This is a genomic window from Acinetobacter chengduensis (assembly GCF_003664645.1).
GTDB lineage: Bacteria > Pseudomonadota > Gammaproteobacteria > Pseudomonadales > Moraxellaceae > Acinetobacter > Acinetobacter chengduensis.
In genome coordinates this window covers 1-57,671 of the sequence record NZ_RCHC01000019.1, presented here as the reverse complement: position 1 = coordinate 57,671, position 57,671 = coordinate 1, and the positions used below count along the sequence as shown (strand labels likewise).

Here is a 57,671-nt window from a genome sequence, read left to right as displayed (position 1 = left end):
TAGCAATTACTTGGGTTTAAGATTAAATGAGTAAATACACATTTGCTCAAATGTATAATTTAACAAATGTGTAAAGTTTTAAGATATTGTATTTAAAGGTGTTGTGTGGCTCAAAACAGACAAAAGCGTGATGAGGAACTTCAGATAACTATTGGCAGAAATCTGAAGATAGCCCGGCAAATGGTGGCACGTCTGTCACTTAAGCAGGTAATGCTGAAGGTTTGGGGTGTTCAAGACAGAAAAAACAGAATTAGCGAAATTGAAGGCGGTATGCGTATGCCATCGCCGTATATCTTGGTTCGTTTAGCCATTTTGTATGGTGTAAGTCTCGATTTTATTTTTGGCCTATCAAGTGATATTGAGCGTGATATAGAAAGCTCCAGAGCGGGGCAGATTACCCAAGGCCTGCGGGAAATTGCTATCGATACAGTTGATCGAATCGGCTTGTTGATGGCCAAGCAAGTTTCTGTCATGCCACGCATGGAAGCAGTAACACTAAAAGATCAATCGCTTGAACTGATCTATTTTTTACGAAAAAACCTGCCGGCCGAAGTTTTTAATGAGCTGGAAGTGCGAAATCAATATATCGATTTGTGTAATCAGGTTGAGAACTCATGCAGAACAATTGAAAGCATGATTGCTCGTCATAGTCGAATCTTAGAGCTATCTATTCTGGATCACATTAACAAAACGGATAGTTTGATCGTCAGCGAGTTTATGACTGACCACGCTTTAAAAATGGATCATCCACCAGAGGTCAAAGAGTACCGACCAATAGGCACCGATATCAATGTTGAGGACGGCGAATGGAATGATCAGCCGTTGGGCCTTGACACCGACCTAGAGACTGGTCGAGGGGATAATGTCTAAGCTAAAGTTTGACCCTAAAATTTGGTTTTTTCTTAAAGCGATCTGGTGCGCCGTACCTGAAATAACATTCAAAGAGCTATGCGCCGCCGTATCTGAACTAACCAAAAAAAAGACACCCTCCCCCGATTCTGTACGGAAAAAGTGTAAATCGGAAAACTGGACTAAGAACGTGCGGGATTACTGCCGCTTGGCGGACGGTTCACTTGATGCCGTTAAGTGCCGGTTGTTTGATGAACTAACAAAAGAATTTGAGCAATTACAATCAGATATATCTGATACACATACCGGCACTAATAGTAAGTTTCTACCGGCAACCGGCATACACGGCTTTGAATTTGAGGCCCTAAATAATATAGCCTATAGAAATAGAAAAACTATAGACGTGTTAAAGGAGCATCGACAGCGTACGGGTAAAATAGGACAGCTACTTGATGGCAGTATGGATTGGATGTATGAGGCCAAAGAGGCTGTACTAGCAGACAACCAAACAGAAGAACAAATGGACGCCGCACGGCGCAAATTTGGCTTGCTTGAAACAGTAGTTGATAAGATAGAAGTGTTTAGTAGAACTGCAAAAAATCTGATGCAGATGGATTTTGCTTTATTTGGGATCAACATTGACGATACGCGTGATAGTGATACGGCGGATCGTGTAAGTGCTATTCAAGATGACACAATCTTTGATAATGCGCGTAGTGCGTTAGACAAGCAGTATGCAGACATTGAGAAGCGTATCGGCTGGATTGAGGCGGGTGAATTTGAACAGCAAGTGCTAAACGAAATGGCTGAGCAGGCCAGAAAAGAAGAACTTGAAAGTGAGCAGTTTGACGATGATGAAGACGGGGATCAGGACGTGGAAGACGGGTGAAATATACAGCGTTAAATGTCGTTAACAAAAAAATGTTAAGTAAATTTAACATGATATTTGTACTTAATTGATTGTATGGGTAATTCTGTACAGTAATGCAACGTGTAACATATTTAAACTAATTTTGGTGATTGTTAACTCATAAAACTAAGTAAAATCATGTAAAATTTTGCTAATTTGTGTGTACTGCAAATCTAAGAAAACTTTCTAATTAAGTGATGAATCACAAGATCACAAGATAGAAGCAATCCAAGGAATAAGCACTTTATGTTTGATATCTACAGCCAGCGCGGCGATGTTAAGGGCGAGCTGGTTTTGCGTGAGGGCGATTCGTTTGTATATAAGAATACGCAAATTGTTACTGAAAACGGAGTTGAGAAAATTCCTTCAGGACAATCTTACATGGTAGTAATTGGCGACAGAGAGCCCGTAGACGTGGAATTTGAGGGTGAACATGGCGCAGGTGATGGCATTACAGACGCAATACTTATTGAAATGTTGATACACAGAAATAAGATGCTTTTAGATGCTGAATATACAGAGCAACGAGCGTTAGCGATTCGCTCATTGCAGTTAGCACTGGACTCCTTGCAACATAACGAAGTAGCATAAGAGTTCACTTAAAAAAGCCGGGATCATAGCCCGGCTTTTTATGCGCCGTATCTGTATTGTGCAAAACATATTTAATATAAGTTGAGGTTTGGATTGTGGGTTATTTAAAAGAAAATGAAGCATTACAAGATAAAGTGGATGCACTGGACTTGTCTGGGGTAGCTATCGGTAGCATTTCTTATCTGCCGGCTTTGGATAGTAGTCATGTGCCGGAGTGGATCGGTGAATTTTTGAGATATGCACATAGTAGTGATATTTCCCGCTTAAGTGAAAGCTGGCCTGCAATGGAAGCTGTATATAAAAGTTTTCAAGAGTGTAGCTCACGCGATGAGGCTGGATTTTTACAGGAATTGGCAATCGATTTAAAACATGATTGCGACTACCCTTTTTTTGTAGGGCTAAAAGTATGCAAAAGCATTTATTCAGTTAATCTGGATGAAGATGGCAACGTGGCTGGGTGTGGGTCTAGCTGGTCTTCATATAGTGAAACTGCAATATTGGCCATGAGTATGGAAGATGCTATCGAGCAGGCAACAGCACTGGGTATGGCTAACTTAAAAGATTGGCACTTTAAAAATGCAATTGATTGAGTAAATGCGCATTTACACATTTAAGTGTATGGGATATATTGTGCTCACTAGGAACCGGTGGCGCTCAAAACGTCTTCGGTGAGAGACTTGAATCATATACACAGGGTTGTCTCTGGTGTTTAACGGATCACCGATAACAGAGAGTCTGTTACTTAGCCCAACTAAACCGGAGAGCTCCAAAGGCCTTCGGTTTTTTTATTGCTTAATTGTTAAATTGCGCATTTACACATTAATAAGATTATTATATAGTTCGCTCACAGCACAGGCGTTCACAGCGCATCTGGCTGTTATGCAAAGTACATTCGATGCGAGTAGGTCAACCTAACAAGTTTAATAGAAATTAATCATGAGTTTGTGCTGTTGTGGACAGTGGCATTAACTTCTTTGCGAGAGAATCCGGGTAGAGCAAACACTGCCCGGATTTTTTTATTTGCGCATTTACACATTTAACGGATTGTTGTATATTGCTTCGCGTAGTACAGGCATTCACAGTGCAATTGGCTATAAATAATTTAAATACCGCGTTTTTGTAGTACATAAATAAATGATTGAGAGAATTAATGTTTTTTTGATCGAAGCCTTAAAAAGTTTTTTGAAATTTTGAAAATGTTGATAATAAACGCGAAAACCGGAGAGCTCCAAAGGCCTCCGGTTTTTTAATGCTTAATTTTTCATTTGCTCAATTGCGCATTTACACAATTACTCATTTATATTATATTCACGCCGTCAGCAGGTAGGAGCACAGTCAATTGCCTATCTGTTGTCGGCATTAAGATAGGCAGTAAGTAATACATCACTTACTGCTTTTTTTTGGCTGGAACAAATATAAAAACGCATACGGCGCCTGCTTAAACTGCTTGCATACATATTAACAAGGGTGCCGATATGGCAATTCAAACAGATGCACAGGGGTTTTTAGTCGGTGAACGCCGATTAGTCGAACTGCGTAAAGGGCTGGATAATGTTCATTCTGATACAGCGGAAATATTAGCGCTTCTTAAGTCACAGCTAATTGAGCTGTCTAATCAAAATGCACGGCAGAGGTTCCAGACCAACAAGTTAAGCGATGCTATTACTTCAGCAATCAAAACCAAGCCGACTGTTAACGTTACTGTAAATTTATCAGACAAAATTAAACCGACCCGGCAAACAGGGGCGGGTTCACCCCCGGCGACTGGGCAGGGCAGTGCGGTGGCCACTGGTGTGCCAAACAGAGCAACCAAAGCCACCACAAAAACTACAGTCATACAAGAGGCAGACAAGGCAGGGGCGGGCGGTAATGCTAATCGTGGTGCTATCCCGAAGACAAAGCAAACTGACAGTAGTACGGCGTCCAGTGAACGCGATGCACGCGGGCGATTTGTTAGCTCAGCCAGCACGGCCAATGAAAAAGCTATTGCTTCAGCGTTTAAGAATCTCAGTGCAGGCGTTGGGGGTGTGGATGCATCAAGCATTGACCCTACAATTGATGCCGTTCGCGAACTAGGCTCATTATTAAGTCCGGCCAAGGGTGCATTCAAGCTCATGGGCCGTGGTGCAATGTGGCTGTATAAAAAAGGCAAGCCCAAACGAAATGAGGAACTACCCAGCGAACAACGTAACCACAATACAGAGGTTGAGCGGAATAACTCAGAAACACGCAAGCTATTTAGAAAGTTAATTGACGCCGTAAACCGTCAGCGTTCACGTGCTGGTGGCCTTTTTGATGGTTCCCGCATTTCAGTACCCGGGCGTAATGGTAAAAACGGGCGTAATGGTCCAGGTAATACCCCTACCCCGGTACCCGGTCGTGATGGCAAAAAAGGCGGACGCCGTACTGGTGGGGCTGAAAAGATCCTTAAGGCTGGGCGAAAACTTCCTCTAATTGGGGCCTTGGTGGGTGGCGGGTTACTCGCATCGAAATGGGCTGATATGGATGCCAAGGAGAAAGGGGGAGGGCTTGGCTCAATGGCCGGTATGGGCTTGGGCGGTTTAGTTGGTTCAGCACTTGGGCCAGTGGGCGCCGTAGCCGGTGCGACTATTGGTTCGGCTGTAGGCGATATTGTCGGCCAAAAAATTGGAGGCTGGACGGAACGGCTCCAAGGTCAGGACATTGGAGGCACAATTGTTAAGAGCTGGAATACTACGCTTGATGGCATTAACAAGATGGTTAAGGATGGCTGGAATAGTGCAACCAAGATCGGCTCTAATATTGCGTCAGTGGGCGGTTTTGGTTTTGGCGGTATGATGCTGGCCAGATACTCCCGAAATGGCAGTGCTGGCAATTCTGGTGGCACTGGTGGCGGATACGGCGAGGGCTTAAGCAATACTAGCGGTGGCACATCCAAAGAAAGATTAAGCAAAGAGGCGGATTACAATCAATCGGCTGTCTACAACTCGCTTATTAAAGCTAAATTTAGTAAGTCTCAAGCTCAAGCATTGACTGCGGAAATTGGGCGTGAAGGTGGGTACTCAAGCGACCACTTGTATGGCACACATACAGACAGAGCGAATAACTTAACAAACATAGGAATGATTAGTTGGCAAGGTGAACGCGGAAAGGGCTTGCGAGATCATTTAACCAAAAGAGGCGTATTTAAGGATGGTCGAATCATCCCCGGGCAGGCCGCTTTAGACGCTCAAGCCGAATATATGAAGATGGAAATTGATAACAATCCTCTTTATGCACCAACCAAGGCTATGTTTGAGAAAAACCCAGATGCAGATCCAGAGCAATACTCTAAGACGATTGGCAAAAACTACATTGGGTGGGCTTATGGCCAGAAACGGTTAAAAAGCGGTTTGGCTTTTCCATGGGAAGCACACGATGCACGGCGCCGTGGTCATTTAAAAAGTATTCAGAAGAAAACTGAAGGTGTTGGCCAACAGGCATCCAAAACACCAAAAGGCAAAATAGTATCGGTAAATGCGGTATCCACGCGTACAGCCAGTAAGCCCTTATATGTATCTAACTATCCAAAAGCCACAAAAGTTGAGGCAGTTGAAAAGCCAGACTTAACGCGCCGTACTGATACCAAGTCAGAACAATCGGGAATGATGGCCAGTGCTGGAAACGGCAGTATTTCGCAGGTACCAGCCGACCGGGATATAGCACATGCGATTACAGGAGGACTGGGCATGAGAGCACAAATCGTATAACCAATAGATAAACCGATAGAAAACCCCATTAAAACGGGGTTTTTTATTAAGTATAGATTAATAAATGAACGTTTAATCGTAAAACTATAGGTTTTTCTAAGAAAAAGCTATAATTCTATAGGTTTTTATTTATAATGCGCCCTATAAGATTACAGCTAAATGGGGGCGATTATGTCAAGACAAACAAATAACGGGTTTTACGTGCATAACGATTTATGCTTGCCGGAGTTATCTAACTTTGAAAGAAACGTTTTGCGCGTTGAGATCCTTCTGCTTAACAATAGCAACGGCTTTTTTAAGAGCCACATTGAAAAGTATTTAAGCAGTGCCAGCACATCGGTTGATGAGGTTTTAACGGCATTGGGTGCCAAAGAATTAAATGGCTTTTGGGTACATCCGCACTTTTACCACAATGTCCGTGATGGCTTTATGTCATATAGAAACAATTCGTTTGGTAACTCTTATGAGGAAGCTAAAATCATTGTTAGCCAAGCTATTGAAGAAAATAGCGCCGTACCATTGCACCGTCTTATGCGTGCTTTAAGGCTTCACCATCCACAAGACTTGTTGCAAGTAATGCGCATGATCTTGCGCGATAATTATGACCGCTTCACATGCCACGCCGTAAGTTGTTATATGTTTCGCCACTTTGGCCACATTCATCAAGTAATTTAAATTGAGTAAATGCGCAAATGCGCAAATGAGTAATTGCACATGAAAATGGATCTAAAACAGCCCTGCAAAGACTGCCCATTTAAAAACGATCTGAGTTACCAGCGTGGCTGGCTTGGCAAAGAGCGTGCGGAAGGGATCATTAATGATCTTTATGAACTCGACCTAAGCTTTCCGTGTCACAAGACAACAGACGGCGATATGGATGAACAGCATTGTGCTGGTGCAATGATCTTGATGGAACGTACAGAGCGTGCAAATCAGCGCATGCGCATAGCGGAGCGTTTAAACGTGTATGACAGAAACAAATTAAAAATGGATGGCCCAGTGTTTGACACACCAGAGCAGTTTATTAGCTGGCATGCAGGTAGCGAAGTAGTGACGGAATATCAATTGCGTAAAGCCCGTGCAGAGGCCAAGGAAATTGAAAAGCCTGCTGAAGATATTCCCACGGAGCTTGATGCTAAAAAGCAGGCTTGGCGGGAGCGTAAAAACGAACAGCTTAAGGGCTTCATTAATGATCTAAAAGCAAAGGGCCTGCCAGATGAATGAGCATATACAGCATTTTCTGTTTGCTATCAGCATAGAGCGGGGCAATGCCCGGTATAGCGTAATGGCGACCAGTCAAGCCAAAGCGCAAGAGGAAGTTAGTCGCTTCTTTGCATTCGATCCAAGTTTCAAAATCAACAAAGTTAAAGCGTTTAAAACGTACATGGGGAAGTAGGATGAGTTCAGGATTTTTAAGACGTCAAAATAATCGCAGTCAAAAAGATACGGCGTCTTTTGGTGCACCTATCGTACGTTTATCTGAAAAGGAAGCAAGCTGGGAAGTCGAAGCTGTAGTGGCCAAAATTACTGCTGGCCATTTCACCCACTATGCAAAGGGTGGCTTTTCTCGAAAGGATCAATCAATGGTGAGTGCAATGCAGGTTGCACACCGTTGTGGCGTACCAATGAATACGTGCTTGCTTCAAATTAAAGATCCACGCATTGAACAAGCTGTCGTGGATGCGGGGCTAATTGTGATTAGCCCTAGCACGCATCGAATCAAGCAAAAAAGCCAAGGCATAAGCGTTTGGAGAGCTGGGAATGCTCATTAATTTAACTGGAATGTTGAATGACGGCGCGAATCAGCGCCGTATTAACCCGGCTTTAGTCATTGGTGCCAAAGTCCACTGCATACCAAGTGACATTGATTTAATTATCTCTGATTTCAATACGGCGCAAAACGGCACTATTTGCGCGTATAAGCTCGGTTGTTATGTTGACGTAGCAATGGAAAGCGGGAAGTCGTACACCCTAAATATAGATCTAGTAAGCGCGTGTGAGGCGCATTAAAAATGGCTGTAGCTAAAAAGCGAAATAAAAAACGTGATCCACATGCAATGCGCAAAATGTATCAAGCCAAGTCAGAGCAGGTACAGACACTAGACATGACGTTTTGTGTAGATGCTGTCGATGAAAACTTTGCGAAATGGCACGCGGAAAATAAAGAGCTAGACCTTGACTATGCACCTAAGTCTATTGCGTACGATAACTATGAAGGCGATTTAATTATTTGCCTGAAAAACTTGCTGATACCGCTTGTACAAGATTGGCATATAAGCACCGTGTCTTATTACTTTTGTGAAGGTACCGGCAGTATTCTGGAAATACCTGCCGAAATTAAAGTCACTCAAATGGAGTTTGAGGAATTTCGTTTTGGTGCTGGCCAAACAAAAATTGATCGTGGCCACGGCATTAAAACCCGTTGGAAGGGCGTGCTGGCTGAGATTAATGCAATTGTTGATCCCAAGGTGCCAGAGGGTTATCTGTATGCGCAGACGCAGGCGCATTTAACTGTAGATACGGCGTTTAAAAATGCAGAGAGCTTTTTATATTTTCGCAAAGCCAAAAACTTGCGTGCACTGGGGCAAGCGATATGAGGGACCGCTTTTATTTAGCTTCAGCACATGGCAATACCGGGTCAAATATGGTGTGGCATTGTCATAATAAGCGTGGCTATCACACTAATCTGGTACTAGCACACACGTTTACGCGTAAAGAAGCGCAAGAGGAATTTAACCAAGGGATCTGCCAGCCTGTATCTGCTGATCACGTAGACGCCTTATCTATCTGGAAGGTAGACCATCAATACATCCCGTTTGAAACAATTCTGTCTGATGATGTGGATGCCTATGTGCTGTTTCAGGCAAAAAGGCATGATGGTAACGATGTGTATTGGATGGATGATGAGCTTTTTAATTCATCTACTGATTTTAGTAAGGCATCTGTATATACAAGGGATCAAGCAGAACGCTGTACAAGAAAGAATAAATCGCTTGTTGCTATTCCGTATAGCGATGCAGACCAAGCTAAGCGCCGTGTATTTGAGGCCAGATTATTTAATCCGCGAATCATGGTGCAGGGTGCTGGCCTGCGGATACCTAAAGCCGTAAAGCTTTTACGGCGCCGTGTCAGATCCCCAAAGGTACGCTTTAATTGCCCAAAATGCGGAAAGTTAAATTGGCAACATAACCCTTATGATTTTGAAGTGTGCAAGCACTGTGACCACATTGGAGACTAACCGTGCTATCACGGCATGGATAAAATATTTATGAATAACGAATTATTTGAGATTGAATATACAATGCTGGCAAGTGGTATATACGCGACCTGCGGGATAAAGCGACCGGGGATTTTGCAAAGTTTTGGTATCAATCTGGCTATGGTTGCAATGCTGGCCAGTTTTTTAGCTTTGAAAGCAAAGAGGCTGTATTAAAGCGTATAGGTGGTTGTGTGTGGTATGAGCCATGGTATGCGCCGTATGTTGATTCGCTGGGAGTTAAGGCAGTGCCTAAAGAAAGTTTTAGCCGTGATGATGAAGCACGAATGATTGAAGCGGATGGGGTGAGTAAATAATGAGTTTAAGTCAGTTTGAAGAAGTATTTAAAAGCTCGCAGGCGTACACACATTTATGGATGGGTAAAGCCTTAAGCCATGATGATATTTTTGAACGCCTTGATGGTAGTCAATATGTCATTGATGAGGTTGAATCCGCTCATATTATGTGGGTGTTATGTACAAGCAAATTGCAAGACAGTAATACTGAAGTTGCGCAATTGAATGAACGCTATCTAGGGAAGATGCAAGAGCAACAAAATCAAATAGCCGAACTTCAAGATACGGCGGAAAAGCTCAAAGATAAGTTGCAGGCATTATATGGCGCAGAGCCTCAAACCCTTAAAAATGACTGCATGATTGATCAAACTTGGTTTTTAAAGGGCTCACCAGTAGAGGCGCTAATTAAATATGCAGAAGACACATATAAAGCAATGACAGTGGCACAAAACTCTGCGATTACGTTTGGTACAGACGACAACGTAATATGGTGGGCGCATGACGTTCCCTTTTATGGTCGCGTGCAATTGGAAAAATTTGTAGAGGGTGGCTTGGTTGAATGGGATATTTTCTTTAATGAATGCTGGCAAGGCCCATTTAACACAAAAGAGCGGGCAATCCAGCACTTAGAGGAATGTATCGCAGAACAACGCAGTGAAATGAGTAATTGTGCAAATGAGTAATTGCTCAATTGAGTGATTACTAACCAGCAGGTAGCAACCAACCAATACACAATAAACGCCGTGCAATGTTGTACGGCGTTTTTATAGGTGATCCAATGAAAAATACACAAAAAGATTTAAAGCGTTATGAAATTTGTTTACAGCGCCCACACAGACCAACGCCTGAAATGGCGGAGTCAATGCGTGCACTGGGCGTAGGGAGCGCGACAGAGAAAACAACCCTACAATCTATACCCATGGCACTAAATGAGCTTTTACCGTACTTGGAAAAGCAACTTAAAAACCCAGAAAATGCAGGCTATGAAGTTCTTTCTATCGTTCAAATTACAGAAGAAAACCGTTACAAGCTAAGCGAAGACTCTGCGGATTCTATTAACGGCGTGATAGAGGAACTTCGATAATGCATGTATTTATTACTGTCTGGGTGCTCACTGTTAGCTATATCAATCCCAATTCTAAAGTGGGCTTTTCTTATCAGTTGCAGTACAAAGATAAAAAAACCTGTATGGCCAATATTCGGGCGCATTCAGCTCACTACACCAACCCAGACAATTATTTTAAGGGTGAAATAGTGAATGAAGGTAAACGTGTACGTTGTGATGCTTCACAAGTAGTAGTGGGTGTTAAGTAATGACTGCAGCTCAATTGATTTTGAAGAAATACGGCGCCGTACGTGGGCGGTATTTTTTGGACAATTTACCTGAAAATTTCGAGTATTGGAGCCCTGAAAAGAAAGTTGTAATGAATCTAACGGATTTAACTAAAGGGCTTGAAGACAGTGACGTTATAAAGTTATGGGTACATATCCCAGAGCTTAAAAAGCTGGTCGAAGCACATGAACGGGTGCTTGTCTGGCGTATGCCTGCCTGCTGGCTCGAATCTTGCGATGGTGATGAATTTGGAATAGTTGGTGCTGGAATGCTCCTAAATACATTTCCTGAAGGCATGAGCGAACTTGACCGAAATCAATTAATACAAGATATAAACGATGTAAAGGCATGCCAAGAAATTGGTGAAAATGAGCCCTCAAAGAAGGATATTTAATTATGATCGCCCGTAAATTAGTCGATATTCTTGATATGAGCGACAAGGCTATTTGTGATCAACATAGTGATGAAAAAAAGTTTGAAATTAATAAGTCTGCTAAACCCAGTCATAATTTTGTAGTTGGTGAGCAGGTTCTTATAAGTACGAGTTATTTACACAATGATGCGTACATAATCTTACGGCTATTTGATTTAGATGGTTGTGAGTACGCAGAAGTACGCCCTATTGGTGGCAAGAAAGCAAAAGCTGTAAAAAAGGCTGATTTAAAGGTCATTGGTGCGGAAATGGCGCTACGGCTCAAAAAAAAGGCTGAGCATGAAGCACGGGCGCGTCAATATCGCCAGCGTTTAGCCGCTAATAAATGAGTAAATGAGTAAATGAGTAATTGCGTAAAAAATAAATTGCCTCGCACTTGGAAATTACCTACTGAAGCAGGTGGGCCATTAACAGATGAGCAAATCGCTTTAATTTTAAGCCCGGACAGAAACTTTTCACATGAAGAATTTAAACGCCTTTATTCCTGTAGCTGGGATGTGGCCAAGCCGGATAAAGATGCAAGCGTTATTCCAGACGGCGCACTTGTTACTCTGAAATCGGGCAATACAACCCCGTTTAGGGTCGTGAAACGCTATGAGCATAAAGGTCGCACTAGATACCGCGTAGTGAACATAAAAACCGGGAGTGAGCGAGGCGTAAATCAGAGAGAAATCTGCGCCGTATTGAGCAAAAAAGAGGCTCAAGAGCTAAGCGATAAAGCTAAGAAAACAATAAATATTCAACAGTTTATTTAAAGGGAAAATACACGTGAAAAAATTTAAGTTAACTTGGAATGAGCGTGTAGTTGATAGTGGTGGCGGTATGTTGCACATGGAAGTAAATTACCAGATCATTGAGGCCGATACAGAGGATAAAGCCTGCGATATCTGGGACGAAGAAAATGAATTTAATGAATATCAAAATGGCTTAAGTGATTGTGTCGAAGTTGTGGAGCACCCGCTATTCAGCAAGCATTTAAAAATTGAAATGCCAGACGGCCATACATACGGCGTTCCAGTAGAGTTTATTGCCCGCCATCACGCTGAATATTATTGCCAGAAAGACTATAACGGCGATATTACAAAGAGCTTAATTGAAGGCACTTTGCCATTATTTGAGTCGTACGCTGACGAAATCACGGATTGGGCGCAAAACAATTTAAACTGGTCAGACGTTAAAGGTTGTGCGCTAGTTCTGGGTAAAAAATCCATGGACAGTGAAATGGAGGAAGCTTGGGCAAATGGGGAGCATTCCATTGTCTAATGATCTAAAAGCAGAGCATTCGCATTACTGGAATGCTCCAAAGGGATATTGGGCAAGCCATTATTCCGAAATCTCTTAATATTATGTATTGCACAATACAGAAAGCCGGGATATTTCCCCGGCTTTTTTTGCGCCGTAAATTTTGGGAACAATAATTTTTAGCCAGATCACTGGGAAGCACAATAAGTCTATTAATGTGTAGAAAGGGTGGCACAGATGGCCAAACATGAATCACGCGTTACAAGCGTAATAAAATTTAATCTTTATGACCGTGGCTGGCAACATAACGGCAAAGACCGTTCAAATTATGACGTGCAGGGCATGATTGATAAGTTCAATTCACCAGCAATTCAAGAGCAGGTCGAAAAAGGGAAATTAAACGGCTTTTGTGGCCATCAGATCCGCCAGCGTTACGGCATGATCCCGCCAGAAACGGGAGGCCTGAAGGATGGCAAGATCATATTGCTTGAGCCGGGTATTCGCACTATTTACTTAAAAGCACATAGCAATGGTGACGTTGAACACCGCCAAGAGTTTTATAACAACCCAACAGGCGACCATATTTTGCGACAGTACAAAGCTAAGCAAGGTGGCTTTAGTACGGCGATGAATTTCTTTGTGGATGGCGATACTTTACGCCCGAATGTTTTTGGTGGCTTTGACTATGTATTTTCACAAAACTTCTTAGACAACGCTTGCACCAATGAATTTGACTCTATGGAAGGTGCAGACAATTTAGAGCTTATTCACCAGTTGCTTGAGGGGCAAATTGTGGCTATGTATGACAGCATTGCCGAAACAAGCCAAGTTTATGACTATTTGCAGGCCCAGTCGGATAAAAACCGCAAATTAGAGGCTGATTTGCGCCGTATGCGTGGTCGCGATGAACGGCGCCGTATACGCCAAAAACAGCTAGAAGAAAATCATTTTGATAGCATGATTGCATCCGATACCACGGATTTTGATCAAGTATGCATGGATGCAAATAAGTTCCTTGGTTTTCGCCCAGAGGTATTAGAAGACAGTAAGCAGAGCAAGGTAGAGCGTAAAGCTGAAAAATATGTAAGTGCTATCGGTAAAATTGGGGGCTTCGGCGCATGATGGAATGGCGAGAAAGCCGGAAGTCTTCACTTGAATCAGTCAAAGGTGCTATTGGGCGCCTATTGATTGATTTTAAGCTATGGACAATGCCGGATACCAAGGCGTTTAAACATTGGAAAGATTTGCCGATTCGGGACGCCATAAAAGTGGCACCATCGCGAATGATTGATGATGTGGATGGGATGCTGGCTAAATACAGACAGCAAGAAACAACGAAGGGCTATGTTGCTCCATTGCCGGTGCTGTTTGTGGCCATTGCACAAATGGTAAGCCCGCCTGAAGTATCCGCCATACGCGGGACGCCTTACTGGGTGAATACGACAGTGCCAACAGATCCTCAAAACCGAAAAGTTAAACTGCGAACAATCCCACACCAGTTTCGCATTCAGCTGGCTTTTGTGTGTGCAGAGGGTGATACCTGCCAAAGCGTCATTAATCAATTCTGTGCGTATATGACGGATGATTTTAAGCGCCGTATTAAAGCCGTCTGTGAATTGGGGGACGGCGTGAAAGATGAATGGGATTTAACTATTTTAGAAAATAGCTTGTATCCAGACAGCATCCCAACGGGACAAAATAATATGTCCGTAAATACCGTTGATTTTCAAGTGGCCGGGCTAATCCCTCAAGTCGTTGGTTTATATGATGAGGATGGGAAGGACGAGTACGGCGAAGGCGTAGACATGGGCGGGCGAGATCCGTTTGAGTTTGAACCGGGCAAGCCACAAGAATGGGGCGTCATTGTTGAAGCTGATTTGAAGGATGAAACGTTAGAACCATCTGTGCTACGTGCGAGTGTAGATAGTGTCTCTGGTGAGCGTAAAGTGGAGCGTGTGAAGATATGAGCAATACAATGATTTTGGACACCCGGGTGAACAGTTACCAAGGGCCACCGACTCGACTTGTAGCAACCTTAAATGCTGAAACAGGCTTGCTTTATATCAGTGATGAAAAGCCATTTCATCCGCCAAAAAAAGATTACAGCTTATTGGAGCTACTGAAGCAGAAAAAGCGTGCTGGCCACACTGTAATTATTACAGATTCGCCAGACGTTTTTGAAAAGTGGGATTTGCTTTTTAAGGAAAGTGAACACATGGCGGAAATTGTCCGGGCTTATCAAATGCGTGATGCAAATAAGCTATTAAAGATTGACCCGGCGGTGATGGGTAAATTCAACCCAGAGAACGTATTACAGCAACGCCGACTAGACGTTAAGAATGGCGCCGTATGGGATATTTCAACAGAAGCACAAAACGGCCATATCTGCATCTTGTTGGCCTGCTGGGGTGCCATGCGTGCTTTGGCCAACTTCTCTTTTGCTAATCAGATTGAACAGAGCCTAGAACCCCAAGAATACGGCGCGGATAGCATGGATTTAGACGAACCTTTCACCATTTAATACCTTGTTTCAAACAGTGGAACAAAAATAAAAGGCCTATCAGGCTGTTCATAGACTTATAAGCTGGTGCTTATAGGTCTTTTTTTTGTGCTGAAGGATTTAAAGAGCCTCCCAGAATGGCGGGAGGCGTGCTTGCGGTATCGGTACGATATTTTCCGCTTTGCCGTTGAAGGTCTAAACATGACCAAAGAAGCGGGGCAAGAAGTGACATGGCAACAGCAATTGCTGTTTTTATCCGTGGCACGTGATGGCTCACGTACTTCTGTTGCGTCTGGACATGGTACGGGTAAAACCCGTTCTGCTGGGATTATTGCGCTCTGGCACCTGCTGTTTTTTGAAGACTCTGTAATGATGTTTACGGCGCCACAAATTGATCAGCTAAGGAAATTAGTCTGGAAAGAAATTTCAATCTGTCTTTCGCGCTTAAAGACTACGCATCTGTCGTGGTTAGCGGATTATGTAACCGTATTGGCCGAAACGGTTTATATAAAAGGGCATGATAAGACTTGGCATGTTATCGCTAAAACAGCACCAAAAAACCAGCCAACAAACTTAGCCGGCCAGCACGGTGATAACTACTTCTTATGGGGTGATGAGGCCTGCGGTATTGATAACGCCGTAATGGATGTGGCAATGGGTGCCTTGACGCATAAAAATAACCGTGCGTGTTTGACTTCCCAGCCAGCAAAATCAAGCGGTTTTTTCTTTGATACCCATCACAAACTATCTATGCGTTCTGGCGGTGTTTGGAATGCACTTACATTCAATGGTGAGCGTTCACCGATTGTTTCGATTGAAAAGCTTAAGGAGTCGCTAAAGCAATACGGCACGCGTGATGATCCACAATATATGATTCGTATCCGGGGTATTTTTCCGGATCGTGCGAACGAGTATTTGGTAACTCAATCGCAAGCTGAAGGGATGTATAACCGCAAACGGGCAGTAATGAAAAAGCATACCGGCTTTGGCTATGTATGCTCTGTCGATGTGGGTGGCGGTGTGGGCCGTGACGATAGCGTGATCGTAATCGCTAAGGTGTGGGGTAATGCGCATTATGGTGATTTAGCACGGCGAGTCGATGTAATCGATATACCAATGTGTAATAACCGCGCTGACCTGCATGCAATGACGGCTTGCATTGAAGAAAGCTTAATCCGTTATCCAAACTTAACGATTTTGCTTGATGCAAACGGCGCAGGTATTGGCTTAGCGCAAAATTTACGGTCACGTAATATCTTTTTTAGGGAAATTCACTGGGGCGGTGAGTGTTTTGAAAACGCCAATAAAAAGCTGTATGTGAACCGCCGTGCACAGGCTAACGTATGTCTGGGCCGTGCAATTGCTCAAAACCGCTTAAAAATCCAAACGATTCGCCATAGAGCCAAGTTTGAAGAACAAGTAACGCGTATCCCTTACACGTTTGATGATCGAAGTCGCTATAAAGTTCTATCAAAAGAAGAAATGCGCTCTAAGGGCTTAAAGTCTCCCGATATGGTCGATACATTGGCCTTTATGTTCATGGAGAGTATTAACTTTACCCCGGCTTATGATGATTATGATCACTACGAAGTGGAAGACGAAGGGCGTGGTGCCAATCCGGCCGTGTCCGCCGCTGAAGTGGCGCGTCTTGAATTGGAGGAACTTAAGCGCTTAGCTGAAGATATTGATTGATGCCATTAGAAGTGGAACAAAAATAAAAGGCCAATCATGGCGCCGTGACAATAACAGCATTATTTTAAAGGTTATTGAAATGGCAAATCCCATTGAATTTATTGTAACGAATGCGGGGCGCGATGCATTTTTTGATGCTAAAGCCAAAGGAATTAAGCTTTTAATATCAAAAATCGGGCTTGGATCAGGGCAATATCAGCCCGCCGTAACCCGTACGGCGTTATCTGCGGAATTTACTCAAAAAACGATATCAGCAGGCGGTATAGAGCTGGAAAGCTTTGCTTTACGCTTCACTGTGATCATGAGTTATAGCGCTGAAAAAAATGTAAGTGAAGTGGGCCTATATACGGATAAAGGCGTTTTATTTGCTGTAGCCTCCCAGCCTACTGGCTCTTATTTCCGCTTATACCCGGGCATTGATTTTGTGGCCAGCATGGGCTTACTGCTCAAATCTGAAGATCTGGCCAAGAATATTACTGTTGTGTCAGATGGTACCGCAGGCCAAGCTCTGCAAGTGATGAATGCCCATTTGGCTGAGACAGATCCCCATCCGCAATACAAAGAATTTTCGCGCCAGCTTATGCGTGAACATTTGGCCGATGAAGATCCGCATCCGCAATATGCTAAAAAATCATATCTAGCCGAAAAAATGGCTGAGCTTGATGAAAAAGTTGGTGTATTGCTGGATGTGACAGCATTCATTTTCCCGCCTGCATTGGCGTGCGGTTACGATACGGCGAGTAAGGCGGTAGCGGAACGTAAAAAGGGCGCTATTTTCTCTTATGCAGACACGTCCATGGTTTATTTGTTTACACCAGAGTCACAGCATGAGGGATGGAGCTCTATACGCGAAGCGGAGCGAATCACAACGAGCATTTACGACCGTTCAGGGACGAATCGCGTTGATTATTTGGGGCGCAGTAACTACGCCGTAATCGATACGGCGAAACTTTTAAATAAAAATGGCTTGGCTGGCCAAACAGATCAGCTGGCCAACATGATTAAAGCAGGGACGATTGAAGCCGGGCAAAATCCTACGATCCAGCGTATTGCTTCAGATGACTTGAAATATACAAGTGATCAATTGGCCGTACTTGTCTGTCCAGAAGGTGAGCACGAGGGATGGTCTATCACGCGTAAAGACGACAGCATAACAATTGATGTGTTTAACCGATCTGGCGTTAGCCGTGCGACTTATGCAGGCCGTATTAATTGGGCTTTATTTAAAGTAAATGCTGTGCCAAGCGCTACTCGGTCAAACTACCCATTAAACCTAACAACAGGTGTTGCAAGTAGTGGAGATTTTGTGATCCCGGCACCTGCTGGCCATGATTTTACCAATCCAACATATTTCCCAGTGATCACGCCTGAAAGTAGTCATGAAGGATGGACAATAAAGCGTACAAGTGCTGGTTTTGAGGTGAGTGTGTTTAGTCGATCTGGATCTAATCGTACGACTTATACCGGGAAAGTGAGCTGGGCCGTATTTGCTATTGAGCGACCGATGAAACGCACGGTTTATTATGAAGGTAGCCATAAGATTGTGGTACCCGTGGGCCGTGTGGTCAGATTTGCTTTATATGGTCCAGGCGGTGGCGGTGGCGCATCGCGGCGGTCTACGCAAACGGGGCCGGTTGACGGTGGTAATGCTGGATCAACCAAAATAACTAAATCATCCCTTGTGCTTGAAGCTGGTGGCGGATTTGGGGGGACTGGCGGTATTTGGGGCAATGGATCTTCATTTATTAATGGTGAAGGGGGTAAAGGTGGCGAAAATATTGTTAGCAACCTACTCGCTGGAATGAAGATCTTAAGAAATGTGGCAGGTAATGCCGCGATTATTGGAAACCGATCTATAACCCAACCGGGTGGCGTGGCCACTTCTTTGGATTCTGGATTAAGCGAAAGTAATGCCGGCGGTACTGGTGGCCGTGGTGTTGGTGATGAGGATTGGTCATACGGTGGCGGTGGCGGATCGGGTGGCTATTTGCTTATCGAATTTGAAAATACAAGTGATCAAAGTATCGAATTTGATTTGTCTGTAGGTAAGCCGGGTGCACGCGGTATTACTCAAAACTTAGGTAATGATGGCGGTATCGGCTTTGCGATTGTTTTAGAGGAAGTCTAATTTTAATCGCTGGAACAAAAATAAATTTGGTTTTGTGGGTGGCAAATACTTATGTCATCTATCAAAACCAGTTTTATTCCTATGTCTGACGTAATTGTTTTATCAATTCAAGATACGGCGCTTCGTAAAATGCTCAAGTATCAGAGCAGTGGGCTAGAAGCGTTTTTATCACATGTAAGCCTTGGCTCTGGCAATTATGAGCAATCTGCTCATACTGGCTCAATGGCAATGCCATGGGGCGATTTTCCAATTTTAAATAGCTATGTTGATACTGACCATCATCGCTTAGTGCTTACAGTCTTAGGGCGTGTTGAGCAAGAGAAAGCCGTCACTGAATTGGGTTTGTACGATCTGGATGGGGAGCTATTTGCAATCGCCTCCCAACCAGCTGGCCATTTTTTCAAAACGCAAGTAGGCGTTTATTTTACGTTCGCCGTATCCTTAGCAATGGATCAAATCCCATTTGGCCAAAAAATAAAATTAGCCTTTTCTCATCAACAGCAACTACTGCAAGCTTTAATTGCATTGCATACACAACATAAAAACCCGCATCCGCAATATATTAAATTTATGGCCAGCGTTATCACTGATCACTTGGCCGTGGAAAATCCTCACCCGCAATATGCAATGAGAACTGAAGCGGATAGTGCAATAAAAGAATATCTGGACATGATTTCGCGCTTAATGGGGCTATATGTTGGCCTATTGAGCTTTGAATGCTTTGCTGGCTTGATGGTTGCGGGTAGCAATAACACCATAACACTAGATAATTTTAACGGCAGTTTACTCAATAAATACCCGGTGTTAATCAATCCGGAAAGTGCACATGAGGCGTGGAATATTTCACGTGAGGCAAAGAAATTCACATTTTCAGTCTTTAATCGCTCACTCATCAATCGCGTGGGATATTCAGGCGCCTTGAATTGGCTTGTATTGCCGTTAGCCGATGATTTGGAACTGGCGGGCCTACTTATGCCGGAATTACTTGCAAGTGGCGTACAAAGCAGTTCTGGTAGCCTTGAGGTAAAGCGCCCAAACAATACGGACGTGGACTATTCGCAGTGCGTTTTCTTGATGTGTCCAGCTGGGGTACATGAGGCTTGGTCTATTACTCGCGAATCAAGCAAATTTAAAGCGGCAATTTTCAATCGTACGGGCCGTGATCGTACTAGCTACAGCGGGGATGTAAGTTTTGCCATTTTAGAGAAGAAAGCGGGCGCCGTACCTGCAATGTTTCCGGGTGTTCTTATGTCTGGTGTATCAGAAAATGGAGACTTCCAGATTAATCGACCGGATGGCGTGAAATGGGATTTTAACAATCCAAGCTATGTACTGATGGTTACACCAGAGGGCATGCACGAAGCATGGAAGATCACACGCGAAACAGACAAGTTTAAAGTTTCAGTGTTTAACCGTGCTGATACAAGCCAAGTGGCCTATACAGGCAAGGTTAACTGGGCGGTATTTATGAAAGAGCCAGAACAGCAGAAGAAAATTTACCGTGTTGGCCAACATAAAATCACGATTGAGCCAGAACAAACAATTATTGTTGAATTATTCGGTGCTGGTGGCGGTGGCGGTGGCTCACGCTATACGGGTGTTAGTTTTCTTTGCCCGGGTGAAAATGGTGGCGACACACAGCTGAAGACAGCATTAAAAACGCTATTGGCTGGCGGTGGCATCGGCGGTATTGGTGGCTGGTGGGGTAATGGCTCACACATGAGTGAGGGCGAAGGTGGTCCAGGAGGGACAAACAAAATTAATGTTTCAAAACAGGACGATCTGCTGATCACTATTGAAGAAAATAAGGACGGTATACACGGCATCGTAAACAGATGGTCGCCACAAACCCGAACAATAGGATACTCATCTTTGGGTTATAGCGACTCAAATGATGGCGGTACGGGTGCATGGGGTATTGGTGATGAGAGTCGATCCGGTGGAGGATCTGGCGGTACAGGTGGCTATATTCGGGCCAAGGTACAAAACACGGCAAAATCTCAAGTCACAATTGATCTGGACGTTGGCAAGGCTGGCGCCGGGTGGACAGAAACACTTAACCACGGTGAAAATGGTGCTGACGGTTTTGCAGTTATCACTTTTTTATAAGCGGGAACGAAAAAAATAGCTGTTTAACGTACACGTGAAAATAACACTATCTTTTAAATTGGATAGTGTTATGGACGCTGGACAAGAGTTAACCCACACAGTAACAACAGTTGTAAATAGTGAAAGCCAGCAGATTACCAATGAAATTAAATTAACGGATGGTGACACCGTTGTTTTAGAAACTAAAAACTTGGTTAATCTGCAAAATGGCAAAACTTATGTTTTGGATGCAAAAGGTGAAATAGACGGCCGATTGATACGCCGTATTTTGAATGTGGCCAATAACTTAATCGGCACAAATGCTTTTGATTTTAAAAATATTGATGGTACGGCGACAGATGGTAGCTTAATTAAATTTACGGCGAATTATGACGCCGTTTTAATGAAGTTTAGCGGAACGGCACCCGTTGGCACTACAGTTCAAATCCTACTAGAAGACGGCACCAGCATCGCCGTAACCCCTAAAACAGAAGGCACTTGGGAGCAAGAGCTCACAGCTGAGCACTTACAGTTGGGTGAAAACAATATTTTTGTGATCAATGGATCTGAATTAAGCCAAGTCATTGAATTTAATATTCAGCACAAAGACGAATCGCCTTTTAATCCCTCATTTACCTTCGACATTAGCAAAGACGGGAAAACAGTTACAGGCACAGCTGTAGATAAGCGTGCAGTCGTACATGTAAGTTCTGAAGGCTGGACGCATAGCGGTAAAGTGAATGCTGAAGGTGAATTTTCGATTGTATTGCCAGAAATGGGGCTTTTGCATGGCTCTACGCTTGATATTTGGTTGCAATATGACGGTGTGGCCAGCGAGTACCAAAGCAAAACTTTCTATCTTGGCTCTGTCGAAATAGACCAAGTGTATGGCCAATATGTCAAAGGTACCGCAGAGCCACGTGAAGCTGTTTTTGTGTCAACAGGGCGCAACGATAACACCACGATTTATGCAGATGCATCCGGGGCATGGCGCCTAGACTTCCCTAACGGCCTAGAACAAGAGCAACTTGTTGTTGTGATTTTAGGCGGTATTGGTGGCCATACACCGGGAGCACTTATTTACAAAGGTGAAAGCAATGTAACTTTTGCGCTTACTGCTCAAGTGATAACGCCTTTTCATATCAAGGGCAAGGCCAAGCCAGCGGAAACAGTATCTATTACGTCATTACTCAATTCTGCATATACGGCGATTGCAGACAGTAAAGGCGATTGGGAAATACATGTAACTAATAGCTTTATGCAAAATGAAGAAATTAGCGTATCAGGTCAATCTGCTGAGATTAAAGTGCAATATGTGAAAATTGGCTTAAGTGTTTTAGCCGTGTCTAGCACGTTAATCACTGGTAAAGGCCAGCCGGGTGAGAAGATCCGCGTTGATGTAGTGGACAGAGCAACGGTTGAAGCCTCTATTTCTGATGATGGTGAATGGAGTGCATTATTTAATCCAGCCCTAAGCAATCCTACTGCTATTCAAATTTCAGACTCTAATGAATCCCTGCAAACAGCCTACGCTAAGTTTACGGCGCATGCGGTAAACAGCGTTCAGCTAGAAGGTATTTCACAGTCTGGTAGCAAAGTGTTTGCAAACAATGTTGAAACAGTGACCGATGATCAAAACCGCTGGAAGTTAATCCTTCCTGAAGCGTTACAAGTGGGCGAGTCTATCCAAGTTACATGTAACGGCATTATGAAAAACGTTACTTTCATGCCTGAATTTACGGCGTATATCAATAATGATGGCTTAAGCGTATTGGGTACTTCTGCGCAGGCTCAAGTGACTATTACTGCCGGCGGTGTGGACACTGTTGTAACTGTACTAAACGGTGAATATAACCACGTTTTAGCCGTGGCTTTGGTTGCTGGTGATCAGGTAACTGTTAAATCTGGTGATGAGGTAAAAACTTTGACTTATACGGGCATTACAACCTTTACGGCGGCACTTAATTCAAGCCTAAGCTCCGTATCTGGCAACGTGGATGCACCTGCAAAAATTCGCGCCGTATTTACAGATAACAGCATGGTTGAAGCGACTGTGCTTGCTGGATCTTATGTGCTTGATTTAGAGCGTACGCTTTTGTCTGGAATTGATGTGATTGTGGTCGCATGTATTGCCAATGATGCGTTATATCAAGCCATCACGATTGAAGCGTAAGCGGGGTGCTTATGCTAAATGAATATCAAATTGCACTGCGCCAGCTCATTGAGCGGGCGCAGCGCCGTGGTAAAGCGCATGATTTGCGCTTTTACCAAGTTCAAGATGATGAAGTTCACGACCCTTCACTGATTAGCTACCGTCTGTATAAGTCGCGTATGTATGTAACTGAGGTCAAAGTGGCTTGTGGCATTTCTTATGCGCATGAGTTGATCCCAGTCCGGGCATATTATTTCCCTACATTGCGCGATATTTTGGCTTTGCGACAAAAGCATGGAGTAGATTCATGACATTTAGTCCAGACGATTGGCGCAGAAAGGTAATGGAGGCCAATGTAGCGAAACAAGCGCGACAGGCCCTTAAAGATGATAGTACGGGCCGTAAAGCCGCCGAACATAACGATAAGTTCAAGCCCGTATTTTTGCGTCCAAATGATATCGATGGGGAATATGATTTTAAGCGGATGCTGAAGACAACCCTTGGCGGGTTAGAGCTACGCAATATCACATTACAGGATTTAGAGGCCTTCGGTAGCAACATTGAAACAATAGGCACGCTATACAAGGGCGGTATCACAATTCCGCAAGTGATTAGTCTGTCGCGTCAAGATGATATTGACCGGGCTAACCGGGAGATTTTAAGCGTAGCACCGAAATTTCGCCGTGCTGGTACCGTGACGTTTTTAACTAATTCTGGCCCGCGTTCAAAAGATCCATTTCACGTGGTTAATATTGAATTTATGGCCTATGACAGCGTGGTATTACAGCCAGTCAAAGAGCGGGCTAGTACGATTAAAAATCGCTTGTCAAACGGTAAAGTGCGTATCGAGTGCGATTGTGGACGTTTTCGCTATTGGTATCGTTATATTGCAACGCTAGGAAACTATGTGCATGGGCGCCGTGAGACAGGATTTCCGAAAGAAAAAAACCCCGATTTAACTGGCATCGCATGCAAGCATATTTTGCGTGTAGCCCAGTATTGCCGTTCGGCACTTGGCCAACAGTATTTAAAGATGGCCATAGATAAAGATCGGGCTAAAACATACGGCCGTATGTATTCATCCAGCCCGAAACAGCTGGCAAAAATGATTGATGATCAGGCGGCATTGCAAGGCAAGGCAAGCCATAAGATCACACCGCGTTTAAACACTGAAGCGAAGAAAATTGCCACCAGAGTTGAAAAGCAAACAAAGCAGGTTATGGCCAAACAAGCCAAGCTAGACAATAAAGAGCGCCGTATAGCACGTCTAACCGCTAACTTTAATTCAGGGCTAATTGATAAAGCAGATTATGATTTTTATATGAGGGTAGAGCGTGAAAGAAAGTATTAATCCAATTGCCAATAGTGTGCTCAATGGTCGGCGCCGTATGGCTCGACAGATGGTTTTAACGTCTACGGCGTCAATCCCTGCAATCGTATTTTCTAAAGTGCTAATAGATACAGATAAGGGTAATCGACAGGATGACGTTTGGAGCGGGCTGGGGGTGATGACCGAAGAAGATGAGCACGCTTTTGATTATGAGCAAAAGGGCCTAGCCATGGTTTTGCTGGATCAGTTCACGGGCGCGGCGATTAATAAGGGGCTTATTTCTGTAGATGGGGCAGACGCCTCATTTATGGCTCAAATTGAACCCTTTGTCGAGGATGTGGAGCTTTTTAAGCAATATGAAAATACGGCGAACTGGACGCCGGAAAGTGGCGATATATTTTGCTTGATGCTAAGTAGCGATTTTGCCGTCTGGGTGGAGAATGTAGGCTCACAAGGCCAAACAATCGTAGGGGATTTTGGGGTTAAATATCTTCTTAATAAACGTGATGATCTGTCTTATTTAGCAACATTCGAGCAACGTCCAGTAAATTAATTTTGTATTTCCAAAACTGGGAACAAAAAAATTTAGCACTTTACAGCCATTTCAAAATAACCGCATTTCCAACGCCCTAAAGGCAAATGAGGTTATTTAAATGGCTTTAACACAAGAGCAACAAACATACCATGAAACAGCGCAGCGTGAAATTAACGCAACTGTCAATTGGATGCGCAATTATGCCAAAAAGCGTGAAGGTAGTAATGGTGCTAGTGTTGTTGCTGCTTATGACAGCTGTGTGGCTGATGCAGAAGCAGACAACAACCTTGATGAAGCAATTCCAAAAGTGTTACGTGACATTTTTGACAGTGCTGGCCCAGAAAATAAAGCTTACATTCTAGGTGCTATCGATAGCGGTATTCGTAGCTATCAAGCAGTGCATGGCGGTGAAATGCCACGTGCAGACATGGTAGCAACAGCATTGGCTGATGGCCTTATCGCGCTGAAGTCTGTTGATGGCTATGACAGCACTGTAAATGGTACCCAGCTTAATTCCAGTGGTATGGAATCTCACTCTGTTATTCCTGCAGCTGCAATCGTTGCTATCTCTAGCCGTATTGCTACGTCAATTCCAATCATTGCTTATTTACCAAACGCAAACGGCTCTAACCAAGTGCCGGTTGTTTATGGCCGTAACATTGCTAAAAACTCGTTTGGTGCAGTGAAAGCTGGTGAATACATTGACGGTAAAGGTGCTTCACTTCAGTATTTCGACCCTATTTTTGAGTTTGTAATGACTCAAGATACGGCGGATGCTAAGAGCTACACGCTGTCTCCTACTGTCACTTATGCAAATGGCACGCTTGATCAACCAGATCCAAATGCACCAGCACTTCCGTTTATGGGTGGCCGTGTGCGCATCCTTGTGAACGGCGTAACTGTTGGTGATGACGCTACACGTGATCATGCTAAGTTCACTGGCCCTTCTGCAATTATTCCAAAGCGTAATCATCATTTAGTTGTTGCAGGCGTGGAAGTTGCTGTTGTTTCTGGTATTGCAGACTTAAGCGCTAACACTGTGCAGGTAAGCTTTAAAGAAGAATTGCCAGCGGGTGCAGTGGTAACTGCGGAACTTATTGCAGATTTTGAACGTACTGAAGCAAATGGCGAAAAACAGATCCTACTTGCGCCTTCGGTCGATGTAGATCTTGTTGCGCGTGATGTGTATGCATATCCAATGCGCGGTCGTTACCGTGCGACTACAAGCTCAATTTACCAAGTACAACGCGAACTTGGTCTTGATATTCGTGGCGCCGTAACCGCAGTTATTTCGTCAAAATTCCTTCTTGAACAAAACGTTCGCTTATTGCGCCGTCTTAAAAAGCGTGCCATTGGTTTTGGTCGCGTATTTACGGCGGACTTGCATCGCGGTGCTACAGAAACCCCAGCGTTTAATAACACGTCAGAACAAGCGCGTGAATTACTTGTGTCTATCAGCATGGGCAAAGTAAACATTAATAAACTGCTTGATATCGTACCGTCTGGCCACGATTTGTATGTGACAGATAAAATGTCTGTGTTGTTTGACAACCTTGCAGACGATACACATTATAAAAAATTATCAAGCGCAGTTGGTTCTCCTAACCAAATCACGCGTATTGGCCAAATCGGCAACAACATTAACGTTTACCACGTTCCTGAAGATGCGCAATTGCTTACTGAAAGCAACAGCGGTGCTGAAATCATGCTTGTTGGCCGTTCTGGTGATCCTGTACGAAATCCTTTCGTTGGCTTCCCAACAGTTCCGTTCACCGTTCGCGAATCTAACACTCAAGACTTTGTTCAAGGTGTAACGATTGAAGCGACTGGCGCGGCTGATTTAAACCCGCTTGATCGTTTCTGTGATCAGTGTGTGGTTATTCAAGTAGTTAACTTGCCTGTTTCTATTACTGGCGCGTAATTAAATGCGCGTCTTTCGGGACGCGCTTTTTTCTTTTACCTGGACCAATTAAGGGAAATTAGCAAAATGACTACTACAACCAAAGCAACCAAAACCACTAAAGCAACTAAAGCACCTGCTGAAGCACCTGCTACTGAAACAGCACCTGCTGAAGTGCCTGCTACTGAAACAGCACCTGCTGAAGCACCTGCTACTGAAACAGCACCTGCTGAAGCACCTGCTACTGAAACAGCACCTGCTGAAGTGCCTGCTACTGAAACAGCACCTGCTGAAGCACCTGCTGAAGCACCTGCTACTGAAACAGCACCTGCTGAAGCACCTGCTGAAGTGCCTGCTACTGAAACAGCACCTGCTGAAGCACCTGCTGAAGTGCCTGCTACTGAAACAGCACCTGCTGAAGCGCCTATTGCTCCGGTTGATCCGTTAAGCGTATCAATCAAAAACAATGGGCCACGCACTTATGAAACTTATACAAAAACTGATTTGCCAGCGGGTGAGACAGTGATTGTTAAGTGTAAAAATCCGCGCCAGCGTTTAGCTGTTATCAATAAGCTTCAGCAATTAAATGAGCTAAACAAAAATAGCCGTTACGAATTTGAAGGGGTGTAACAATGCCTTATATCGCAGGTTTAGTTGACGGCTATGACATGGTTAACTTTGTACCGTCAGATCATATTGAAGCTGCTGTATCAAGCTTAAAAAGCATGCCTTATGTCTGGTTTGTTGTTTTTTCTCTCCATTCAAAAATGGACGAAAACGTAAGTCTTGAATACAAGATTCAACAAAAAGATGCTGATTTATATCAAGAAAACACCTCATTGACTTTGCGCTTTGTTGATACGTATCACGGCGATGAAGTGTTAAAAATTCAAGGCTCAATGAGCGAAAATCTTGAAGATTTTGCAAGCATTGTGAGTGTTGCACATGCGACAGAGCAATTTGAATCGTTTGAATTGTTCGGAAATGACAATTTTTCAGACTACGTTTCAGACTCTGAAGCATTTAACGCCCGCAATACCCTTGGCCGTAATGTCTATATGGATTCAATGGCCGAAGATACGGACAAAGTAGCGCTATCAGATGATGATTTATTTGATGCGCTTGTGGAGGCGGAGGAACGCCCGAACTACTTAGCCATGTTCTTTAGTGACAACTTGCCGTTGTTCTTAGTCATGCTACGCGCCAGCGAAAAGCTGAATATTCCGCTGAAAGTTGAACTAGATCCAACATTAACCCCGGATCAAATGGTACTTATTGCTGAAGAATTGAGTGCTTATAGCCACCGTGTAGAAATTATCGTGTGCGCCGTATTGGCACGCCCTAACAACAGCACATCAATTTACGGCAAAAAAGTACCGCGTTATGCACTGGGTACGATCATGGGCTATACGTTGCTACGCAATGCAAAAACCAATGCACAAGGCATTCCGCCACTGAAGACACCAGTTGCCGGCTATGACTTTCCAATGCGCTGGGCAGGTATGCAGATGCGTAATGACGTTAAGTTCAATGAAGACGTGATTGCCAAGTTGGCCGAAGCAAAAATTAACGTGGTGCGTAAAGAAGTTTATGACACTGGAACTCGCTATGTTCTTTCGGATTGTTTAACCCAATACGACAGTAAAACAAGCGTTTTAAGCCTAACCAGTTCTGCTGAAATCTCCATGTTTATTGATAATCGTCTTATCAATATCTGTAAACGCCATTTACTCAAAGGTAAATCTGATTTTATTAGCGATGCTTTGCGCGAATGCCAATCGTTTTTAGAACAGTGTGCAAGTGAAACAGCAGGCCTGCTTGTGGACTCAAGCGAACTGGGCGGTAAATACGTTATTTCGATTACCTCACGCCAAGATCGACCACACGATGCGGTTGATTTGAAGTGCGGTTATCGACCTGAAGGCGCCGTTCGTGCTGCCTATTTAGATACCAGCGTACACAAATAATTGAAGGAATTGGGAAATGAACCAAGCACTAGACTTTAGCTTTATTACACAAATGCGCCGTGAAAAGGCCAAAAACCAAGCGGCCGCTCAAGCTGCTAAACAAACTGTAAATCATTTTGACAGTGCTGCAGGCGATATGGCTGAAGACATTATGCAGTTAGACGACAAAGCTTTGGAAAGCGAAATTTTAGCCTTGCGCCGTAGTGCGTTATACGGCGTTTTGCAACTTGCTGATGACGTTTTGACAGATGATTTAGATGATTCTGAACTTCCATCTGACCGTCTGGACGCTTACCTTTTAGGCGGTGCTGGTGAAGGCGGTGAAGAACATGATCAATTGACTGAGCAAGTGCTTCAAATCAAAGCGGCGAACATGGCGGATGCTATGTCTTCTTTAGGTGTTGACGATGACACTATCGAAAAAGCTTTTGGCGAAAATGTAGATGAAGCAGACGAAGCAATCGAAAAAATTGCTGAAATCATTAGCACAAATCTGCCAGCAGAAGATGAGCGCGGCGAATTTATCACTGCCTTTATCTTTGGTGATGATGGCTTGGATATGGAAGCTGGCCAAGTAGCCGAATATGACAGCGCACAAGTGGGTAAAACCAAAGTGCGTAAAACCAAGAGTGGCCAAACACTTGTATATCGCGGCGTGAAAGCTGTGCGTGCTGGTAAAGTTACTGTTGTGAATAAGCGTATTGGTAATACATCTATGAAAGTTAAGCTATCAGCTAAACAGAAAAATGCATTGCGTAAAGCAAGTGCTAAAGCTGTTTCACCAAACGCCATTAAGCGCCGTTTGAAATCATTGCAGATTGGTAAACGCCAAGGCATTTACAAGAAAAATAACGGCCTATAAAACAGCCTAGAAAAAGCCCGGATTAATCCGGGCTTTTTTTTATGGGAACAATAATTAATTGTAAAAATTGGTAATAGCAAAATATGCCTATAGTTAATATACAGAGCTCTAAAATGGCTAGTTTTGATTTAGTAAATATCAATGATGCCTCACCACTGGTGAAGCAATTTAATCAGCGCATGACCAAGGCAACCGGCCAGATGGTTGTTGCATTTATTCCGCGGAAGATGAAAAAAGTTGCGGATGAAACAACAAAGGATCTGGATTTTGTTTTAGAGAATGGCCAGACCATTACGCTTGTGGCACGTACCGATGGCGATATTGTGCGTGTGAAGCTGAATAATCGCGATATCCCGCTCAAAAATGAGTTATTCCACTTTTCAGCAGATGCATTTCAGGTGATGGCACCTACAGCTGGCTCTAAATACAGTCTGGCAAGCAATGCGTCAGATCGAAACTCTCCGGCGGCGGTATTTGCAAAAGCAATTGAAGAAATCGCTTCACGTGTACGTGCCAATCAAGCTGCGTTTGATAAACGCCGTACCCAAGAAAAAGTTGTTATTCCACGCAAAGACGGTGCAACAGCTCCCACGACAGTGCCTGCTAAAACGCGCCAGTTGCGCGAGTCACTTGAACAGCTAGATAAGGATATCTTGAGCAAGAAAGCACTGCGAGATGACCTTAAGCAACGCCTGACGGTGCGCCGTGATCAGATTAAGCAAGTAGAAGCGGGGGGCTCTCAATGATGTTTGGTTTATATATCGATTTATTTATTGTTTTTGCTTCCCTATTTTGGATTATTTTCACCAAAATTAAGCTAATGCGCATGATGCCGTGCGTATGCTGGGCATTTAAGCAGAGCGATGTGGACATAATCTTATCGCGTGGGCGACTCAAAGCCATTTTTACGCTGGTTTTTAGCCTGCTGTGTCTTATCTTCTTTGCCATTCGGTTTTATTTAGTTCTGCGGTTTTTATCAGCGAGTGGAATGGTTTGCTTCTTGTTGCCAATTTTGTGTGCCATTTACGGCGGGTACGTGGTTTTTTTCCGCACAATTTACAGCCTGCTTAATGAAGAAAAACAATTGCCTTACAAGCAATACTTAATGTCGATTGGAATTGGTAAATGAAGTATTTACTTAATGAAACCGAAATTAAAGAAATAATCGAACACTGGCTGAATACCCCAGCCAATTCGATTCGCGGGAGCGGGTACGGCGAAAGAACTAATCGAATTTTATTTAATGAAATGAGTATGGATGTAGCAGACTTTATTTTAGACAAAATAAAACAGGATATTCCGCTGTTTGCTTCGCTGTCTAGCGATGAATTGCAGGTGTTATCAGAAGACTTGGGCCACGATAAAAAGCGGATTTATATTTCTATTGGCACCGTAGTAGTTCCTATTTCACCTGAAGAATCAAACACCAATTACACCGGGGATAGTGCAAATGCTTACGCTCAATGATGTAAAAAAACGACTGCTGATTAACTTACAAGACACGCCAGAAATTGCACTGCGCTATCAGAACGGCGACCCGCTTGCTGTTGGTACTTTGCAAGCTATGGCCGGCATGATTGCAGATCAATCTGTAGACATTGATCTGGCCAATATTGAACCCTTTACAAAGAGCAATGTCCGTACGATTTTAGCGGATGCGACCAATAAAGGAATTTTGCCACTGGCTACGCCGTGTCGGCACAACATAGACGTGCAAAACAAAGGTACAGACAGCGTTAGTATTTCAGCAGGGCGTTATATTGAAGATGCCCAAGGACGTACTTGGCGCTTATTGCAGACGGCCAATGCTGCGCCCGGTGAAACAGCAGTGGTCCAGGTGGAGCAAAGCGAAATCCGGACTATTCAATATCAAGCTGTATTTACTGAAGCATTTTTGCAAGTTGAGCTAAATATTCAAGAAGATATGCACTTGTCTGGAATTTTGGTGAAGGATGATTTAGGCAATGCATATAGCTATAAACCACGCTGGATGAATACGGCGCCGGGTGAATATGCCTACAATCTCAAAACCGACAGCATGCGGAAAATGATTGCTGAGTTTGGCGATAGTGAGCGTTGTGGTGTGACCGTTCAAGCCAATACTGTGATTAGTTTTGAGTTGATCGAAACAGACGGCAAAATTGATACCAGCAAATTGCGTGAAGCATCCCTTCAGGAAGTATCCAGCGCAAGAGAAACCAAGGTACAAATCAAATTTACAAGTGGCGGTTTAGTGCGTGCTGGTACCGATCCGCTAAGCATTGAGCAATTACGCCTACTTTCCAGCTATCCAGTGCATGATGAAAGCGCCGTATTTCTGGGTGAGTTCGATTACAATGTGCGTAAAGTCTTTATGTCACGTTGCAATTACTTAACCGTATGGAATGAAGCAACCCAAGACATGTACTACACAGCTACGCTGGACGACATGAACCACTTGCAGGCGGCTTTTGTTGCTAAAGATCCAAGCGATACTGAGCAGTTGAAAACTGACATTGTGAAATATATCGGCCAGATTGATTCGCTCTATAAAGACCGGGTGCATATCCGTCAAGTCAGCACACGCGCATTCAAGTTACAGGTCAATGCAAGCTTGGCTTCAGTGCACAATGACGAAATGGTAAAAGAGCAAATTTACACCTTGCTTTTAGAGTGCTACGGCAAAGAGACTTTGGCTTCATCATACTTTTTGGCCGATGGTTTTAACGTTCAAAAAATATCAGATGCGTTTAAGGAAAATATTATTGCATTCCAAGATAATATTTCTGACTTTACCCTTGTTACGGATGATTTATCCGCAAATCGAATTAAACCCCATCAATGGGTGTATATGACCCGTGAAAGCATCACGATCAATATCAAGCGAACAGCTAACGTAGGTGCAAACTTATGGATAAGCTAAACCTATTAGAGCCCTTAAGTTATTCGCATACCTACACTGAGCTTGAACAGGCAATGCAACAGGTTTTTATAAAAACCTACATTGATTTGCTTGGCGATGATCTGACAAACCTATTTGACTACAGCGTACCGCACATGGCTGGCGGGAGCGTAGTTGAGCGATTCTCTAAAAAAGATGGCTTGGTTGTTTTACGGCGCCCAAATATCAGCGAAGCACTCATGCGTGTGATTTATGCAAACTGGATAAGCATGGGATCTAAACGCGGGCTTGCATTTTTAGATTTTGTGTTACGCATGCTCTGGCCGGGGCAATATAAAATTAAGCGCTTGTTTCATTCAAAAGCATTGGCCAGTAGCTATCCTTCACGTCTGACATATACAGAAAGCAGTGAAAACTTCTTAACAAGTCGTATTCATATCAGTATGGACGATGATGTGGACTTGCAAGAATTAACCCAGCTTGCTCCAACGCTCACAAAGCTGGTACCGGCGAACGTTGTGCCAAGTATTGCTGTAGAAGCCGGGATTAACGACTTAGAGATTACGGCGGCGGTAGGTGTAATGCCTATGCTTGTATGTAATTTTGAACCGCTTTAATTTTGGGAACGAAAATAAAAGCGCATTTTTTGAAACTTCAGAATAACCGCATGATGAAACCAAGGAGTAAAGCATCATGCAACCCCAATTCATTCACACGTTGCAAGACTATAAGTCTGATTATGAAACAGCAAAAGCGCTAGGTACCGCTATGTTGGCGTGTAACGCCATGTTGGTACCTGAAATTGCACCCAATGTAGCGTTACTTTTAAAAACCTATCCACGCCCAATTGTGACGAATAACGAAGCGGCCGAAGTTGCTTATGCAGGCGGTTTAGCTGCGCACGTTCCCGGTACGCCTAAGACGTCCTTCCAAGGCGCCGTAACCATGATTGAAACAGAGACAGGTCAAATTGCTGATTTAGCAGAGCTCTTAATCAATAACGGCGGTACCACAAACTGTATTTTGTATGATGGCCGTATGAATCGCTGGACTAAAGCACATGAATTAATAGATTGTGCATTTACTTTTGAACCGGGTGACATTGACTCTGAAAGTCGAAATACGATTTTAACTATCAGCGCCAGCATGAATTATATGTATTTTGGTCAAAATGCCGCGCTTGGCACTGTATCAGCTGGTGTTTATGGTGGCACACAAGTTCCAGTCAACGGCGCAGCTGGTGCTGTCAGCTCTACACTTTCCAAAGCGCAGAATATTCTCAATGTTGTTAAAGCAGGTAATAGCCTGATTAATGCAGCGAAAAGTATTTTCTAAGGCGGCCAAAATGACAATTAAGCAAGTATCAAGACTAGACGTTTACTTATCTACAAAAGCTGGAACGGTAGCGGAGCTTACAAGCTTAGTTTTTGGCGAGCTTACATTGTCCGGCTACTCACTGGGCGAGGATGATATTTTAAATGTCATCCTCGCAGAGTGCCGTTTTTATGCGGGCTGGGCCATGTTTGAAAGTCAAAATCATAGCGTGATCGAATTGGATGAAAACCTTGTCATTGATCAAGGTGAATGGGCAATTTTAGAGCCAGTAATTAAAGCCAATCTTGATTTAAAGCAAGCACAACGCATGGAATCAATCCGTAGTTTAGGGGCGCAAGAGTTTGGCCTTTCCGTAGGTGAGGCAAAGCAAATGTACAAAGAGGAACGCGATGCAATGCCACGCTTAGCGTTTATTGAAGAACCGTACTCATTGGACTTGGATTAATGCGAATAATTGTTGAAAAAACTGGCCGGGTTATCCCAGCGAATCGGCTTACACGCTCTGTTTTTCGTACTGATTTAATACCGATCCCAGTAAACGCGGAATTTTCCGTTGTTCTTGATGATGACTTGGAAAAAAGCCTGATTGATGGGGCTATTGTGCTGGCAGGTGAGGCGGGAACGCGCTTAACCATCATCAAAGTATCAAAGCTTGACACTCAAATGGTCGTACAAGATAAGCGCATAAAAATAGCGTCATTTATCGCCGTACTGGCCGGGTGTGAGACTTTAATAGATCCACTGTCTAAAGCGGTTATTTTAGACGACACAAGTTTTGCTAATGCATATCGCGCATGCGGTTGCAAAATGAAATTTGATAAAGATATCCCCTTGATTAATTTTATCAGCGCATACGGCGCAATTCCCACAATCGAAGTGGCGCATTGCCTGCAACAAGAGTCGGCCGCTATTTACTTCTCAAACGGAAAGCTTAACGTTCAACGCTTGCGTAAATTTTTCATGCAAGAGCCATTGCTAACAATCGACAGTAGTGCCGTGGCATGGGTGAGTAATGCAAAGGTTGAGCAGAACAAAGTCGCTGCATTCATGAGCATTGCTGATGATGGGTCAGTGGTTGAAGGTACCCAAAAAGCAAAGACACCCGTGAAGTACGTGGCCAACGCGGATGCACGCCGATTAAAAAACATGAATGAAATTCTGGTTACGCGTGGATCTATCACACGACCAATGAATATGAGTGTTAATGCTGGCGAAATACTTTTAATTAATGAAAAAAAATATCTGATTTTAACCGCCGCACATGAGTTCCAGAGCGGTGCGCTTGGTGGCGGTTTTGTGAATGCTTCACGCTTTTGGATTGCGTCAATGAGTGCTTAAACTATGGATAATTTATTCGGTAATTACCCGGGCAAAATTTTAAGCGTAAACCCAGACGCTAAAACGGTACAGGTGAGCATTGAGCCGTTTACTAACGGATCTGAGGAAGGCATAACAGCTAAATTAGCGTATCCGGTGGGCTTTAATGACTTACTGACGGAAATACCAATACATGATCAGCCTGAAGTCTGGATCTTCTTTGAAAACGGGCTGTTTAAAAACCCCGTTGTTGGATGGTTTAGGACAAAACAGACAGGCAGTGTTGTTGATATATTCAAATTTAAGCAAAAGCGAATCGAATTTCATGCCGATGAGATCCTTTTTAATGCCAAAACACATACAACAGGTGACGCCGTAAACGATGCTGGAATCGTTTCTAAGGGCGATATGGTTGCAAGTGGTGTTTCTGTTGTGTCGCATCCTCACGGGGGCGTTCAGACTGGTACAGGCGAAACTTTAGCACCTATTGCGAATACTGGTGGCGGATCTAGTGGAGGATCTGGCAATGGTAACAGCGGATCAAATGAAGGCGAACCGGGTGAAAAGGGCGAACCGGGTGAAAAGGGCGAACCGGGTGAAAAAGGCGAACCGGGTGAAAAAGGCGAACCGGGTGAAAAAGGCGAACCGGGTGAAAAAGGCGAACCGGGTGAAAAAGGCGAACCCGGCATTTCACTGCCCGGAATATCTGGCCAAGACGGTGCACCCGGTAAGGATGGGTTATCCGCTTTTCAATCTGCAACGATGGAGGGCTGGATCGGGACGCATGCTGAATGGGTGGCCAGTTTGCACGGCAAGGACGCTGTAATAGATTTTTATACAGCCAATGGCTTACAACAAGCTGGACGTATGAAGTTGTGGCAAGGCGTTATCAGTGTGAAATCAAGCGAATGGGAGTGTGATATCTCTACCGCTGGCTTTACCAAAATACCAATTATCACAGCACAGCCCATTACAAGCGTGGCCATTGGCCAAGTTTCTGCTTTTGTGAACTTAAATGCCTCAACTGCTACACGTGCCAAAGGTTTTGCAACGTTCGATACGGCGCAAATGGACAGCTTCGACATGCTTGTATGCGCAATGGGTTACTAAGAAAAAGCCGTGTAAAGCGGTTTTTTTGTATATTTTCAAAAACGGGAACGAAAAAAAATAGCCCTTCTTGCTTCACTGAAAATTAACCAAATTTAATTTGGTATAGATTGATGATGAGCAGATTCGGAGAATTTCTTGCTAATTTTGCCGGCCAGCAACGTATAGCGGAGGCTCCGCAAATGACTGCTGGCCTAAGCGATATTAATGAGAGCTATGCAGGCTTTGAAATGTTTTCTTTGGGCGTCAATGAAGGCGAAAAAGAATTAAGACGCCGTGACCGCCGAACAATTTTAACAACATGGGCCATGATGCAGCACGATCCAACTATCGCGGCGGCCTTAAACCTGCATGTAACAGCTGCGCTTGGTGGCCATGAATCCCGTGGCGATGTGGTGTTTATGACACCAGCCTCTAATATTTCATCAAAAAGTGGAAGAAATTCTGAGCGCTTGCGTAAACTGGTTGAGCAAGAAGCAAAATACTTAATCCCTATCCTGAATCAAATCGCCTTCCCAATGGCCCGCTATGGTTTTGCGTACGGCGATAGTTTTGCACGTGTTTATGGCCAAAAGAATTACGGCGTTATTCAAGTAATGTGTAATGAATACACCGAAGCGCCATTAATTCAAGCTTATGAGCAGGGCGGGCGCACAGTGGGCTATCACGTGCTGGAAAAAGATGGATGTGAACAGCGCCGTATTACCAAGCTTACGACCACTCAAATGGTACGCATGAAAATGCCACGCTATACCCCGGTGCCACAATTCCGTATTGGCCAGCACATGCACCAGTCCATGCTTAGCGAAAATGATATTAATAAACTGCCAATCATCCCTTCAGAATCAGGGGGCTCAATTCTTTATGATGCAGAAGAACCATGGGCAAACGTGCAACTCATCTTGCAGGCTTTAAACTCCCAGCAAGTTGCAGACAGTGTTAAGCAGGGCTTTTTAACGATTGATGTGGCTGGTATGCCTCCACAACAGCGTAATAAATACCAAAAAGGCCTCACAAAAATGTTGCAAAAGCATAAAGACAACGTGAAGGCCGCGCTGTCTGGTGGGGATACAATTTGGTCGCAGGCATGGCACGTTTTACCAGTTTGGGGTGATAAGCAAGTGCTTAATGCGCTTGGGGATTTAAACCAGCGTGGTGCACCGCTTAATACTGAAGCATTAATGATTAACGTTCGCCGTATGTGTGGTGCTCTGGGCATGGACTTAGCACTATTGGGATGGGCCGAACAATTGGCGGGTGGCTTAGGGGATGGCGCCGCTTTTCACACTTCAGCGCAAATTGGCCAGAAGTCTATTCATATTCGCACAGCATTAACGCCAACACTTAACGATATTGTTAATCTGCATTTTGGCTACAAATACGGCTACATGTTTAAGCCTCATGAAATCCCATGGAAATTCGAGTTTTATTCTGATATTTCTGCCGCAACGACTGAAGCCTTAACGAATAAGCAAAGACGTTCTGAAACGATGGCGGTATCGAATCAAGCCCTTGCGACATTGAAGGACTTACAGCTGGATCGTGATAGCAATTACATGCAATTGACGAAAGTTGCCGGATACGATGATGAAGACGCCGAACTACTTGCAAATGCGCTTGAAAAGTCTATCAATGAGGAGAAGAAACGATTAAACCAACAAGCTGGTGGCTTTGGCGGTGATGATGATAACAATCCTGATATGGATACTGATGCAAGCCTCTTAGATGATCCGCAAGACGGCGAAGATGAGGAATAACCACAATGAAGGAAATAGAGAATTATTTCCCAAACATGGGAACAAAAAAGTTTGCAGATGCCTTGGATAACGCACCACTAGAAGATTTTTATCATGAGGGGTACCACTGGGCCGGATTAAAAAAATCGGAGATAGCAAGCCACTACAGAAACCTGCATGCGCTGGGTGTGCAACAGAAAGAATATTACTTAGTTAAATTCAGTGCATACCAAAACAATGCAACGAAAGAGATCCCGCTCATTGCTAATAAGCTGTCCGGCTGGCTTGCGACTTCAGTGAATTGGCCATTGTTGCAAGTGGACACGGATGCAAAAAAAGCAGGTAACTACAGTTTTAATACTGTGACTGGGCGCCAGTTCCCAGAAATGACACTAAACATGATTGAAACCAAAGACAATTTGGTTTTACAAAGTCACAGCATGCTTAAAAACTTAATGTTTAACAGGGATGGAACCTTTAACCCGCCTGCTAAATATCTAATGTGGGTTGAATTTACTTTATTCAACCGAGAAAAGGGCATAGCACGCCCTTCGACCAAAGACAGCATGCTTTGTTACCCGTCTTCACTTTCGCTTGATGTGGACTCTACAGACCGTGGTGCACTAATTTTGCCTATTACATTTGCACGCGCACGGCCATTTATGAGCCAGTAAGCCTGCAAACTAAAAATAAAAGGTGCCATTACGGCGCCTTTTTATTTTAGGGAACAATAAAAATTAGCCATTTCTAAACACTTTAATCTTTTTGCAATCTTACAAAAGGGCTTGTAAATGAAAAGCAAACAGATTTTTACGCTTACTCATCCGACTGGATCTGAGCGTAAATACAAAGGTGTAAACAATAATAGTGGCTCACATATTTGTGCTGGTGACGTTGGTTATATCAGTGGCGGGGCGGCGTCAATGATGGCCATCGCACTTGAAGGCAGTACAGACCAAGAGCAATGGCAGATTTTAAATATTGTTGATAGCCAAAATATTTATTTATGCAGTATCGCCGTATTGGGCGCAACAAGCCCAGAGCATGCCATATTTGTGGGCCTAAGCACGTTTAACGGCGATTTGGGTGGAGTGGGTGCGTGTCAAGCTTATGACGTGCTAGAGGCGCCTGCGTTTGTTTTAGATCGTCTATTAAGTAATGAAAGCCGTGCACGCTTTAAATCACGCATTACAGACAAAGAGCTTTACAGGCTTCACCAGCAATTAACTGCTCACCCAGTCGTATGGAAGGGAGAAACCACTTTATCTAGTCATTCTGATGTGACGGGGCTTGTCTCTGATATGGTGCGTTATGACCCTTTACGACTAATGCAAGAGCCAGCACCGCCAAGTGTTGTTAAATCAATTGTTATGGCTGACTCTGAAGTGGAGCAGTACGATTCGATTGTTTCGCAGGTAGCTCGAATGGATGCACTGTCTAACCGAATTATTTCTGCAATGGGTAGCGCGGCCGATAAAATTAAGCCGGTTAATGTGACAAAGACAGAGCCATTTAAAAAACATGGCGTTGTCAATATTGCGCAGATTTTTGAGTTATCAGATGGCCAAAGCATCACAATTGTTTATCACAATCCAGACGCTACCCCTGCAAAATTAAACCCTTCCGACCTGCTAACAAGTTGGAAATTCATGCTGAATAAGCGTGATGTAACCGCCGTATTACAGCCGAAAAGTGGTAAAGACGTAAATATTCCAGCATTGGCCAAGCGAATGCTTAAAATTGCAGAAGCCAACAGTGCCCGCTTTTTACGCAATCAAGAGCGAAAAGTTAAAGCAGAAAGTGCACTCACAGAGCTGGGTTTAATGGAGTCTGAAAAGCAACAGGAATTGCTAGATTTAGATCAAGAGATTGCAGCACTACAGCTTGAACTTGATCAAAGTACGGCGGTAGCACAAGCAAACCCAGAGCACGGGACGATTGACGGCGAACAGCAGACTGAAGATGACAAGATCATACAAGCGCATGGGCTAATTAAAGATGAAAACGGCCACGTTTATCCAAAAGCCGGCCCGGCAAAAATGCGTTCGACTTGCCAGCGTTGGTTATCTCATACCGGGTTAAAGGGTTATGTGCCTAAAGTCATTGATGGTGGCTATGTTTTGGCTTATTTGGATGATCCCTATTTCCAGCAAAATGGCTTAATCACAATTGGCCATCCTCAGTATTCACACATGGTTTTAAAAGCAACGCCTAAGCTACTGTTTGACAAGCATAATCGTTTGTTTTGTGTAGTTGAGAATGCAACGTCATTGGGTGGGGCGCGTTTTGAAACTGTAGAAATGAACAGCCGTGCTACTGTGTCTGCAAAAGTTGACGGAAAAGAAGTATTTTTCTTTAGCTCAGCTATGGATGCATATCGCGCTACACGTGATTCACTAGCACAATTCAGCACCGAAAGTTTTAATGATTCTGCTATGGCCAAAATGCCGACCGCAGATTATTCAACGTCTGTGCTTATGGCTGAAGGCAATCTGAAACAGCCGGCAGAGCTTGTAGAAAATAAAGTGGCTCAAGCTGAAGCGACCAAAAAACAGCAGGTTAAGGCAGATATTGATTCACTACGCGATGAAAACGGCAAATTAAATCCGTGGTCAGACAATGCAGTTGAACGCGTACAAGCTCAAAGCGAATGGAGTTTTGACGAAAAACTGGCAAACCAAGAGCAGTATCTACGCTGGCTTAAAACTAACGCTAAGCTACCTACAGAGGGTGCTGAATTTGATGCTGAAGTGGTAAAACGCCGTACACAAATTATCAAAGATACCGCAGGCAATAGCTCATCCCCGGATTACCTGAAAGCTAACGGTTTATACCAAACTGCATTAAAAGCGCAGTTGGAAAGCGAATCTGTACAGCAAGATGAATCGGCTTATCAGGTGGCTTTAGAAAAGTTGGCCAAGGTTGAAAGCATCTTAAAAGAAAATGGTCTTGCAGTAGAAGAAACACCAAAAGCCACTCTTGAGACTCGCTATAAAATCAAAAGTACAAATCCCCGTGCACGTAAGCCTGCTGGATCTGTGAAAATTAAAAAGCTGGGTGATGGTGATGCATACGATGTGACGTTAAGCCTTGATTCAATTGGCAGTGGTTATGCCAGTACATTGAATGGCATTAAGTCTTGGCTGGCCCATCGCCTGCAAACGTTTGGCAATGCTGTTAAAGGTGTTGGCGATAGCTGGGAAGTGGCAAAAGCACGTTTAGAGCTTATTGAAGGTGATGATTTTCTGGGCCTAAACGATACGGCGCCAGAAGTGGTCCAGGGGGAGCCGGCTTTTACTGACTCGAAAGAACACTACCGCGCCCGCCGTGCTGCAATCGTTTCACAAGCCCGTGAAGCCCGTGCACTTATGGCCAGCTTTACAGATGAGCAATTCATGGCTGCTTCCAATGCTCTATTTGCAGGCTTACCAATTGAAGATATTCGCAGTAAGTTAGAGTTTCAAATTGGTGGCACGCCAGAATTACGCCAAAAAGCCATTGATAAACTTAATATGCTTTTAGAGTGGCAAGAAGAACAGCAAGCGATTAAAGAACAGCAAACGATTGAAGATCCACTGCCGGCAGATGGTGCTGAAGATCCACTACCGGCAGAAAATATAGGAGCGGAGCCAGTGGCAGGCAATAAAGACGAATTGTGGCTTGATCAGTTAATTTCTGGTGAGGCTGATTTGGCTGGGCTGGATATGGACGAATTTTCCGCAGTAGCAGAAAAGTATGCAGAGGACACGACCTCGCCTATTTACGCGAAATTAGAGCAGGCACTTAATTTAATTATGACGGCCAAAATGGAAAAAGCTAAATCGGTGAAGGGCTAATTTATGAACTTAATGCAAAAATTAAAGCTCACTGCGGAGCTTGATCAAATCGCGAATGATGTGGCTACAGGTACACTAGGCATTTTAGATTACATTCAAAAAGTAAAACGCATTGACGAAATCATTGCAGAGTTAACTGCTCAGCCTGCTGTCGATGGTGCAAATACTTCATTGCTGGAATTAGTGCAAAAGCACACTGAAATAGCTGTGCGCCTGCGCCCTCAGTTTGATTTTGAACGATCTGTTAAAGACTATGCAGTCTCTATTAAAGATCAAACCAAAACCAATGAATTGTTGCATGAGTTACGCCGTACCCAGCTAAAAGGAAGTGATGCTTCTTTCTTGCGTGATCAATTGGAAATGGATCTGAATTACGGCGTTTACATCAATAAGCATCCTGACGGCATGCGCATCGGCAAGTATTTGTTGCCGGGCAGTCCAGTCTGGGCATTTATAGAATGGGCTTATGCTGAAAGACGCCTTATCGTTGGGCCTAAAGCACTTGATATCGCAAGCGATGAAGATATGTACCCGGCAAATGATCAACCATTGCCAGATGCACAAGAGCAGAACGCTCAAGCTAATGCTGAATTTGAGGATGAAGCACAGCCCGATTTAGTTGACTCACCAGCCGATGAGGCTGGGGCCTTCTATCAATCTGTCATTGAAGGTGCCGAAGTGGATGCGGCGTTAATTCAACGGGCGATTGAATATGCAGAGCAAGATGAAAGCCACTATCTGCTCCCGGAAGCCTCGAAAGTCATTGCTAACACGGTTATTACTGCGCTTAATTGATTATTCGCTAACCAGTTCAATATTATTTTCATCATCAAAATAAGCCCTAAATTGGGCTTATTTTTTTTGGAAAATATATGAGCAATATGTCGGATGCTGAAAGAACAGAATTGAATGCAAAGCTTACAGAGTTAAGAGGAAACCCGGCCGCGTTTTTTAAAGCGATGGGGTTAAAAACGACTGATAGCGAACTGTATATTTTAAATAAACTTTTGGATCATGATCGAATTAAGATTAATGATGATTTGCCACACCATGAATCAAGACGCGCCTTTTATAAGCTTGTTTTATTCAACTTTCTAACCAATCCCAAAAGCACAACTATGTGCATCGCCAATGACAGAATGGCATACGATTTAAGATCTTTTTTATTAGATTACCGGGATAAAATCCAAGAATCAGACGATTTTCGCGCCATCGGTAATTTGATGCATATCACTCGCAATGGCGTTACTTTTCAGGCGATAGATGGGCGCCGTATCTGTTTTGCAAAAACAATAGATATGTGGGGGCTTGGTGGAATGGGTGAAAATACGCTGTATATCTGCCATAAGCCACACAGAAAACTAACCGACATTGAAAATAATTTGCTTCTAACACTGGCACGCCACAAGCAAGACAAGGTTGTTACTTTTCAAGCGGGTAATAATCAATGAACACCATAGAGGAAATCAAAACTCAAATCGTTTCGCTTGGCATGCTATTTCGCAATAAATATGCAGAATGGCCAGCTTTTGCCATTTTGGGCAATAGGGAGCGCCTTCTAATTGAGCGCTACAATCTTTCTATGATGATGCCTAGCGAAATTGCCAGCGGGAAAAGTGGCCAGCCGGATAGCTTCATGGGGTTTAAGGTTATTTACTCCCTTGAGTCTGAATATTTTGCTGTCGCCAATCAGTTGATAACTGAAAAACAATTCAACGCAATCACAGAGCAAGAGCAAGGCGGCGCCCTACTTGATGACGGCTCTAAGGCATTTCTAGGTATTCCACTGGTACGCATAGAAACAGACAAGGGCGCCCGTTTTGGAATTGTATTGCACAATACAGAAAGAAGCCCAACGCTGGACGTTTATCATGAGCTAAATCAAGCCTTCGATTTTTTCAATAAGCGCTTATTTGACGGTGAATTACCAAAATGCTTAATCACAATGCAACGTGACAAGCGGTCACGCGGATATTTTGCAGAAGGCCGTTTCGTGAACTCGGAAGGGGAGCAGCTAGATGAAATTGCATTGAATCCGGCTTTTTTTGGTGTGCGTTCTATCCCGGAGACACTATCCACGCTAGTGCATGAGCAATGCCATTTATGGCAATCTGCATTCGGCACACCATCGCGTAGCGGGTACCACAATCATGAGTGGTCAGACAAAATGCTATCTGTTGGCTTGGTACCTTCGACCACTGGAACGAAAGAGGGTAAAAAGGTCGGCCAGAAAATGACGCATTACATTGAGGAAGGCGGTTTATTTGAGCAGGCATGCTTGGAGCTGGTATCCACTCAATTTTCTTTATCTTGGTTTGACCGCTTTCCGCCAATGACTGAAGCTGATTTTATCCAGAGGGTATCCAACGCAATAAACAATATACCCGAACGCTTGCGCAAGCCTGAAGGCAATACTGGCGCAGACCCAAAGGTACTATCGTTTATTGAAGACCCACTGCCTGAAGATGAAGACGGCAATCCAATCAAGCCAAAGAAATTAAATAGCTCTAACCGTTCAAAATACTCATGCCCGACCTGCAACCATAATATGTGGGGAGCTCCAAACAGCATGATTTTATGTGCAGTCGAAGGCTGTGAAAAAGTCGCCTATGTGGAGGCTAACTAATGCCGGGTAAAGCCAATATGGATCGATTTGTATTTCTGGCCAAACAGACTGCTGACGAGATAAAGCACCGCCGTGCCATGCATAAGGCTTGGTGCCATGGGAACGGACTTAAAACGCCATTTAGCACTCACCGTGGTTGTGAGTGCGACCCAGTGAGAAGCAAGCGTATTATTTCGGATTAAATGAGTAATTGAGTAAATGAGTATTTTTGGCTATCCGTCATGGGAATTATCAGAGGCATTAACCTGCTTTGATGTGCAAAATAAGGATGCAATGGAGCGATTGGAAGAAGTGGTTAAGCAATCGGATGCTAATTATCTTGAGAACGTACGTGAATACTTTGCATGGCGCCGTATCAGGCCCAACATTGATGAGGAAAGGATTATCGCTAATAACTTAGCCATGAATCCTTTACGCGCTAAGCTTAACCTTTTGTTAATACAGCACCACCAGATGCAACCAATATTTATGACCGTTACACGCGAACAGGCTAAACAGCTGAATTTAAATCAATGGAAGGAAGTCTGCTGGGATGTGGGGGAGGATCTTCAAAAAGAATAGGCTTTAAAAATTTGCCATCTAGTAAAAAACTAAACTTTCTCTTGTATTTACATTGCTGTCGCTGGTACAAACAATTTGTAACTTTACGGGTTGTTTTTATCAGGGGGTATTTGTGAAAAAAGTAATTATGCTGGGGCTGTGCTTATCAATGCTTACAGGTGTAAGTTATGCCAAGGGAACTTCAAGTAAACCGCCTCCGCCACTAGATCCGAAGACCCTAGATTTAGAGTTTTGTGAAGATACGGCGGATTTGTTCGGCTACTTGATGACAGTAAGTAATTATTGCCGTTATGAAATCAATAAAGCGTGGATGAATCACTACACAGATACAAACAATAAATGCATTAAGAAGTTTGGCCAGAAAAAAATCTATAATACGACCCTTTCCGCCGTACATTCAGCGAATGCAGATATTAATCAATATGAAAAAGCGGATATGTGCTCTGGGATATACAAATCATATAAAGATCTATTATAAATTTTACGCATAAAAAAGGCGCCATATACGGCGCCTTTTTTTATGGGCTTAATCTAAATCGTTTTTTAAATCTCTATAAAAATTCTCATGACTGCCAAGCTTGAGCAGGTAAAGAATTAATACAGGGTTATCTTCTGAGCTTTCCTCATCCACTGAGTAGGCAAGTAAAACAGGCTGTTTATTCATTTTAAATTTATAAACACTTACACCTTCGAGGTCGCCTATCTTTTTTTCACCTATATCTGGATTTAAATAAACTTCTTTAATTGCTTCGTCTAGGTGGGCTTTATCTTGCTTTTTGAGCTTTTTAACTGCCCGTTCAAATTGAGAAGTTTGTCTAATATCCATGGATCATCCAAATTTATAAGCGGTTGTCATGCCTGCTTTTACTTGAGCCATCCCGTTTAAAATATCAGAAATATCATTAAAATTTAGGTCGGGGTTATCTTGCGCAATCTTGCCGATACGCGCCCAATATTCAACTTGCTTTGTAGCGCTTCGGCTTTGTGCATCGCCGTATGCTTTAGCTTGACTTAGGAATGCGCTATCAATTTTAACTGCTGTAGCACCCATTGCTTTATCCTCATATACAATAAGTAAAATATACAACTAAAAGAAACTAAGTGCAACCAAATGCAACCTATGCCATTTTTCGGAGCAGTATTTTAAAAGCAGATGGTAAATTTCAGGCAAAAAAAAGCAATTCCGAGTGGGAAAAGCCCTCTATGTGGAATTGCTCTTTTGAAAGTGTCTTGCGGATTGGGGAAGCCAATCGATCAAGACGCCTTTGATTAAAATTTAACTCTAAATCTATAGTTTGTCAAATTGGGAATAAAAAAAAATGCCCAAATTATAAAGCCATATCCTTCATGCATTCTTAATGAATGGAAATGTTATGGATCTTCAGATCTTATTGAGCACAGCAAATAGTCTTGATTTGCTGAAAAATGCGAAGGAAATTCACCAAGAGGTGCAGGCCGAGAAAGCCCGTTCTGTGCCACTGGTAGCAGTATTGACTGGCAATGAAATTGAGGAAAATAAACCAAGAGAAAATTTTGCTAAAAACACTCCAAACCCGAATTATTTTGATTTAGTACGCGAGTATTTTAAAAGCCATATTCAAGGTAATACTGTAAAGCACCCACTTTTAGGTGAAATTTCAGTAAATAGCGGCGATAGCTGGGGGAAAATCAAACGTGGCTTAGACAGTAAAAATGAACGGAGCATGTTAATTCCGTGCCTTTTAAAAGCACTAGAAAATGGTAAATGCACCCATATTGAAACAGCCCGTTCAGGTCAAAAAAGAGATTATAAGCATTTTGCTTATTTGCAGGCTAAGGCGGAAATTGCGGGAAATACTATTGAGTTTTGTGTATCTGTAGCTATTGATTCAAAAACTCAAAAATGGGCTTACAACATTATGAGCGACCAGCAGGCGCAGGTAACGCGGGATGCGCAAAAGTATGAAGGCGTAACACCAGTGGCGGGATTTGATAGCACACAAGATGAATATGATAGCGCCGTATTTGATGGCTTAAATATTACAATTCTTAGTAGTACAGCAACAAAACCGATGCTGATTGAAGGCCGTCAAAACAAAGTAAAAACAGCCAAAGGCACACGTCTTGACACTAACTTGGCAATTATTGAAGCGGGCGATTTGATTGCATCGCACGATCATTTAGGCAATGCAAATAAATCATATCCGCAAGAGCTCCAACCGCGTGACCGTTCGCGCCAATCAAGCCAAGCACAGATCCATAGCATTGCAAAAGACCTGGACCCGGAAAGCTTGGGACGTTCAAGCCGTGCCGACTCTGGGGCACCTATTATCGGCCCAGACCGGGTAGTTGAATCTGGTAATGGTCGCAGTATTGCAATTCAGTTGGCGTACAAAACAGGACAAGCGGATGAATATCGCGCTTGGTTGCTAGAAAATGCTGAATATTTAGGCTTAAGTACGGCGCAAATTGAAAGCATGAAAGAGCCCGTGCTTGTTCGAGTGCGAAAAACAGAGACAGATCGCTCTAAATTCGCCGTAGAGGCCAATCAAGATGACAAGCTAAGCTACAGTGCTACTGAGCGTGCAAAGAGCGATGCGAAGCGCTTAACAGCGGGCTTGCTTGAGCTATTTAATCCAGATGAGTCGGGCAATCTTATTTCAGCCAGCAATAGCAAGTTCATTTCTGGATTTTTGGATAGTCTTGGCCCAGATGAAGCGGCGCAATATATCACTACAGATGGCAAGCCTACTCAAGCCCTTGTCATGCGCATCAAAAGCGCCGTATTCAGTAAAGCTTATAACGATGATCGTCTACTTGAAATGGTTGCAGATCAAACGAAATCTGACCTACAAAACGTACTGAATGCGTTATCAATGGCCGCACCTAAGTTCATTGAGGCGCAGGCAGTAAGTGGCGCGATGAAGGGGCAGATAGAAGACGTTTCAAGTAGCATTGTTGACAGTATTGAAAAGTCATTAGACAAACGCATTGTAAACGCCATTTTGGATGCGACTAATCTAATCGAAAAGGCTAAATACAATAATCACGCAATATCAGAATACATTAGCCAGCTGGGTTTATTTGGCGACTTGCCTGAAGGTGTGGGGGAGCTGGCTGTATTTATCATGGCCAATGCCAGAAGTGCGAAAAAACTAAGCATTGCATTTAAGGCGATGGCAAGTTTTGCGGAAAAGTCTGCTGTAGACGGCTTAAATATGGGCTTGTTTGGTGAGCCGGAGCCCGTCAGCATTTTAGACGCCGTATCGTATGCAAATCGGGCGTTACTTGAAGAATACGGCGATAGTAAATCACAAATTAATATGTTTGATGGTACCAGCACTTCAGAGCAAGGCCAAAAAGATGCAATTCAAGTTGCGGCCGCTCAAAGTGCCACTTCACCCGTAAATGGTATTGCAGAGCCAAGCGATGCAGACAAGATCAGTGGCAATTATCTAAAAGGTAAGGTGCAACTTGACGGCATGGTAATCGCTATTGAAAACCCGGCCGGCTCTATTCGTGCGGGTACCGATGAGAACGGCGATGCATGGAAAAACACAATGATGCATCACTATGGTTATTTTGAAGGTACCGAAGGCGCAGACGGTGATGAACTGGACGTGTTTATTAAACATGATGCTCAAAACCTAAATGGGCCAGTGTTTGTTATTAATCAAATCAACCCAAAAACAGGCGATTTTGATGAACACAAAATTGTTTTAGGTGCGACTGATGAGAAAGATGCAAAGCAAATTTACTTATCAAATTATGATGAAAATTGGCAAGGCCTGAAAAGCATTTCAGAACTCACAATTGAGGAATTTAAAACACGCTTGGCAACAGACTGGGCGCAATCTTTAAATGCTTATGATGACTCAACTAATAGTGCTATGACGATGGATAAGCCATTAAGTCTACTGAGTGAATTAAAGCAGGCATTTAACAATAACCAGCCATTGCAAATGCTGAAGCTTGCACTCGCGTGTCTTATGTATAAGGGTACGGCGCCCGCTTTTGAGCAAGTCAACCCGCTAGTGAACTACACAACTAAAAAGGGTAAAACACTTCAGGGTATCGTTGTACCTTTTGAGACTGTGAAATATAAAGCGGATGCACAAGCTTTAGATCCTTATACCTTCATGTATGAGCGTCAAGGCTGGTTTGTACGTTTAAAGCACTTGGCCAACATTGATGACGCCCTATTAACCCCAGAACAAATTTTACTGAAAAAAGGACAAACAAATGGAACAGCTACCGATCCAAGTAAGACAGACACTAGCGAATTGGGTGCAGGAACCGGAAGTAAAAACGGTGCTACTCATGAATCAGGTACAGCTGGCGCATTGGCTGGAAGCACAAGCAACACAGATGGAAGCAACGGGCCTATCGGAAACGCTAGTAATGGCTTATCAGAAGGTAATGCTTCAGGTATCGGAAGTGGAAGCAATCACGCAAATGCTGGTAAACGAAAACGCAATTTCGCTTCAGCAAATTCTGCAACCAATGACGGCAAGCGAAGCAGTGCTGATGGTGAGCAAGGATCATTTACTACAGCCGACCGAGATCGACACGCTATTCAGTCTGCTAAAACAGCTGGAAGCGAATTAAGCGAAAAAGAGCAACTACAAAAAGACGCTGAAGGCATCCCAGTTGAATGGGCGGATATTGATAACATTCGCAAAACATTGCCCTACCTGCTCCCAGAGCAACAAGACGATGTGGCCAAAGCAGAGAAGCGTCTGCTGACTGGTAATAAAAACGGTATTTTGTTTACCAATGGTACTGGTACAGGTAAAACGTTTACCGGGCTTGGCCTAGTTAAACGCTTTGTAAGTGCAGGCAAAGGCAATATTTTAATTGTCTCTATGAACGATAAAATTGTTCGTGATTTTGTGAAGTCTGGTAAGCCTTTAGGCCTGAACATTCACCAGTTAAATGGTATTGATGACAATGGCGGCGAAAAGCATTCTATTGTTGCTACCACTTATGCGAACCTTGGCCAAAATGAAACATTGGCGGATAAGCACTGGGATTTAATCGTGGTCGATGAGTCGCATAACTTGATGCAATCTGAAGAAGGCAAAGAGACTGCGGCATTGCGTAAAATCCGTGCTTTAACTGGGCATCACATGGGCTTTTACGACTGGTTTGATAACCGTCATCGTGCTGAGCGTCCGCCGAAAATTATGGTCGATGCGCCAATGTTTGATGCAGACAATAAACCAATTATGAATGCAGACGGCACCCAAAAGACACAGCAAGTCGAAGGTAATTCTTATGCACCAGGACCCGAATATGATGCTTGGCAATTAAAGCAGGCAGAACAGCAGAAGATCTGGAAGAAAAATTGGAATACTCAACCCGCTGGCCGTACTAAAGTTATTTTCTTATCTGCAACGCCATGGAGCTATATTAAAACGATTGAATGGGCTGAAGGCTATCTATTTGATTATGTGGCACCAGAAAAGCGCTGGAATGATGAAGCAGAAGGCACTCGCTACAATTCAGGTGATGACCGCTCTAATTTCTATATGCGTAACTTTGGTTACACCATGCGTTACAACAAACTTACACGACCAGATGGCAAAGTTGATTCAGGCGTCAATGAGCGCGAGTTCGCGAATAAGCTGAAAGCTGAAGGCGCCGTATCTGGCCGTGAATTGGTTGTTAATTTTGACTATGACCGCAAATTTATTCTTATCGAGTCTGAAGCAGGTAAAGAGATTGACCGGGGCATTGATTTGCTTTGGGAGAGTAAAGACGATGACGGCAATTATATCTATGGCGACTTATTACGCGCCGTATTAAGTCGTTTTAACTACTTATCCCGCGAACGTCTACTTGAAGCTATTAAAGCTGATGCGGTAGTGGATCAGATCAAAAAGAGCTTTGCACTTAATCGTAAAGTAGTGGTATTCCACGACTACAACGAGGGTGGCGGTTTTAGTCCGTTCTCATTTATGGGTTTTGGAAATTATGCAGATGATTCTAACCGGGTGAAGATCATGCAGGCGCAATATGAGCGTTTTTCTAAAGAGCACCCAGATTTAGTACAGCTAAATTTATCTTTTAAATCGCCAATTGAAACACTCACAAATGCGTTCCCGAATGCGCTGCTTTTCAATGGCCGGGTGAGCAAGGGCCAGCGTGCTAAAAATGCGGATTTATTCAATGAAGACGGCAGTGGCCGTGACTTGATTATTGTGCAGTCAGATGCAGGCGCCACGGGTATTTCATTTCATGATACGACTGGCAAGCACCAGCGTGTTATTTTCAACTTGGGACTTCCTAAGCGACCTGCAAAACTGCGCCAGACTGAAGGCCGTATTTACCGTGTTGGCCAAGCCTCTAATGCAATTCAGCGTTATTTAACCACGGGTACAAAATGGGAAACTTCTGCCTTTGCGAACACCATTGCGCAACGTGCTGAAACGGTTGATAACTTGGCCAAGGGTGATGATGCTGTGGTTAGTATCCGCGACAGCATCATTAATGCTTATGAAAATGCAGAATACTTTGAACCAAGCGATGCAGACGGCAAGGGCGGTAAAGAATACGATGAAGAAAACGCACGTATTGCGCGTATGACGCCGTTTGATAAAGCCTTAACGTTTTACTACAACAAGGGTAAAAACCGCGACAAGCGTAAGGACAAGATTGGTAAAGACTGGTATGCAACCCCCGAACCGCTTGGCTTAAAAATGATGCAATGGGCCGGCGTGCATAAAGGTGATGATGTATTGGAGCCATCGGCAGGTGACGGTGCAATTGGTCGATGGATCCCCGCAGATGCAAACGGCACAATGATTGAGCCATCTGTAGAATTGGCCGCACGTGCACAACTGGCCAATACCACTGCAAAAATCGAGACAGGCTCATTTGAAGATCATAATACAATGATCAAATATGACGCGATTGTGATGAACCCGCCGTTTGGCCATGCTGGTGCCTTGGCGTTAGAGCATCTTAAAAAAGCATGTAAGCATCTGCGCGAAGGTGGGCGTGTAGTGGCTCTAATCCCGCAATCGGCTAATCTTGAAAGAGGCCTTGAGGCGTGGCATGCATCCCGCGAAGGTAGTGAGTTTTACACCGCAGCGCGAATTACATTGCCTTCATCGACTTTTGAGAATGCAAATACAGGCGTAAACACGTTTATTTTAATTCTTGAACGTCATGCAAGCCCAGATACGGCGCCAAATATGCGCAATCTTGATTATTCACACGTAAGTAGCAATGTTGATCTATTTGAAGCGATTCGCGATGTGCAATTAGCTCCGCGCCAATTGCGTACAGATGAGCAACTTATGGAATATGGCCTTGTGTTATCTCCATTCCGTAGCAGTCATATTTTAACGGGTGTGGGTGTGACAACGCCTGAAATTCGCGAAGCCCTGCTTGCTAACCGTTTTGTATATGAAAATTCAAAAGATCCAAATACGCTTGAATGTTATGCACGTAACATTAAATCGATTATGGAGTCGCTGAAGGACGTGCAAAAGATCATGCCTCACACGCATGATGCTTATGACGGCTGGCAACATGATGGAGTATTTGAGCGGGTACCAGTGAAGCAAATTAAAGTTGATCTCACTAAATATATTCACCGTGAAATGAAAGCGACATTGAAGACGCCAATCGTAGTACAAGAGCGGGGCAATGCTTATGTACTCTTAAGCGGTTACGAGCGTTTCCGTTTGGCCAAAGAAAAAGATGAAACGTTTATACCTTCTGTGATTATTCCTGAACAGTATGTCATCGGTAAAACGACATTGGCCAAGGCCTATAAGTTAACGCCTATCCCATTAGATCCTGAAGTATTTGCACAGCATTTATTTAGCGTTCTGGATGATGAGGCCGTGCGCCTACTAGCATAAGCATTAAGAGAAAAAGGCCATTTAGATGGCCTTTTTTTTTGCATGTATGAATCTGGGAACAATAAAAAATTGTCTGATCCGATATTCCTAAAATTATCTCATCGTATGGAATAGAGCACGGTATGAGAGATATTAAAGAGACAGAGAATACACAGAAAGCCAGCACTACCACGCACGACTTTTCACCAAAGGCAAGCGACTGGGGTTTTTTAAACCCTATGTTCTTAGGGAAAATTCGACTTTGCGACAAAGAAGGGCGGGCAATTGAAGACAGCCCAGTGGTAACTAGCTTGGCCCTTGATGCCGATTTATCAATCGAAAGTCAATATAACTCCCCATTTGAGAACAGCAACCCAGAGAGCCGTTTACCGGTGCTGATGGGCATGCTACAGGCTGGCGACTGGGTGAATACTGTCGATAAATTTTTTGGCGGTTTAGTCAATGCAATGGGGAAAGAGGCAACAGGTTTATCTGATGACGTAAAAGACAAGATGAACCAGCTAGAAGGCAGAACAAACTTCACTAAGATTAATTCGACTCAAATTTATGTTTCATCAAGTTCTGCGCGTCTAAATGCTATTCTGTTTTTTGAAGCATGGCGCGATGGCCTGCATGAAGTTGAGCATCAAGTGGCTATGCTTCAGCAATGGTCGCTACCCGCAAAGCTGGCCAACGGTTTTATTGACAATATGTTAGACAACCCCAGCATTGAGTCAATTTTCCCGTCTGAAGTACCGCCTTTTGTCTCTTTTTCGTATGGAAAAAAACGCTATTCGCCGTTGCTACTTGAAAGTGTCGCGGCACCACTTATCACGCCTATGGATTCAGACGGAAACCGGCTGGTCGTGGAAGCCAATGTAACGCTAGTAAGCCGACAGGCTTTTGATAAAGCAAATATTAAAGATTTATATTAAGGAACCAATTGTGAAACAAACTTTTCAATCAATCACTGCGGGCAATATCAACATTGTTATGAATGAGCTTGAAGTCGGTGAAATATTGTCATTGGCCAAGCTAAATCCACGACTTAAAGAGCACCAACTTTCTGGCTTTTTACGCCATGCACTTGATGATGATACGGCGCCGTATACGATGACGTGTCAGCAACGATATTTTTGCTTATTACATTATTTAAGTGCTCAAAAAGAAAATGATTTAGCCGTGGATGTAAATATCAATGACTATTTGCACTTAGATGCAAAACCATGGAAAGAGCAAGTGACGGTTGGTGATATTAGTGTGCGCCAGCTGAATGGGTGTGAAATTGAAGCCCTTGAAGTCATTGCAGAAGATATAGGCGACTGGATGCTGGGGGCTATGGCTTTGCAAATTTCGTACGGCGACCAACTCCCATACATTCAGCCCTTAACCGACCAAGTTTTAGCGTCAAAAATTATCAAAAGTCGCTTTTTGGCCATTCAAAAACTTAGCCAAGACGAACTCAATCAACTATATGAAAAATATGCTGAAGCCCAAGACGAACTCAATGTGCTTTTAACTATTGGATTCGACTCTGAAGGCGTCACTTTGTACGAAGCGAAAGGGGGGCTAGATAGCGAACCTGCGCGATTTCAGATTGATTCCACTTTCACAGGATTCACAAAACGATTGTTTTCAACGTTGGTTGAAGGAAGCAAACAGACTTCAGCGGAACTCGGGGATGAGTTTAATGGAGGTTTTTAAGGTCGGCTTTAACTTCATGTTTATTTATCCAAAGTCTGAAGCGTGGAACGAAAATAAAGAGCATATCGAAGCCCGTGAAACAATGCTCACTAATGTTGGGAAGCAATTGAACAACATTATTAAATGTTTAAATAGACGGTAGGTGAATGTGAAAAAACCCGCTTTACTTGGTGCTGCAATCCGCTATTCGCTGGTTGTGGCTGTTCTTCAGCAGGCCAATTTAGCGCTTGCTGAAGTGAGCAAACCCAAGGATTCAGGCCTTGGCCAATTTGCAGTGCAATATAGCGATGAGTTACTTGTCGCGGCCTGCATCTTTTTAATGATTATCAGCTCATTTATTGGCGTGTTTTATAAAACGCCGGTCTATGGTGGCAAACCGCTGCCAATGTGGCTAAAAGCGCCCGTATGTATTGCTGGTGGGTTTATTGCGTTTTTGTTTTGTCTTCATGTAGACAAAGCACTGACGCTTTTAACCCCTATCTATGTGGGCGCCGTATCTTTTATTTCGCCTGCGGTAATTCATTTAGTGCATGCGGTATTGGTACAAAAATTCGGGCTACGCCTTGGCGTGGATGAGGAACTTCTAAAGAAATTAGAAGCCAACGCTTCTACAGAAAACGGCTAAAGATATGAAATGCTTTTTATTTCGTTACAACGGCCACACTGCCACAAAACCCTTAAATTTACTTGAGCTTTACGCTTGTTGTGAGGGCATTTGATATGTCTTTAATCGATTATTTTGTAGTTATCTATCCATATCTTTGTTTGGTTATCATCAATTCCGCAATTCTTGCGGTGTTATTACCCAATCAAATTATCAATACAGCTAGTACACGTTGTAACTGGCTGGTCGTGGGCTTGATTGTATCCGGCTTAGCTGGATTGCGATCAGGTACCTATACGTTGCCCATATCGCTGTTTTTACTTTCGATTGTAGTGATTGCTTGTGTAATCCACTTGATTAAAACAAAACACCCTAAAGCGCAAAGTTTACCGGCCCAGCCAACTGAATTTCTAAAAAGGATTAAATAATGCTAAAAGCAATCCAAACTATTTTAAAAGCAAGCAATCTGTATACGGGGGCCATCGATGGCCAAATTGGTTTAGGATCGTTACGTGCTATTGAAGCAATGACGCCTGAAACAGCCAAAAAAGTACAGAAAATTTTGCAAGACGCTAAACTTTATACAGGTGCCATCGATGGGGCTTTTGGTCCTGGTAGTTATGAAGCTTTCAATAGCTTAATTCCTAAGCCAACTATTACAGCTGAAGCGCTTAAAAAGATTTATCCCGGTGCTAATACCAAGTTTCTGCAATACATTAATGCACTTTCAGCAGAATATGGCATTAATACAAAAGCTGAAGTCTGCCTATTTTTGGCAAATACGCTAGTCGAATCGATGGGCTTTAATGCCAAAGACTTGCGCGAAAACTTCAACTATAAGCCAGAAAACCTGCAACGTACGTTTAAGAAATATATTGGCTCTGTTGAAGCCGCTAAAACACTTATTGCAAAGGGCCAGCCGGCTATTTGTGAGCGCGTCTATGGTGGCCGTATGGGCAATGGAGTCGGCAATGGTGATGCATGGAAATACCGTGGCGGTGGGATTATTCAAACTACAGGTAAAACCAATTACACGCGTTTAAGCAAGGCAATTAATGAGGATCTAGTTAATTTCCCTGCGCGTATTGCAGAACCTGAAATTGCAGTCAAGTCTGCATTGTTCTATTGGAAAGATGCAGGGTGCGGGAAGTTGGCCAAACGTATGCAAATCACAGAATGCCGTAAGGCCATTAATGGCGGTAGTAACGGGCTGAATGAAGTAAAAGACTATTTCTTAAAAGCTTGGAATTACTTGTATTAATCTAAAATGAGTAAATGCGTATTTGAGTAAATGCGCACAAAAAAAGCTCGGATCAATCCGGGCTTTTTTTTATGGGAACGTAAAAAAATATATGTCGCCGTATCGATCAAAATTTCTTTTTTATTCAGAGAGTACAGTCATGACTGTTTCTAAGATTTTACAAGGGCAAGCTGGGATTCAATACGGCGCAGTTACCGACAAATCTGAGGCCGATCCCCGTGATAGCTTAAATAACGTTTTTTTTACTGGACAATTTAAACGTGGACGTTTTGACAAGCCCATGAAGGTCCATTCTGGCAACGTACGTGCAATGCTGGGCTATGATCCCGAAAATATGGACTATGTGGCCATTGAAGACGCTTTGGCCACTGGTGTGCCTTTTGTGTGGGTACAGCGAGTAGCTGAAGCTGGCGGAAGTTGTCAGCCAACCGAATTAATCGTGCCAGTGAATAATTTTAGTTATGACGGTCTTGGAGGCATATCAGTTTTGGCTGAGTTCTATGTCAATGGTGAACTGAAAGAAACAAAGTTAAATGAGTGGAGTCCGTCAGATGCTACAAGGTGGTGGGCATACAACTCTAGCACCGATATGTCACGCTACAACAAAGATCAAGTTTTTCTAGGCGACTATTTTAGCGGTGGTTACACATTCTCTCTATATAGTGACCATGCCTTCTTTACTCGTCTTGGGTATGGGGCGGATGGGAGTTATAAAAACTATTTAGATAGATACGATGGAATCCCGCTGAATGATGGTAATTTCATACTTCTTGGCTACCCAGACACCCCTGAAGAATATGAAAAAATAACAGGAAATGACTGGTATCCAGAATATGACATTCTTGATAAATCAAAAATAGACGTTAAGTTTAAGGTCAATCCAAATGTTAAAGATGGCTATATTGATCTTGTGAAAATGCTTTGGGGCCATGATGTGTCTTTGCATGGATGTGCGAGATATTACAATATGGCTGGATAGCCTAAAAAAGCTCGGATTGATCCGGGCTTTTTTATGGGAACGTAAAAAAAGATATGTCGCCGTATAGATCAGAATAAGCTTTTATTCAGAGAGTGCAGTC

General features: G+C 43.5%; 61 protein-coding genes (1 of these 61 running past the window's edge). 59 read left to right on the top strand and 2 right to left on the bottom strand.

The window, feature by feature from the left end:
* From D9K81_RS14830 to D9K81_RS14570, 52 genes are all read left to right on the top strand, one after another.
* On the top strand, positions 1-34 hold the final stretch of the coding sequence (locus D9K81_RS14830) for a VRR-NUC domain-containing protein (protein WP_121523573.1). The gene continues 533 nt to the left of window position 1, outside the view; only the last 34 of its 567 coding nucleotides appear in the window; its start codon lies beyond the left edge, outside the window; it ends in the stop codon at positions 32-34.
* Between the two features lie 71 nt (positions 35-105).
* Positions 106-870 carry a helix-turn-helix domain-containing protein gene (locus D9K81_RS14825; RefSeq protein WP_121523571.1) on the top strand — a complete coding sequence of 255 codons (765 nt, stop codon included), beginning with the start codon at positions 106-108 and terminating at the stop codon, positions 868-870.
* Positions 863-1,738 carry a hypothetical protein gene (locus D9K81_RS14820; RefSeq protein WP_121523569.1) on the top strand — a complete coding sequence of 292 codons (876 nt, stop codon included), beginning with the start codon at positions 863-865 and terminating at the stop codon, positions 1,736-1,738. The genes D9K81_RS14825 and D9K81_RS14820 overlap by 8 nt, the downstream gene beginning before the upstream one ends.
* Before the next feature lie 267 nt (positions 1,739-2,005).
* The gene (locus tag D9K81_RS14815; protein WP_121523567.1) at positions 2,006-2,350 is read left to right on the top strand and encodes a hypothetical protein; all 345 of its coding nucleotides are present in this window, start codon (positions 2,006-2,008) and stop codon (positions 2,348-2,350) included.
* A gap of 95 nt (positions 2,351-2,445) precedes the next feature.
* Positions 2,446-2,940: a hypothetical protein gene (locus D9K81_RS14810; RefSeq protein WP_121523565.1), complete on the top strand. Its 495-nt coding sequence runs from the start codon at positions 2,446-2,448 to the stop codon at positions 2,938-2,940.
* A gap of 885 nt (positions 2,941-3,825) precedes the next feature.
* Positions 3,826-6,078: a phage tail tip lysozyme gene (locus D9K81_RS14805; RefSeq protein WP_121523563.1), complete on the top strand. Its 2,253-nt coding sequence runs from the start codon at positions 3,826-3,828 to the stop codon at positions 6,076-6,078.
* A gap of 171 nt (positions 6,079-6,249) precedes the next feature.
* Positions 6,250-6,753, top strand: coding sequence for a hypothetical protein (locus tag D9K81_RS14800; RefSeq protein ID WP_121523561.1), 504 nt, complete (start codon positions 6,250-6,252; stop codon positions 6,751-6,753).
* Between the two features lie 39 nt (positions 6,754-6,792).
* The gene (locus D9K81_RS18595; protein ID WP_207667519.1) at positions 6,793-7,302 is read left to right on the top strand and encodes a hypothetical protein; all 510 of its coding nucleotides are present in this window, start codon (positions 6,793-6,795) and stop codon (positions 7,300-7,302) included.
* Between the two features lie 173 nt (positions 7,303-7,475).
* Positions 7,476-7,850, top strand: coding sequence for a hypothetical protein (locus D9K81_RS14785; protein ID WP_121523557.1), 375 nt, complete (start codon positions 7,476-7,478; stop codon positions 7,848-7,850).
* Positions 7,840-8,088, top strand: coding sequence for a hypothetical protein (locus D9K81_RS14780; protein WP_121523555.1), 249 nt, complete (start codon positions 7,840-7,842; stop codon positions 8,086-8,088). Before D9K81_RS14785 ends, D9K81_RS14780 begins: the two co-directional genes overlap by 11 nt.
* Positions 8,089-8,090: 2 nt before the next feature.
* Positions 8,091-8,675: a hypothetical protein gene (locus D9K81_RS14775; RefSeq protein ID WP_121523553.1), complete on the top strand. Its 585-nt coding sequence runs from the start codon at positions 8,091-8,093 to the stop codon at positions 8,673-8,675.
* The gene (locus D9K81_RS14770) at positions 8,672-9,316 is read left to right on the top strand and encodes a hypothetical protein (protein ID WP_121523551.1); all 645 of its coding nucleotides are present in this window, start codon (positions 8,672-8,674) and stop codon (positions 9,314-9,316) included. Before D9K81_RS14775 ends, D9K81_RS14770 begins: the two co-directional genes overlap by 4 nt.
* A 30-nt stretch (positions 9,317-9,346) precedes the next feature.
* Positions 9,347-9,511 carry a hypothetical protein gene (locus D9K81_RS18450; RefSeq protein WP_171406948.1) on the top strand — a complete coding sequence of 55 codons (165 nt, stop codon included), beginning with the start codon at positions 9,347-9,349 and terminating at the stop codon, positions 9,509-9,511.
* 17 nt (positions 9,512-9,528) lie between these two features.
* Positions 9,529-9,651, top strand: coding sequence for a hypothetical protein (locus D9K81_RS18790; RefSeq protein WP_268916022.1), 123 nt, complete (start codon positions 9,529-9,531; stop codon positions 9,649-9,651).
* Positions 9,651-10,313: a hypothetical protein gene (locus D9K81_RS18685; RefSeq protein ID WP_235831048.1), complete on the top strand. Its 663-nt coding sequence runs from the start codon at positions 9,651-9,653 to the stop codon at positions 10,311-10,313. The genes D9K81_RS18790 and D9K81_RS18685 overlap by 1 nt, the downstream gene beginning before the upstream one ends.
* Positions 10,314-10,408: 95 nt before the next feature.
* Positions 10,409-10,714, top strand: a complete 306-nt coding sequence (locus D9K81_RS14755; RefSeq protein WP_121523547.1) for a hypothetical protein — start codon at positions 10,409-10,411, stop codon at positions 10,712-10,714.
* Positions 10,714-10,944, top strand: a complete 231-nt coding sequence (locus D9K81_RS14750) for a hypothetical protein (protein WP_121523545.1) — start codon at positions 10,714-10,716, stop codon at positions 10,942-10,944. The genes D9K81_RS14755 and D9K81_RS14750 overlap by 1 nt, the downstream gene beginning before the upstream one ends.
* Complete coding sequence (locus D9K81_RS14745) at positions 10,944-11,357, top strand: hypothetical protein (protein WP_121523543.1); 414 nt, start codon at positions 10,944-10,946, stop codon at positions 11,355-11,357. Before D9K81_RS14750 ends, D9K81_RS14745 begins: the two co-directional genes overlap by 1 nt.
* Positions 11,358-11,359: 2 nt before the next feature.
* A complete protein-coding gene (locus D9K81_RS14740; protein WP_121523541.1) occupies positions 11,360-11,725 on the top strand; it encodes a hypothetical protein in 366 nt (121 codons plus the stop codon).
* Positions 11,726-11,737: 12 nt separating this feature from the next.
* A complete protein-coding gene (locus D9K81_RS14735; RefSeq protein WP_121523539.1) occupies positions 11,738-12,151 on the top strand; it encodes a hypothetical protein in 414 nt (137 codons plus the stop codon).
* A 13-nt stretch (positions 12,152-12,164) separates the two neighbouring features.
* Entirely contained in the window at positions 12,165-12,659 is a 495-nt protein-coding gene (locus tag D9K81_RS14730) for a hypothetical protein (protein WP_121523537.1), read from the top strand.
* A gap of 216 nt (positions 12,660-12,875) precedes the next feature.
* Entirely contained in the window at positions 12,876-13,760 is an 885-nt protein-coding gene (locus D9K81_RS14725; RefSeq protein ID WP_121523535.1) for a hypothetical protein, read from the top strand.
* The gene (locus D9K81_RS14720; RefSeq protein ID WP_121523533.1) at positions 13,757-14,605 is read left to right on the top strand and encodes a hypothetical protein; all 849 of its coding nucleotides are present in this window, start codon (positions 13,757-13,759) and stop codon (positions 14,603-14,605) included. The genes D9K81_RS14725 and D9K81_RS14720 overlap by 4 nt, the downstream gene beginning before the upstream one ends.
* Positions 14,602-15,159 (top strand): hypothetical protein, encoded by a 558-nt coding sequence (locus D9K81_RS14715; RefSeq protein WP_121523531.1) that lies wholly within the window; start codon positions 14,602-14,604, stop codon positions 15,157-15,159. The genes D9K81_RS14720 and D9K81_RS14715 overlap by 4 nt, the downstream gene beginning before the upstream one ends.
* Before the next feature lie 87 nt (positions 15,160-15,246).
* The gene (locus D9K81_RS14710; RefSeq protein WP_235831047.1) at positions 15,247-16,830 is read left to right on the top strand and encodes a hypothetical protein; all 1,584 of its coding nucleotides are present in this window, start codon (positions 15,247-15,249) and stop codon (positions 16,828-16,830) included.
* A gap of 79 nt (positions 16,831-16,909) precedes the next feature.
* On the top strand, positions 16,910-18,958 hold the full coding sequence (locus D9K81_RS14705) for a phage tail-collar fiber domain-containing protein (protein ID WP_147433942.1): 2,049 nt from the start codon (positions 16,910-16,912) through the stop codon (positions 18,956-18,958).
* A 51-nt stretch (positions 18,959-19,009) separates the two neighbouring features.
* Positions 19,010-21,067, top strand: a complete 2,058-nt coding sequence (locus D9K81_RS14700; protein WP_121523527.1) for a hypothetical protein — start codon at positions 19,010-19,012, stop codon at positions 21,065-21,067.
* Positions 21,068-21,137: 70 nt separating this feature from the next.
* Positions 21,138-23,219, top strand: coding sequence for a hypothetical protein (locus tag D9K81_RS14695; protein WP_121523525.1), 2,082 nt, complete (start codon positions 21,138-21,140; stop codon positions 23,217-23,219).
* Between the two features lie 11 nt (positions 23,220-23,230).
* Complete coding sequence (locus D9K81_RS14690; RefSeq protein ID WP_121523523.1) at positions 23,231-23,509, top strand: hypothetical protein; 279 nt, start codon at positions 23,231-23,233, stop codon at positions 23,507-23,509.
* A complete protein-coding gene (locus D9K81_RS14685) occupies positions 23,506-24,549 on the top strand; it encodes a hypothetical protein (protein ID WP_121523521.1) in 1,044 nt (347 codons plus the stop codon). The genes D9K81_RS14690 and D9K81_RS14685 overlap by 4 nt, the downstream gene beginning before the upstream one ends.
* Entirely contained in the window at positions 24,533-25,081 is a 549-nt protein-coding gene (locus D9K81_RS14680) for a hypothetical protein (RefSeq protein ID WP_121523519.1), read from the top strand. The genes D9K81_RS14685 and D9K81_RS14680 overlap by 17 nt, the downstream gene beginning before the upstream one ends.
* A 100-nt stretch (positions 25,082-25,181) precedes the next feature.
* Positions 25,182-26,984 carry a hypothetical protein gene (locus D9K81_RS14675; protein ID WP_121523517.1) on the top strand — a complete coding sequence of 601 codons (1,803 nt, stop codon included), beginning with the start codon at positions 25,182-25,184 and terminating at the stop codon, positions 26,982-26,984.
* A gap of 66 nt (positions 26,985-27,050) precedes the next feature.
* The gene (locus tag D9K81_RS18445) at positions 27,051-27,593 is read left to right on the top strand and encodes a hypothetical protein (RefSeq protein WP_171406947.1); all 543 of its coding nucleotides are present in this window, start codon (positions 27,051-27,053) and stop codon (positions 27,591-27,593) included.
* A 2-nt stretch (positions 27,594-27,595) separates the two neighbouring features.
* Complete coding sequence (locus D9K81_RS14665; RefSeq protein ID WP_121523515.1) at positions 27,596-28,930, top strand: hypothetical protein; 1,335 nt, start codon at positions 27,596-27,598, stop codon at positions 28,928-28,930.
* 16 nt (positions 28,931-28,946) lie between these two features.
* Positions 28,947-29,792 (top strand): hypothetical protein, encoded by an 846-nt coding sequence (locus D9K81_RS14660; RefSeq protein ID WP_121523513.1) that lies wholly within the window; start codon positions 28,947-28,949, stop codon positions 29,790-29,792.
* A gap of 83 nt (positions 29,793-29,875) precedes the next feature.
* Entirely contained in the window at positions 29,876-30,538 is a 663-nt protein-coding gene (locus D9K81_RS14655) for a hypothetical protein (RefSeq protein ID WP_147433941.1), read from the top strand.
* Positions 30,535-30,921, top strand: coding sequence for a hypothetical protein (locus tag D9K81_RS14650; RefSeq protein WP_121523509.1), 387 nt, complete (start codon positions 30,535-30,537; stop codon positions 30,919-30,921). The genes D9K81_RS14655 and D9K81_RS14650 overlap by 4 nt, the downstream gene beginning before the upstream one ends.
* The gene (locus D9K81_RS14645) at positions 30,918-31,259 is read left to right on the top strand and encodes a hypothetical protein (protein ID WP_121523507.1); all 342 of its coding nucleotides are present in this window, start codon (positions 30,918-30,920) and stop codon (positions 31,257-31,259) included. The genes D9K81_RS14650 and D9K81_RS14645 overlap by 4 nt, the downstream gene beginning before the upstream one ends.
* Positions 31,243-32,694, top strand: a complete 1,452-nt coding sequence (locus tag D9K81_RS14640; protein WP_121523505.1) for a hypothetical protein — start codon at positions 31,243-31,245, stop codon at positions 32,692-32,694. The genes D9K81_RS14645 and D9K81_RS14640 overlap by 17 nt, the downstream gene beginning before the upstream one ends.
* On the top strand, positions 32,682-33,290 hold the full coding sequence (locus D9K81_RS14635; RefSeq protein WP_121523503.1) for a hypothetical protein: 609 nt from the start codon (positions 32,682-32,684) through the stop codon (positions 33,288-33,290). The genes D9K81_RS14640 and D9K81_RS14635 overlap by 13 nt, the downstream gene beginning before the upstream one ends.
* Positions 33,291-33,366: 76 nt before the next feature.
* On the top strand, positions 33,367-34,008 hold the full coding sequence (locus D9K81_RS14630; protein ID WP_121523501.1) for a hypothetical protein: 642 nt from the start codon (positions 33,367-33,369) through the stop codon (positions 34,006-34,008).
* A gap of 10 nt (positions 34,009-34,018) precedes the next feature.
* Positions 34,019-34,453 carry a hypothetical protein gene (locus tag D9K81_RS14625; RefSeq protein ID WP_147433940.1) on the top strand — a complete coding sequence of 145 codons (435 nt, stop codon included), beginning with the start codon at positions 34,019-34,021 and terminating at the stop codon, positions 34,451-34,453.
* On the top strand, positions 34,453-35,346 hold the full coding sequence (locus tag D9K81_RS14620; protein WP_121523497.1) for a hypothetical protein: 894 nt from the start codon (positions 34,453-34,455) through the stop codon (positions 35,344-35,346). The genes D9K81_RS14625 and D9K81_RS14620 overlap by 1 nt, the downstream gene beginning before the upstream one ends.
* Positions 35,347-35,349: 3 nt before the next feature.
* Entirely contained in the window at positions 35,350-36,435 is a 1,086-nt protein-coding gene (locus D9K81_RS18590; RefSeq protein WP_207667517.1) for a hypothetical protein, read from the top strand.
* 179 nt (positions 36,436-36,614) lie between these two features.
* A complete protein-coding gene (locus D9K81_RS14610) occupies positions 36,615-38,189 on the top strand; it encodes a PTS sugar transporter subunit IIB (RefSeq protein ID WP_147433939.1) in 1,575 nt (524 codons plus the stop codon).
* A 5-nt stretch (positions 38,190-38,194) separates the two neighbouring features.
* Positions 38,195-38,842, top strand: coding sequence for a hypothetical protein (locus D9K81_RS14605; RefSeq protein ID WP_121523493.1), 648 nt, complete (start codon positions 38,195-38,197; stop codon positions 38,840-38,842).
* 117 nt (positions 38,843-38,959) lie between these two features.
* Positions 38,960-42,004: a defense against restriction DarA-related protein gene (locus D9K81_RS14600; RefSeq protein ID WP_121523491.1), complete on the top strand. Its 3,045-nt coding sequence runs from the start codon at positions 38,960-38,962 to the stop codon at positions 42,002-42,004.
* 3 nt (positions 42,005-42,007) lie between these two features.
* On the top strand, positions 42,008-42,799 hold the full coding sequence (locus D9K81_RS14595) for a hypothetical protein (RefSeq protein ID WP_121523489.1): 792 nt from the start codon (positions 42,008-42,010) through the stop codon (positions 42,797-42,799).
* Between the two features lie 77 nt (positions 42,800-42,876).
* The gene (locus D9K81_RS14590) at positions 42,877-43,455 is read left to right on the top strand and encodes a hypothetical protein (protein ID WP_121523487.1); all 579 of its coding nucleotides are present in this window, start codon (positions 42,877-42,879) and stop codon (positions 43,453-43,455) included.
* Positions 43,452-44,630: a SprT-like domain-containing protein gene (locus D9K81_RS14585; RefSeq protein ID WP_207667516.1), complete on the top strand. Its 1,179-nt coding sequence runs from the start codon at positions 43,452-43,454 to the stop codon at positions 44,628-44,630. Before D9K81_RS14590 ends, D9K81_RS14585 begins: the two co-directional genes overlap by 4 nt.
* A 198-nt stretch (positions 44,631-44,828) precedes the next feature.
* Positions 44,829-45,191, top strand: a complete 363-nt coding sequence (locus tag D9K81_RS14575; RefSeq protein ID WP_121523483.1) for a hypothetical protein — start codon at positions 44,829-44,831, stop codon at positions 45,189-45,191.
* 112 nt (positions 45,192-45,303) lie between these two features.
* The gene (locus D9K81_RS14570; RefSeq protein ID WP_121523481.1) at positions 45,304-45,669 is read left to right on the top strand and encodes a hypothetical protein; all 366 of its coding nucleotides are present in this window, start codon (positions 45,304-45,306) and stop codon (positions 45,667-45,669) included.
* 48 nt (positions 45,670-45,717) lie between these two features.
* Here D9K81_RS14570 and D9K81_RS14565 read toward each other — a convergent pair whose 3' ends face one another.
* A complete protein-coding gene (locus tag D9K81_RS14565) occupies positions 45,718-46,017 on the bottom strand; it encodes a type II toxin-antitoxin system RelE/ParE family toxin (protein ID WP_121523479.1) in 300 nt (99 codons plus the stop codon).
* Between the two features lie 3 nt (positions 46,018-46,020).
* On the bottom strand, positions 46,021-46,242 hold the full coding sequence (locus D9K81_RS14560; RefSeq protein ID WP_121523477.1) for a TA system antitoxin ParD family protein: 222 nt from the start codon (positions 46,240-46,242) through the stop codon (positions 46,021-46,023).
* Between the two features lie 322 nt (positions 46,243-46,564).
* On the opposite strand from D9K81_RS14560, the gene D9K81_RS14555 reads away from it, so the two are divergent.
* The 7 genes from D9K81_RS14555 to D9K81_RS14525 all read left to right on the top strand — a co-directional run bounded on the left by D9K81_RS14555 (position 46,565) and on the right by D9K81_RS14525 (position 57,571).
* On the top strand, positions 46,565-53,044 hold the full coding sequence (locus tag D9K81_RS14555) for a DEAD/DEAH box helicase family protein (RefSeq protein WP_121523475.1): 6,480 nt from the start codon (positions 46,565-46,567) through the stop codon (positions 53,042-53,044).
* 122 nt (positions 53,045-53,166) lie between these two features.
* Complete coding sequence (locus D9K81_RS14550; RefSeq protein ID WP_121523473.1) at positions 53,167-53,958, top strand: hypothetical protein; 792 nt, start codon at positions 53,167-53,169, stop codon at positions 53,956-53,958.
* A 10-nt stretch (positions 53,959-53,968) separates the two neighbouring features.
* Positions 53,969-54,727, top strand: a complete 759-nt coding sequence (locus D9K81_RS14545; protein ID WP_121523471.1) for a hypothetical protein — start codon at positions 53,969-53,971, stop codon at positions 54,725-54,727.
* A gap of 148 nt (positions 54,728-54,875) precedes the next feature.
* The gene (locus D9K81_RS14540) at positions 54,876-55,352 is read left to right on the top strand and encodes a hypothetical protein (RefSeq protein ID WP_147433938.1); all 477 of its coding nucleotides are present in this window, start codon (positions 54,876-54,878) and stop codon (positions 55,350-55,352) included.
* A 95-nt stretch (positions 55,353-55,447) separates the two neighbouring features.
* The gene (locus D9K81_RS14535) at positions 55,448-55,759 is read left to right on the top strand and encodes a hypothetical protein (RefSeq protein WP_121523467.1); all 312 of its coding nucleotides are present in this window, start codon (positions 55,448-55,450) and stop codon (positions 55,757-55,759) included.
* Complete coding sequence (locus tag D9K81_RS14530) at positions 55,759-56,592, top strand: glycoside hydrolase family 19 protein (protein ID WP_121523465.1); 834 nt, start codon at positions 55,759-55,761, stop codon at positions 56,590-56,592. Before D9K81_RS14535 ends, D9K81_RS14530 begins: the two co-directional genes overlap by 1 nt.
* Before the next feature lie 139 nt (positions 56,593-56,731).
* Positions 56,732-57,571 (top strand): hypothetical protein, encoded by an 840-nt coding sequence (locus D9K81_RS14525; RefSeq protein WP_121523463.1) that lies wholly within the window; start codon positions 56,732-56,734, stop codon positions 57,569-57,571.
* Positions 57,572-57,671: the final 100 nt, after the last annotated feature.

What these genes read in the sequence shown, in the direction of transcription:
- D9K81_RS14820 (WP_121523569.1), top strand. Translation starts at nt 863, where the DNA reads ATGTCTAAGCTAAAGTTTGACCCTAAAATTTGGTTTTTTCTTAAAGCG.
- D9K81_RS14815 (WP_121523567.1), top strand. Translation starts at nt 2,006, where the DNA reads ATGTTTGATATCTACAGCCAGCGCGGCGATGTTAAGGGCGAGCTGGTT.
- D9K81_RS14805 (WP_121523563.1), top strand. Translation starts at nt 3,826, where the DNA reads ATGGCAATTCAAACAGATGCACAGGGGTTTTTAGTCGGTGAACGCCGA.
- D9K81_RS14800 (WP_121523561.1), top strand. Translation starts at nt 6,250, where the DNA reads ATGTCAAGACAAACAAATAACGGGTTTTACGTGCATAACGATTTATGC.
- D9K81_RS18595 (WP_207667519.1), top strand. Translation starts at nt 6,793, where the DNA reads ATGAAAATGGATCTAAAACAGCCCTGCAAAGACTGCCCATTTAAAAAC.
- D9K81_RS14785 (WP_121523557.1), top strand. Translation starts at nt 7,476, where the DNA reads ATGAGTTCAGGATTTTTAAGACGTCAAAATAATCGCAGTCAAAAAGAT.
- D9K81_RS14780 (WP_121523555.1), top strand. Translation starts at nt 7,840, where the DNA reads ATGCTCATTAATTTAACTGGAATGTTGAATGACGGCGCGAATCAGCGC.
- D9K81_RS14775 (WP_121523553.1), top strand. Translation starts at nt 8,091, where the DNA reads ATGGCTGTAGCTAAAAAGCGAAATAAAAAACGTGATCCACATGCAATG.
- D9K81_RS14770 (WP_121523551.1), top strand. Translation starts at nt 8,672, where the DNA reads ATGAGGGACCGCTTTTATTTAGCTTCAGCACATGGCAATACCGGGTCA.
- D9K81_RS18450 (WP_171406948.1), top strand. Translation starts at nt 9,347, where the DNA reads ATGAATAACGAATTATTTGAGATTGAATATACAATGCTGGCAAGTGGT.
- D9K81_RS18685 (WP_235831048.1), top strand. Translation starts at nt 9,651, where the DNA reads ATGAGTTTAAGTCAGTTTGAAGAAGTATTTAAAAGCTCGCAGGCGTAC.
- D9K81_RS14755 (WP_121523547.1), top strand. Translation starts at nt 10,409, where the DNA reads ATGAAAAATACACAAAAAGATTTAAAGCGTTATGAAATTTGTTTACAG.
- D9K81_RS14750 (WP_121523545.1), top strand. Translation starts at nt 10,714, where the DNA reads ATGCATGTATTTATTACTGTCTGGGTGCTCACTGTTAGCTATATCAAT.
- D9K81_RS14745 (WP_121523543.1), top strand. Translation starts at nt 10,944, where the DNA reads ATGACTGCAGCTCAATTGATTTTGAAGAAATACGGCGCCGTACGTGGG.
- D9K81_RS14740 (WP_121523541.1), top strand. Translation starts at nt 11,360, where the DNA reads ATGATCGCCCGTAAATTAGTCGATATTCTTGATATGAGCGACAAGGCT.
- D9K81_RS14735 (WP_121523539.1), top strand. Translation starts at nt 11,738, where the DNA reads ATGAGTAATTGCGTAAAAAATAAATTGCCTCGCACTTGGAAATTACCT.
- D9K81_RS14725 (WP_121523535.1), top strand. Translation starts at nt 12,876, where the DNA reads ATGGCCAAACATGAATCACGCGTTACAAGCGTAATAAAATTTAATCTT.
- D9K81_RS14720 (WP_121523533.1), top strand. Translation starts at nt 13,757, where the DNA reads ATGATGGAATGGCGAGAAAGCCGGAAGTCTTCACTTGAATCAGTCAAA.
- D9K81_RS14715 (WP_121523531.1), top strand. Translation starts at nt 14,602, where the DNA reads ATGAGCAATACAATGATTTTGGACACCCGGGTGAACAGTTACCAAGGG.
- D9K81_RS14705 (WP_147433942.1), top strand. Translation starts at nt 16,910, where the DNA reads ATGGCAAATCCCATTGAATTTATTGTAACGAATGCGGGGCGCGATGCA.
- D9K81_RS14700 (WP_121523527.1), top strand. Translation starts at nt 19,010, where the DNA reads ATGTCATCTATCAAAACCAGTTTTATTCCTATGTCTGACGTAATTGTT.
- D9K81_RS14695 (WP_121523525.1), top strand. Translation starts at nt 21,138, where the DNA reads ATGGACGCTGGACAAGAGTTAACCCACACAGTAACAACAGTTGTAAAT.
- D9K81_RS14690 (WP_121523523.1), top strand. Translation starts at nt 23,231, where the DNA reads ATGCTAAATGAATATCAAATTGCACTGCGCCAGCTCATTGAGCGGGCG.
- D9K81_RS14685 (WP_121523521.1), top strand. Translation starts at nt 23,506, where the DNA reads ATGACATTTAGTCCAGACGATTGGCGCAGAAAGGTAATGGAGGCCAAT.
- D9K81_RS14675 (WP_121523517.1), top strand. Translation starts at nt 25,182, where the DNA reads ATGGCTTTAACACAAGAGCAACAAACATACCATGAAACAGCGCAGCGT.
- D9K81_RS18445 (WP_171406947.1), top strand. Translation starts at nt 27,051, where the DNA reads ATGACTACTACAACCAAAGCAACCAAAACCACTAAAGCAACTAAAGCA.
- D9K81_RS14665 (WP_121523515.1), top strand. Translation starts at nt 27,596, where the DNA reads ATGCCTTATATCGCAGGTTTAGTTGACGGCTATGACATGGTTAACTTT.
- D9K81_RS14660 (WP_121523513.1), top strand. Translation starts at nt 28,947, where the DNA reads ATGAACCAAGCACTAGACTTTAGCTTTATTACACAAATGCGCCGTGAA.
- D9K81_RS14655 (WP_147433941.1), top strand. Translation starts at nt 29,876, where the DNA reads ATGCCTATAGTTAATATACAGAGCTCTAAAATGGCTAGTTTTGATTTA.
- D9K81_RS14650 (WP_121523509.1), top strand. Translation starts at nt 30,535, where the DNA reads ATGATGTTTGGTTTATATATCGATTTATTTATTGTTTTTGCTTCCCTA.
- D9K81_RS14645 (WP_121523507.1), top strand. Translation starts at nt 30,918, where the DNA reads ATGAAGTATTTACTTAATGAAACCGAAATTAAAGAAATAATCGAACAC.
- D9K81_RS14640 (WP_121523505.1), top strand. Translation starts at nt 31,243, where the DNA reads ATGCTTACGCTCAATGATGTAAAAAAACGACTGCTGATTAACTTACAA.
- D9K81_RS14635 (WP_121523503.1), top strand. Translation starts at nt 32,682, where the DNA reads ATGGATAAGCTAAACCTATTAGAGCCCTTAAGTTATTCGCATACCTAC.
- D9K81_RS14630 (WP_121523501.1), top strand. Translation starts at nt 33,367, where the DNA reads ATGCAACCCCAATTCATTCACACGTTGCAAGACTATAAGTCTGATTAT.
- D9K81_RS14625 (WP_147433940.1), top strand. Translation starts at nt 34,019, where the DNA reads ATGACAATTAAGCAAGTATCAAGACTAGACGTTTACTTATCTACAAAA.
- D9K81_RS14620 (WP_121523497.1), top strand. Translation starts at nt 34,453, where the DNA reads ATGCGAATAATTGTTGAAAAAACTGGCCGGGTTATCCCAGCGAATCGG.
- D9K81_RS18590 (WP_207667517.1), top strand. Translation starts at nt 35,350, where the DNA reads ATGGATAATTTATTCGGTAATTACCCGGGCAAAATTTTAAGCGTAAAC.
- D9K81_RS14610 (WP_147433939.1), top strand. Translation starts at nt 36,615, where the DNA reads ATGACTGCTGGCCTAAGCGATATTAATGAGAGCTATGCAGGCTTTGAA.
- D9K81_RS14605 (WP_121523493.1), top strand. Translation starts at nt 38,195, where the DNA reads ATGAAGGAAATAGAGAATTATTTCCCAAACATGGGAACAAAAAAGTTT.
- D9K81_RS14600 (WP_121523491.1), top strand. Translation starts at nt 38,960, where the DNA reads ATGAAAAGCAAACAGATTTTTACGCTTACTCATCCGACTGGATCTGAG.
- D9K81_RS14595 (WP_121523489.1), top strand. Translation starts at nt 42,008, where the DNA reads ATGAACTTAATGCAAAAATTAAAGCTCACTGCGGAGCTTGATCAAATC.
- D9K81_RS14590 (WP_121523487.1), top strand. Translation starts at nt 42,877, where the DNA reads ATGAGCAATATGTCGGATGCTGAAAGAACAGAATTGAATGCAAAGCTT.
- D9K81_RS14585 (WP_207667516.1), top strand. Translation starts at nt 43,452, where the DNA reads ATGAACACCATAGAGGAAATCAAAACTCAAATCGTTTCGCTTGGCATG.
- D9K81_RS14575 (WP_121523483.1), top strand. Translation starts at nt 44,829, where the DNA reads ATGAGTATTTTTGGCTATCCGTCATGGGAATTATCAGAGGCATTAACC.
- D9K81_RS14565 (WP_121523479.1), bottom strand. Translation starts at nt 46,017, where the DNA reads ATGGATATTAGACAAACTTCTCAATTTGAACGGGCAGTTAAAAAGCTC.
- D9K81_RS14560 (WP_121523477.1), bottom strand. Translation starts at nt 46,242, where the DNA reads ATGGGTGCTACAGCAGTTAAAATTGATAGCGCATTCCTAAGTCAAGCT.
- D9K81_RS14555 (WP_121523475.1), top strand. Translation starts at nt 46,565, where the DNA reads ATGGATCTTCAGATCTTATTGAGCACAGCAAATAGTCTTGATTTGCTG.
- D9K81_RS14550 (WP_121523473.1), top strand. Translation starts at nt 53,167, where the DNA reads ATGAGAGATATTAAAGAGACAGAGAATACACAGAAAGCCAGCACTACC.
- D9K81_RS14535 (WP_121523467.1), top strand. Translation starts at nt 55,448, where the DNA reads ATGTCTTTAATCGATTATTTTGTAGTTATCTATCCATATCTTTGTTTG.
- D9K81_RS14530 (WP_121523465.1), top strand. Translation starts at nt 55,759, where the DNA reads ATGCTAAAAGCAATCCAAACTATTTTAAAAGCAAGCAATCTGTATACG.
- D9K81_RS14525 (WP_121523463.1), top strand. Translation starts at nt 56,732, where the DNA reads ATGACTGTTTCTAAGATTTTACAAGGGCAAGCTGGGATTCAATACGGC.